At 39.0% G+C, this 55,302-nt stretch carries 66 protein-coding genes and 1 pseudogene (2 of these 67 cut by a window edge); 43 read left to right on the top strand and 24 right to left on the bottom strand.

Going from position 1 to position 55,302, the window contains the following annotated elements; all coding sequences use genetic code 11:
* On the top strand, positions 1 to 948 hold the 3' portion of the coding sequence (locus tag CVT18_RS08355) for a porin (RefSeq protein WP_103628724.1). 300 nt of this gene lie to the left of the window's left edge; only the last 948 of its 1,248 coding nucleotides appear in the window; its start codon lies off the left edge, out of view; the stop codon is at positions 946 to 948.
* 176 nt (positions 949 to 1,124) lie between these two features.
* On the opposite strand, the gene CVT18_RS08350 is transcribed toward CVT18_RS08355, so the two are convergent.
* Complete coding sequence (locus CVT18_RS08350) at positions 1,125 to 1,727, bottom strand: MBL fold metallo-hydrolase (RefSeq protein ID WP_103628723.1); 603 nt, start codon at positions 1,725 to 1,727, stop codon at positions 1,125 to 1,127.
* Between the two features lie 120 nt (positions 1,728 to 1,847).
* On the opposite strand from CVT18_RS08350, the gene CVT18_RS08345 reads away from it, so the two are divergent.
* From CVT18_RS08345 to kdsB, 6 genes are read left to right on the top strand one after another with little or no spacing between them, the layout of a single operon-like run.
* Positions 1,848 to 2,585 (top strand): NAD+ synthase, encoded by a 738-nt coding sequence (locus CVT18_RS08345; protein ID WP_103628722.1) that lies wholly within the window; start codon positions 1,848 to 1,850, stop codon positions 2,583 to 2,585.
* Between the two features lie 10 nt (positions 2,586 to 2,595).
* Entirely contained in the window at positions 2,596 to 3,726 is a 1,131-nt protein-coding gene (locus CVT18_RS08340) for a DegT/DnrJ/EryC1/StrS family aminotransferase (protein ID WP_103628721.1), read from the top strand.
* Positions 3,719 to 4,639 carry a tetraacyldisaccharide 4'-kinase gene (locus CVT18_RS08335; protein WP_103628720.1) on the top strand — a complete coding sequence of 307 codons (921 nt, stop codon included), beginning with the start codon at positions 3,719 to 3,721 and terminating at the stop codon, positions 4,637 to 4,639. Before CVT18_RS08340 ends, CVT18_RS08335 begins: the two co-directional genes overlap by 8 nt.
* 50 nt (positions 4,640 to 4,689) lie before the next feature.
* A complete protein-coding gene (gene cutA, locus CVT18_RS10830; RefSeq protein ID WP_103628719.1) occupies positions 4,690 to 5,004 on the top strand; it encodes a divalent cation tolerance protein CutA in 315 nt (104 codons plus the stop codon).
* Positions 5,001 to 6,464 (top strand): threonine synthase, encoded by a 1,464-nt coding sequence (gene thrC / locus CVT18_RS08325; RefSeq protein ID WP_103628718.1) that lies wholly within the window; start codon positions 5,001 to 5,003, stop codon positions 6,462 to 6,464. Before cutA ends, thrC begins: the two co-directional genes overlap by 4 nt.
* Complete coding sequence (gene kdsB, locus CVT18_RS08320) at positions 6,461 to 7,174, top strand: 3-deoxy-manno-octulosonate cytidylyltransferase (protein WP_107824440.1); 714 nt, start codon at positions 6,461 to 6,463, stop codon at positions 7,172 to 7,174. The genes thrC and kdsB overlap by 4 nt, the downstream gene beginning before the upstream one ends.
* Before the next feature lie 105 nt (positions 7,175 to 7,279).
* Here kdsB and CVT18_RS10320 read toward each other — a convergent pair whose 3' ends face one another.
* Complete coding sequence (locus tag CVT18_RS10320; protein ID WP_180999679.1) at positions 7,280 to 7,453, bottom strand: hypothetical protein; 174 nt, start codon at positions 7,451 to 7,453, stop codon at positions 7,280 to 7,282.
* Entirely contained in the window at positions 7,454 to 7,699 is a 246-nt protein-coding gene (locus CVT18_RS08315; RefSeq protein ID WP_072594609.1) for a DNA-binding protein, read from the bottom strand.
* Between the two features lie 347 nt (positions 7,700 to 8,046).
* Between CVT18_RS08315 and CVT18_RS08310 the strand changes: the two genes are divergently transcribed.
* From CVT18_RS08310 to CVT18_RS08295, 4 genes are all read left to right on the top strand, one after another.
* Positions 8,047 to 8,841 (top strand): HrcA family transcriptional regulator, encoded by a 795-nt coding sequence (locus tag CVT18_RS08310; protein WP_103628737.1) that lies wholly within the window; start codon positions 8,047 to 8,049, stop codon positions 8,839 to 8,841.
* Between the two features lie 41 nt (positions 8,842 to 8,882).
* Positions 8,883 to 9,380: a nucleotide exchange factor GrpE gene (gene grpE / locus CVT18_RS08305; protein WP_413784335.1), complete on the top strand. Its 498-nt coding sequence runs from the start codon at positions 8,883 to 8,885 to the stop codon at positions 9,378 to 9,380.
* A 35-nt stretch (positions 9,381 to 9,415) separates the two neighbouring features.
* Positions 9,416 to 11,290, top strand: a complete 1,875-nt coding sequence (gene dnaK / locus CVT18_RS08300; RefSeq protein WP_087578979.1) for a molecular chaperone DnaK — start codon at positions 9,416 to 9,418, stop codon at positions 11,288 to 11,290.
* Positions 11,291 to 11,416: 126 nt separating this feature from the next.
* Positions 11,417 to 11,848, top strand: coding sequence for a trehalose-6-phosphate synthase (locus tag CVT18_RS08295; protein WP_103600624.1), 432 nt, complete (start codon positions 11,417 to 11,419; stop codon positions 11,846 to 11,848).
* Positions 11,849 to 11,899: 51 nt separating this feature from the next.
* On the opposite strand, the gene ppk2 is transcribed toward CVT18_RS08295, so the two are convergent.
* Positions 11,900 to 12,709 (bottom strand): polyphosphate kinase 2, encoded by an 810-nt coding sequence (ppk2, locus tag CVT18_RS08290; RefSeq protein ID WP_021091543.1) that lies wholly within the window; start codon positions 12,707 to 12,709, stop codon positions 11,900 to 11,902.
* Positions 12,710 to 12,814: 105 nt separating this feature from the next.
* Here ppk2 and dsbD point away from each other — a divergent pair, with 105 nt between their 5' ends.
* Positions 12,815 to 14,545 carry a protein-disulfide reductase DsbD gene (dsbD, locus tag CVT18_RS08285; RefSeq protein ID WP_103628714.1) on the top strand — a complete coding sequence of 577 codons (1,731 nt, stop codon included), beginning with the start codon at positions 12,815 to 12,817 and terminating at the stop codon, positions 14,543 to 14,545.
* On the opposite strand, the gene nth is transcribed toward dsbD, so the two are convergent.
* Complete coding sequence (nth, locus tag CVT18_RS08280; RefSeq protein WP_103628713.1) at positions 14,538 to 15,170, bottom strand: endonuclease III; 633 nt, start codon at positions 15,168 to 15,170, stop codon at positions 14,538 to 14,540. The two genes, dsbD and nth, sit on opposite strands and share 8 nt — an antisense overlap.
* A gap of 95 nt (positions 15,171 to 15,265) precedes the next feature.
* On the opposite strand from nth, the gene CVT18_RS08275 reads away from it, so the two are divergent.
* From CVT18_RS08275 to CVT18_RS08245, 7 genes are all read left to right on the top strand, one after another.
* On the top strand, positions 15,266 to 16,084 hold the full coding sequence (locus CVT18_RS08275) for a peptidylprolyl isomerase (protein WP_103628712.1): 819 nt from the start codon (positions 15,266 to 15,268) through the stop codon (positions 16,082 to 16,084).
* Positions 16,085 to 16,099: 15 nt separating this feature from the next.
* Positions 16,100 to 17,164: a class II fructose-bisphosphate aldolase gene (gene fbaA, locus CVT18_RS08270; RefSeq protein WP_107824439.1), complete on the top strand. Its 1,065-nt coding sequence runs from the start codon at positions 16,100 to 16,102 to the stop codon at positions 17,162 to 17,164.
* A gap of 4 nt (positions 17,165 to 17,168) precedes the next feature.
* On the top strand, positions 17,169 to 18,482 hold the full coding sequence (locus tag CVT18_RS08265; protein WP_103628710.1) for a MotA/TolQ/ExbB proton channel family protein: 1,314 nt from the start codon (positions 17,169 to 17,171) through the stop codon (positions 18,480 to 18,482).
* Positions 18,479 to 19,570, top strand: a complete 1,092-nt coding sequence (locus CVT18_RS08260) for an OmpA family protein (protein WP_103628709.1) — start codon at positions 18,479 to 18,481, stop codon at positions 19,568 to 19,570. Before CVT18_RS08265 ends, CVT18_RS08260 begins: the two co-directional genes overlap by 4 nt.
* Positions 19,563 to 20,414, top strand: a complete 852-nt coding sequence (locus CVT18_RS08255) for a pyridoxal-phosphate dependent enzyme (protein ID WP_103628708.1) — start codon at positions 19,563 to 19,565, stop codon at positions 20,412 to 20,414. The genes CVT18_RS08260 and CVT18_RS08255 overlap by 8 nt, the downstream gene beginning before the upstream one ends.
* On the top strand, positions 20,411 to 21,703 hold the full coding sequence (gene hisD / locus CVT18_RS08250; protein ID WP_103628707.1) for a histidinol dehydrogenase: 1,293 nt from the start codon (positions 20,411 to 20,413) through the stop codon (positions 21,701 to 21,703). Before CVT18_RS08255 ends, hisD begins: the two co-directional genes overlap by 4 nt.
* A gap of 84 nt (positions 21,704 to 21,787) precedes the next feature.
* Positions 21,788 to 22,543 carry a flagellin gene (locus CVT18_RS08245; protein ID WP_180999678.1) on the top strand — a complete coding sequence of 252 codons (756 nt, stop codon included), beginning with the start codon at positions 21,788 to 21,790 and terminating at the stop codon, positions 22,541 to 22,543.
* A gap of 229 nt (positions 22,544 to 22,772) precedes the next feature.
* Here the strand turns inward: CVT18_RS08245 and rpoD are convergent, their stop codons facing one another.
* Positions 22,773 to 24,629, bottom strand: a complete 1,857-nt coding sequence (rpoD, locus tag CVT18_RS08240) for an RNA polymerase sigma factor RpoD (RefSeq protein ID WP_087583872.1) — start codon at positions 24,627 to 24,629, stop codon at positions 22,773 to 22,775.
* A gap of 151 nt (positions 24,630 to 24,780) precedes the next feature.
* Between rpoD and CVT18_RS08235 the strand changes: the two genes are divergently transcribed.
* Entirely contained in the window at positions 24,781 to 25,590 is an 810-nt protein-coding gene (locus CVT18_RS08235) for a flagellar hook-basal body protein (protein ID WP_103628706.1), read from the top strand.
* A 15-nt stretch (positions 25,591 to 25,605) separates the two neighbouring features.
* Positions 25,606 to 26,394 (top strand): flagellar basal-body rod protein FlgG, encoded by a 789-nt coding sequence (gene flgG / locus CVT18_RS08230; protein ID WP_021091447.1) that lies wholly within the window; start codon positions 25,606 to 25,608, stop codon positions 26,392 to 26,394.
* A 195-nt stretch (positions 26,395 to 26,589) separates the two neighbouring features.
* Here flgG and CVT18_RS08220 read toward each other — a convergent pair whose 3' ends face one another.
* A complete protein-coding gene (locus tag CVT18_RS08220; protein WP_159071497.1) occupies positions 26,590 to 26,886 on the bottom strand; it encodes a tetratricopeptide repeat protein in 297 nt (98 codons plus the stop codon).
* A gap of 238 nt (positions 26,887 to 27,124) precedes the next feature.
* Here CVT18_RS08220 and CVT18_RS08210 point away from each other — a divergent pair, with 238 nt between their 5' ends.
* The 8 genes from CVT18_RS08210 to CVT18_RS08175 all read left to right on the top strand — a co-directional run bounded on the left by CVT18_RS08210 (position 27,125) and on the right by CVT18_RS08175 (position 33,277).
* Positions 27,125 to 27,976, top strand: a complete 852-nt coding sequence (locus CVT18_RS08210) for an MBL fold metallo-hydrolase (protein WP_103628703.1) — start codon at positions 27,125 to 27,127, stop codon at positions 27,974 to 27,976.
* A gap of 93 nt (positions 27,977 to 28,069) precedes the next feature.
* Positions 28,070 to 28,732, top strand: coding sequence for an AzlC family ABC transporter permease (locus tag CVT18_RS08205; protein WP_103628702.1), 663 nt, complete (start codon positions 28,070 to 28,072; stop codon positions 28,730 to 28,732).
* Positions 28,729 to 29,064: a branched-chain amino acid transporter permease gene (locus CVT18_RS08200; protein ID WP_103628701.1), complete on the top strand. Its 336-nt coding sequence runs from the start codon at positions 28,729 to 28,731 to the stop codon at positions 29,062 to 29,064. The genes CVT18_RS08205 and CVT18_RS08200 overlap by 4 nt, the downstream gene beginning before the upstream one ends.
* A gap of 85 nt (positions 29,065 to 29,149) precedes the next feature.
* Positions 29,150 to 30,196 (top strand): type II asparaginase, encoded by a 1,047-nt coding sequence (locus CVT18_RS08195; protein ID WP_103628700.1) that lies wholly within the window; start codon positions 29,150 to 29,152, stop codon positions 30,194 to 30,196.
* Positions 30,197 to 30,304: 108 nt separating this feature from the next.
* Complete coding sequence (locus tag CVT18_RS08190; protein ID WP_107824436.1) at positions 30,305 to 30,904, top strand: LysE family translocator; 600 nt, start codon at positions 30,305 to 30,307, stop codon at positions 30,902 to 30,904.
* Positions 30,905 to 30,978: 74 nt separating this feature from the next.
* Positions 30,979 to 31,338, top strand: coding sequence for a DsrE/DsrF/TusD sulfur relay family protein (locus CVT18_RS08185; protein WP_085658300.1), 360 nt, complete (start codon positions 30,979 to 30,981; stop codon positions 31,336 to 31,338).
* A 19-nt stretch (positions 31,339 to 31,357) separates the two neighbouring features.
* Complete coding sequence (locus tag CVT18_RS08180; protein WP_103628698.1) at positions 31,358 to 32,254, top strand: DUF4299 family protein; 897 nt, start codon at positions 31,358 to 31,360, stop codon at positions 32,252 to 32,254.
* A gap of 171 nt (positions 32,255 to 32,425) precedes the next feature.
* Entirely contained in the window at positions 32,426 to 33,277 is an 852-nt protein-coding gene (locus CVT18_RS08175) for a hypothetical protein (protein WP_103628697.1), read from the top strand.
* A 20-nt stretch (positions 33,278 to 33,297) separates the two neighbouring features.
* Here the strand turns inward: CVT18_RS08175 and CVT18_RS08170 are convergent, their stop codons facing one another.
* Positions 33,298 to 34,257, bottom strand: a complete 960-nt coding sequence (locus CVT18_RS08170) for an SLAC1 anion channel family protein (protein WP_103628696.1) — start codon at positions 34,255 to 34,257, stop codon at positions 33,298 to 33,300.
* Between the two features lie 83 nt (positions 34,258 to 34,340).
* On the opposite strand from CVT18_RS08170, the gene CVT18_RS08165 reads away from it, so the two are divergent.
* From CVT18_RS08165 to glyS, 12 genes are all read left to right on the top strand, one after another.
* Positions 34,341 to 34,985 (top strand): Crp/Fnr family transcriptional regulator, encoded by a 645-nt coding sequence (locus CVT18_RS08165; RefSeq protein ID WP_103628695.1) that lies wholly within the window; start codon positions 34,341 to 34,343, stop codon positions 34,983 to 34,985.
* A gap of 84 nt (positions 34,986 to 35,069) precedes the next feature.
* Entirely contained in the window at positions 35,070 to 36,407 is a 1,338-nt protein-coding gene (locus tag CVT18_RS08160) for an NAD(P)/FAD-dependent oxidoreductase (protein WP_103628694.1), read from the top strand.
* Positions 36,408 to 36,417: 10 nt separating this feature from the next.
* Positions 36,418 to 36,579: a DUF2892 domain-containing protein gene (locus CVT18_RS08155; protein WP_021091464.1), complete on the top strand. Its 162-nt coding sequence runs from the start codon at positions 36,418 to 36,420 to the stop codon at positions 36,577 to 36,579.
* 4 nt (positions 36,580 to 36,583) lie between these two features.
* Positions 36,584 to 36,766 carry a DUF2892 domain-containing protein gene (locus tag CVT18_RS08150; protein ID WP_103628693.1) on the top strand — a complete coding sequence of 61 codons (183 nt, stop codon included), beginning with the start codon at positions 36,584 to 36,586 and terminating at the stop codon, positions 36,764 to 36,766.
* Positions 36,767 to 36,890: 124 nt separating this feature from the next.
* Positions 36,891 to 37,376 (top strand): 3-isopropylmalate dehydratase small subunit, encoded by a 486-nt coding sequence (locus tag CVT18_RS08145; protein WP_103628692.1) that lies wholly within the window; start codon positions 36,891 to 36,893, stop codon positions 37,374 to 37,376.
* Positions 37,373 to 38,440, top strand: a complete 1,068-nt coding sequence (gene leuB / locus CVT18_RS08140; RefSeq protein WP_103628691.1) for a 3-isopropylmalate dehydrogenase — start codon at positions 37,373 to 37,375, stop codon at positions 38,438 to 38,440. The genes CVT18_RS08145 and leuB overlap by 4 nt, the downstream gene beginning before the upstream one ends.
* A complete protein-coding gene (locus CVT18_RS08135) occupies positions 38,437 to 38,682 on the top strand; it encodes a hypothetical protein (protein ID WP_021089560.1) in 246 nt (81 codons plus the stop codon). The genes leuB and CVT18_RS08135 overlap by 4 nt, the downstream gene beginning before the upstream one ends.
* Positions 38,679 to 39,095, top strand: a complete 417-nt coding sequence (locus CVT18_RS08130; protein ID WP_107824435.1) for a CiaD-like domain-containing protein — start codon at positions 38,679 to 38,681, stop codon at positions 39,093 to 39,095. The genes CVT18_RS08135 and CVT18_RS08130 overlap by 4 nt, the downstream gene beginning before the upstream one ends.
* Positions 39,055 to 40,242, top strand: a complete 1,188-nt coding sequence (locus CVT18_RS08125) for a CCA tRNA nucleotidyltransferase (protein ID WP_107824434.1) — start codon at positions 39,055 to 39,057, stop codon at positions 40,240 to 40,242. Before CVT18_RS08130 ends, CVT18_RS08125 begins: the two co-directional genes overlap by 41 nt.
* Positions 40,243 to 40,316: 74 nt before the next feature.
* A complete protein-coding gene (locus tag CVT18_RS08120) occupies positions 40,317 to 40,796 on the top strand; it encodes a tRNA (cytidine(34)-2'-O)-methyltransferase (RefSeq protein ID WP_103628688.1) in 480 nt (159 codons plus the stop codon).
* The gene (locus tag CVT18_RS08115) at positions 40,793 to 42,196 is read left to right on the top strand and encodes an endonuclease/exonuclease/phosphatase family protein (RefSeq protein ID WP_103628687.1); all 1,404 of its coding nucleotides are present in this window, start codon (positions 40,793 to 40,795) and stop codon (positions 42,194 to 42,196) included. The genes CVT18_RS08120 and CVT18_RS08115 overlap by 4 nt, the downstream gene beginning before the upstream one ends.
* A 152-nt stretch (positions 42,197 to 42,348) precedes the next feature.
* The gene (glyS, locus tag CVT18_RS08110; RefSeq protein ID WP_103628686.1) at positions 42,349 to 44,367 is read left to right on the top strand and encodes a glycine--tRNA ligase subunit beta; all 2,019 of its coding nucleotides are present in this window, start codon (positions 42,349 to 42,351) and stop codon (positions 44,365 to 44,367) included.
* Between the two features lie 46 nt (positions 44,368 to 44,413).
* On the opposite strand, the gene CVT18_RS10555 is transcribed toward glyS, so the two are convergent.
* The 3 genes from CVT18_RS10555 to CVT18_RS10545 form a co-directional block, all read right to left on the bottom strand.
* Positions 44,414 to 44,914 (bottom strand): sulfatase-like hydrolase/transferase, encoded by a 501-nt coding sequence (locus tag CVT18_RS10555; protein ID WP_265094537.1) that lies wholly within the window; start codon positions 44,912 to 44,914, stop codon positions 44,414 to 44,416.
* Between the two features lie 69 nt (positions 44,915 to 44,983).
* The gene (locus CVT18_RS10550) at positions 44,984 to 45,205 is read right to left on the bottom strand and encodes a sulfatase-like hydrolase/transferase (protein ID WP_234410317.1); all 222 of its coding nucleotides are present in this window, start codon (positions 45,203 to 45,205) and stop codon (positions 44,984 to 44,986) included.
* On the bottom strand, positions 45,199 to 45,420 hold the full coding sequence (locus tag CVT18_RS10545) for a hypothetical protein (protein WP_234410316.1): 222 nt from the start codon (positions 45,418 to 45,420) through the stop codon (positions 45,199 to 45,201). The genes CVT18_RS10550 and CVT18_RS10545 overlap by 7 nt, the downstream gene beginning before the upstream one ends.
* A gap of 262 nt (positions 45,421 to 45,682) precedes the next feature.
* Here CVT18_RS10545 and CVT18_RS08100 point away from each other — a divergent pair, with 262 nt between their 5' ends.
* Positions 45,683 to 46,666 (top strand): hypothetical protein, encoded by a 984-nt coding sequence (locus CVT18_RS08100; protein WP_103559441.1) that lies wholly within the window; start codon positions 45,683 to 45,685, stop codon positions 46,664 to 46,666.
* 60 nt (positions 46,667 to 46,726) lie between these two features.
* Here the strand turns inward: CVT18_RS08100 and CVT18_RS08095 are convergent.
* The 5 genes and pseudogenes from CVT18_RS08095 to CVT18_RS08075 form a co-directional block, all read right to left on the bottom strand.
* Positions 46,727 to 47,131, bottom strand: a pseudogene (locus tag CVT18_RS08095) (phage tail protein); the annotation flags it as partial.
* A 65-nt stretch (positions 47,132 to 47,196) separates the two neighbouring features.
* On the bottom strand, positions 47,197 to 48,168 hold the full coding sequence (locus CVT18_RS08090; protein WP_107824433.1) for a phage late control D family protein: 972 nt from the start codon (positions 48,166 to 48,168) through the stop codon (positions 47,197 to 47,199).
* Complete coding sequence (locus tag CVT18_RS08085; RefSeq protein WP_107824432.1) at positions 48,162 to 48,353, bottom strand: tail protein X; 192 nt, start codon at positions 48,351 to 48,353, stop codon at positions 48,162 to 48,164. Before CVT18_RS08085 ends, CVT18_RS08090 begins: the two co-directional genes overlap by 7 nt.
* Complete coding sequence (locus tag CVT18_RS08080; protein WP_107824431.1) at positions 48,346 to 48,717, bottom strand: phage tail protein; 372 nt, start codon at positions 48,715 to 48,717, stop codon at positions 48,346 to 48,348. Before CVT18_RS08080 ends, CVT18_RS08085 begins: the two co-directional genes overlap by 8 nt.
* Before the next feature lie 4 nt (positions 48,718 to 48,721).
* Positions 48,722 to 50,962, bottom strand: a complete 2,241-nt coding sequence (locus tag CVT18_RS08075; RefSeq protein WP_107824430.1) for a phage tail tape measure protein — start codon at positions 50,960 to 50,962, stop codon at positions 48,722 to 48,724.
* A gap of 44 nt (positions 50,963 to 51,006) precedes the next feature.
* Between CVT18_RS08075 and CVT18_RS10205 the strand changes: the two genes are divergently transcribed.
* Positions 51,007 to 51,174 (top strand): hypothetical protein, encoded by a 168-nt coding sequence (locus CVT18_RS10205; RefSeq protein ID WP_159071496.1) that lies wholly within the window; start codon positions 51,007 to 51,009, stop codon positions 51,172 to 51,174.
* Between the two features lie 135 nt (positions 51,175 to 51,309).
* On the opposite strand, the gene CVT18_RS08070 is transcribed toward CVT18_RS10205, so the two are convergent.
* The 8 genes in view from CVT18_RS08070 to CVT18_RS08040 are tightly spaced (at most 28 nt apart) and all read right to left on the bottom strand, a layout consistent with a single transcriptional unit that may run on beyond the window.
* On the bottom strand, positions 51,310 to 51,543 hold the full coding sequence (locus tag CVT18_RS08070) for a phage tail assembly protein (protein ID WP_107824429.1): 234 nt from the start codon (positions 51,541 to 51,543) through the stop codon (positions 51,310 to 51,312).
* 28 nt (positions 51,544 to 51,571) lie between these two features.
* Complete coding sequence (locus tag CVT18_RS08065; RefSeq protein WP_035144811.1) at positions 51,572 to 52,087, bottom strand: phage major tail tube protein; 516 nt, start codon at positions 52,085 to 52,087, stop codon at positions 51,572 to 51,574.
* Positions 52,088 to 52,097: 10 nt separating this feature from the next.
* Entirely contained in the window at positions 52,098 to 53,261 is a 1,164-nt protein-coding gene (locus tag CVT18_RS08060; protein WP_107824428.1) for a phage tail sheath family protein, read from the bottom strand.
* A 2-nt stretch (positions 53,262 to 53,263) separates the two neighbouring features.
* Entirely contained in the window at positions 53,264 to 53,878 is a 615-nt protein-coding gene (locus CVT18_RS08055; RefSeq protein ID WP_107824427.1) for a hypothetical protein, read from the bottom strand.
* Positions 53,875 to 54,021, bottom strand: a complete 147-nt coding sequence (locus tag CVT18_RS10315; protein WP_199907367.1) for a hypothetical protein — start codon at positions 54,019 to 54,021, stop codon at positions 53,875 to 53,877. The genes CVT18_RS08055 and CVT18_RS10315 overlap by 4 nt, the downstream gene beginning before the upstream one ends.
* On the bottom strand, positions 54,005 to 54,370 hold the full coding sequence (locus tag CVT18_RS08050) for a hypothetical protein (protein ID WP_107824426.1): 366 nt from the start codon (positions 54,368 to 54,370) through the stop codon (positions 54,005 to 54,007). The genes CVT18_RS10315 and CVT18_RS08050 overlap by 17 nt, the downstream gene beginning before the upstream one ends.
* A 10-nt stretch (positions 54,371 to 54,380) precedes the next feature.
* Positions 54,381 to 55,166, bottom strand: coding sequence for a gp53-like domain-containing protein (locus CVT18_RS08045; protein WP_107824425.1), 786 nt, complete (start codon positions 55,164 to 55,166; stop codon positions 54,381 to 54,383).
* Positions 55,159 to 55,302, bottom strand: partial view of a phage tail protein gene (locus CVT18_RS08040; RefSeq protein WP_107824424.1) — the 3' end only. 411 nt of this gene lie beyond the right edge of the window; the window shows 144 of its 555 coding nt (coding positions 412–555); its start codon lies beyond the right edge, outside the window — the gene reads right to left on this strand; its stop codon occupies positions 55,159 to 55,161. Before CVT18_RS08040 ends, CVT18_RS08045 begins: the two co-directional genes overlap by 8 nt.

Below are 55,302 nucleotides of genomic sequence, written 5' to 3'. Positions count from 1 at the left end.
ACAGATAAAACAAATACAACAAATTCTTTTGGTGTATATGAGATGTATCTAGGATACAAAGTATCTAACACTACTATTACAGCAGGTAAACAACTTATCAAAACTTTCTATGATGATGGTGATATAGCAGCTACTGGTCTAAAAGCTGTAAGTACAGATGTGTCTGGCCTTACTTTAACAGCTGCTGCTTATGATGCCATAGAAAACAATAGTGATGAAGTAGATGGACCTTTCCTAAAAGAAGTAACGAATGGTACAAAATTCCATGACGCTCCTGCTAACCTCTATTATTTAGGTGCAGTTGGTAGCTATGACCCAGTATCGTTTAAGGTAGCTATTGCAAATCTACAAGAAATAGCAACACTTTATGGTGCTGAAGCAGCATTTAGCTTTAATGTAACTGACGATATAAACCTAAACCTAAAAGGTCAATATGTTTATAGTGATTCAGATCACAAAAAAGTAACTGATGCTGACTTTTGGGCTGTTCAAGCTGGAACAAAACTATTTGGTGCTAAATTTAATGCTGGTTATTTAGAATTTGACGCTAAAAATAAAGATAATGATGCTAGAAATAGCGGTAAAATCGCATTTACATCAATCGATGCAAATGGTCAGCTAATCAACCCAGCTAAAATATTAAATGGTGTAATGAGTGGTAGCAAACAATACTACAATAATATCAAAGGTGACAACGATTACTGGTTTGTTAATGCTGGATATGATATAGATAAATTTGGTCTTGGTGCTGGCTATACTCAAGGTAAAGGAACAAGTTATGCTCTTGATAAAGAGAGAGCAAAAAGAAATGAGTGGTATGCACAAGCTAGCTACAAATATAGCAAAAAACTTAATTTCCTAACTTGGTATGCAGCTGCTAAAGATAAAAAAGATAGCGAAAGCTTTAAACAAAATCGTATAAGATTTGAAGCAAAATATAGCTTCTAAAACCTTTGTCCGAGCGAGCTTTCGCTCGGACCTTTTCAAAATTTAAAATAGACCCCCATACAAAATTTCTCTATCTTTTTTGATTGACTTTTAGTTTTATAAAAAATATAAATTTTTAATAGTGATTAAGTGCACTTTAGAAGCTTGAAACTTGAAATTAATATCACCAAAAATTTTTAGCTATTTTTTACTATATCTATCCAATAACCAATATTGTTTTGCTCAGCCTCTAGTGTACTGCCTTCTCCGTGTCCTGGATAAAGCGTGAAGTTACCTTTTAAATTTTTACATTTTCCTAGACTTTTTAACATTTCATTTTTATCTGAAAAAGGAAAATCCCAGCGTCCTATACTTCCTTTAAATAAAAAATCTCCACTAAACATCATGTCATCTATCTCTATCATCGAGCAACCTGGCGTATGTCCTGGGAAATGATGAAATTTGATGCAAAAATCATCAATGTTAAAATTTTCATCATTATCAACTAAAACATCCGGAGTAAAAGTACTTTTCATATAACCAAAAATATCACTCTCGCACATGAAAGCATCAAATTTATTAATATAAACTGGAATTTCTAGCTCATTTTTTAGCTCGCTCACGTCGTAAATATGATCAAAATGCCCGTGAGTGCAAAGGATGACTTTTAAATTTTTAGCATTTTGCAAAACCCATTCTTTTGCCCCATCTCCCGGATCTATCACTATAGATGAGCTATTTTTTGTAACGATGTAACAATTAGTGTCAAAATCTCCAAAACTTTTGTGTATTACTCTCATTTTTTACCTTAAATTTATTATTTCTTAAAATTTTACATCTTTTTACTTAAACTTAAAGAAAAATTTTAAATTTACTTAGTATAATTTTTGCAAAAGGAAGCAAATCTAGGCAAAGGAAGAATGAAGGAGTATCAAAGGATCGAAGAATCTTTAGTTTTTAGCTTAAAAGATAAAACTAAAGATAAAAATTTGTTGTTGGGTGTTAGTGGAGGTATTGATTCTGCTGTAGTAGCGACTTTGTGTGCAAGAGCAAAACCAAATGAAACTCATGCACTCATCATGCCAACAGCATCATCAAACAGACAAAATATGGACGATGCCTTAAATTTATGCGAAAAATTAAACATAAAATATAAGGTTTTATCCATAGAGGGTATTTTAAATGCCTTTTACGAAACGATAGATATAAATTTAAGCAATTTAAGAAAAGGGAATTTAGCAGCTAGAGTTAGAATGAGCTTGCTTTATGATTATTCATCTAGTATAAACGCTCTAGTTATCGGAACAAGCAACAAAAGTGAGCTTATGCTTGGATACGGTACGATATTTGGGGATTTAGCATGTGCAATAAATCCTATCGGAGAGCTTTACAAAAGTGAAATTTTTGAATTTGCAAAACATCTTGGGGTTGATAAAAATTTTATTGACAAAGCACCTTCGGCTGATTTGTGGGATGGACAAAGTGACGAAGGCGACATAGGTTACAGTTATGCTGTTATTGATGAGATTTTAGAAAATTTAGAAAATAACAAGGAGCAAGTCATCAAAAAGTTCGGATTAAAAGCAGTATCGGATATAGAAAATAGAGTTGTTTCAAACAGGTTTAAACGACAAATGCCGTTGATAGTGAAAATTTAAAGGATTAAAGATGAGAGAGATTCCGTTTTATAGACCAACTATCACTGAGCGTGAAAGTGAGCTTATTGAGGAGGCTTTGCACTCTGAAAATACTACTAATATCGTTGCTAGATTTGAAGAGAAGTTAAAAGAGTATTTTGGTGCAAAATTTGTAGTTACCACAAATAATATCGCAGCTGCACACCACTTGGCACTAAGCGCGCTTGACACTAAACGCGGAGATAAGGTCATTTGCTCCATAAATGCCTTTCCTAGCATTGCACAAGCTGTTAGACATTTTGATGCTGAGCCTATTTTTGTGGATGTTGATGAAGAAGATTTTAACATCTGCCCAGATGCCCTTGAGAAAGTGCTAAAAGAGCAAAATCACAAAAAATTAAAATGTGCTTTTATCTCTCATATCGCAGGTCAAAGTGCTAGGATGGACGAAATAACGGCGGTTTGTGAGAAATACGGTGTAAAAATTTTAGATGATGCAAATCGTGGTATGGGACTAACATACAATGGCAAAAAAGTTGGTTCAGACTCTTTTTTATCGTGCTTTCAAACACATTCGCGTGTGCAAAATCCTATATCAACGGTTGGATTTTTTACGACAAATGATGAGGAAATTTATAAAAGAGCAAAACTGCTTAGCAACTATGCTCTTGTAAATGGCATTGATAAATTCGGTAGCTTGAGTTATATTTATGATGTCGTAGATATTGGCTTAAAGTATGATATAAACTCGATAAATGCAGCATTTTCTATTGCGCAGCTAGAAAGAACAGATAAGCTCATACAAAGAAGACAAGAGATCGCAAGAATTTATGATAAAGAGCTTGGCGAGTGCCACAATATAACAATCCCTGTCAAAAAACGCGAGCACATTTATACTCAGTATATTATTAAGATAAACAAAAATCGTGATGGCTTTGCTAGAGAGCTTTTGGAGCATGGCATTCACACATCATTGCACTACATACCGATACATTTACTAAGCTATTACAAAAACAAATACTCACTTAAAGTAAATGATTTTCCAAATGCTTTAAAAAATTATCAGCAAGTGTTGTCACTGCCTATTTATCATAGTTTGAGTGACGAAGAGGTGCAATACATCTGCAGCAAAGTAAAAGAAATTTCTAAAACTCGTGTTTAAGAAATTAAATATTTTCTTGCATTCTTGGGCGAATGACTACTTTTTTCGCCCAAATTTCTTTCAAATTTTACTAGCATTTTTACTTTTGCCATTAAGTTTTATCTATTTTCTTATTGTTGTGCTTAAGAAATTTACTGCTAGAAAAATAGACTTTGGCATAAAGGTAATAAGCGTTGGAAATTTGACCCTTGGAGGAAGCGGGAAGACTCCGCTTTGCGTGGCAATTGCTAAAAATTTCGAAGGTGCTTTTATCATTCTTAGAGGCTATAAAAGAAAAAGCAAAGGCATGCAAGTTGTTGCTCGAAATGGCGAAATTTTACTTGACGTAGCAGCAAGTGGCGATGAAGCGATGATATATGCCACAAGTCTTAAAAACGCAAATGTGATAGTAAGCGAAGATAGGAAATTAGCTATAAAATATGCCAAAGAGCATGGCGCAAAGTATATTTTGCTGGATGACGGATTTTCTAAATTCGATATAGCCAAATTTGACATATTAGTGCGTCCAAATCCTGAGCCAAGGCTAAAATTTTGCCTACCAAGTGGGGTTTATAGATATCCATTTAGCTTTTATAAATTTGCTGATTTTGTGGCGATTGAAGGGCAAACTCACTTTAGAAAGAGTGAAATTTTAAATAAAAGCGAAAAAATGGTTCTAGTTACTGCCATAGCAAACCCAGAGCGTCTTAAGCCATTTTTTGATGAGTGCGTGGGGCAGGTTTTTTTTCCTGATCACTACGACTTTTCAAAAGAAGAGCTAAGTGAAATTTTGCAAAGCTACGGCGCGACCTCGCTTTTGATGACGCAAAAGGACTATGTAAAGGTAAAGGATTTTGGGTTGAGAGTATCGCTTATCACGCTTGAAGTTACGCTAAGTGACGAGTTTAAAAAGGTTTTGGCGCAGCAAATTTAAGCCCATTTTGTTATAATGAGCCACTTTTTAAAAGGAAAAATTAGATCAAAATGAGAATTTTAATCACCTCAGTCGCAAAGAAAAAAGAGGCAAAAAAACTAAGTAAAAAGCTCGTAAAAAAAGGACTTGCAGCTTGTGTGAGTAGCTTTAGCGCAAAAAGCATTTATCTTTGGCAAGAGAAGCTTTTTGGTGAAAAAGAGCAAATTTTACTCATAAAAACGGACGTGAAATTTAAAAAGGTAGCTAATTTTATAAGAAAGCACCACAGCTACGAAACCCCAGAAATTTTGGCACTTAAGCCAAAAGAGGTCTTTAAAAAATACGAAAATTGGATAAAAAAATCAACCAAAAAAGGCAAAAAATGAGACTAATACCGACTAGAAGCGTAAAAGATGAAAAGGTAAAAAATGTAAATTTAAGCACAGCCATGCTTAGCCCAAGCTCCGCTCACGGCGGACTTTACGCACCAAAGAAGCTTCCAAAAATAACAAAATCAAAGTGGCAAGAGCTCTCACAATTAAGCTACGAGAAACTCGCACTTTATATCATATCGTTATTTAAATTTGACGTGCCAGAGGCGTTTTTCAAAAAGGCGGTTAAGAGATACGCGAGTTTTGATGATCCAAAGCACCCAGTCATTTTTAAAAAAATAGATAAAAATTTATACGTAAATGAGCTATATCACGGTCCAACGAGGGCATTTAAGGATATGGCGCTTCAGCCTTTTGGCTCACTTCTTAGCCAGCTAGCAAAGGAAAGAGGCGAAAAATACCTTATCATGTGCGCAACGAGCGGTGATACGGGTCCTGCGACACTTCAAACCTTTGCAAATGACGAAAATATCAAAGTTGTTTGTCTCTATCCAGATGGTGGCACGAGCGAGGTGCAAAAGCTTCAGATGCAGACCATACAAGGTGAAAATTTAAAGGTTTTTGGCATAAAAGGCGACTTTGACGACGCTCAAAGGGTGCTAAAAACGCTACTTGCAAATGATAAATTTAAGGCTGAGCTGAAGAAAAAGCGCCTTAAACTAAGCGCAGCAAACTCGGTAAATTTTGGCAGGATCCTTTTTCAAATCATCTACCATGCCTATGCCTACGCAAATTTACTAAAGCAAAAGGCGCTTAAGGCAAACGAGAGCTTTGACATCATCGTGCCAAGTGGAAATTTTGGCAACGCACTTGGGGCATATTACGCTAAAAAAATGGGCGCAAAGATCGGTAAGATCAAGATCGCCTCAAACGCAAACAATATCTTAACGCAGTTTTTTACCACCGGCATTTACGACCTCAGGGACAAAAAACTAGTTAAGACGATAAGCCCAGCCATGGATATATTGATCAGCTCAAATGTCGAGCGCTTGCTGTTTGATAAATTTGGCAGCGTTAGAACAAATGAGCTCATGCAAAGCCTAGCAAAAAATAAATTTTATAAGCTTAGCAAGCAAGAGCTTGAAGCGCTAAAAGAGGACTTTGAGGCTAGCTGGTGCGACGATAAAGAGTGCGAGACATACATCGCAAAGCTCGCAAGGGGCGGCTACGCGATCGATCCGCATACAGCTACTTGCTTTAAGATGGTGGATGCTAGCCGTATAAACGTCATCACATCGACCGCGCACTGGGTGAAATTTACGCCAAGCATGATCAAAGCGTGCCAGATCAAAGATACAAAAGATGAAAAAGATGCGCTCGCAAAGACCGCTAAAATCTTAAACGATAGCGTGCCAAGCTCGATAAACTCGCTATTTAGCGCGAAAATTTTACACAAAAATATCATAAAAGAGGACGAGATAGAAAAGTGCGTCCTAGAATGGATCGAGCGATGATAATCATCCCAGCTCGCCTTGCCTCAACAAGGTTTAGTGATAAAATTTTAAAAGAGATAAACGGCGTGCCAATGTTTGTGGCGACAGCTCTTAGAGTAAGCGGCGTGGACGATGTAGCGGTTGCTGTGGACGAGCCAAGCGTGCTAGAGATCGCCAAGGCTCACGGCATAAAAGCGGTGCTAACTAGCAAAGATCATCAAAGTGGCACTGACAGGATAAACGAAGCAACACAAATTTTGGGGCTAAGCGAGAGTGAGATCATCATAAATGTTCAGGCTGATGAGCCATTTATTGAACCTGAAAATATCGCTAAATTTAGGGCGTTTTGCGAGCAAAACAAAGGGAAAGCCTTTATGTTTTCTTGCTATAAAAAGATAGACGATGAGTTTGCGGATGATAAAAATTTAGTTAAAGTGGTGACTGATTTTGAGGGCTACGCGCTTTATTTTTCAAGATCAAGGATACCATTTAATAGAAGCGAGTGCAAAAGCTACAAGGCGCACCTTGGTATCTACGGATACAGCGTAAAAAGCCTAAAAGAGTTTTGTGCTCTCTTGCCATCAAGCCTTGAAAACACCGAAAAGCTCGAGCAGCTACGTGCCCTAGAAAATGGTAAAAAGATAGCAATGCTAGAGGTTGAGAGCCAAAGTATCGGCATCGATAGTGAAGAGGACTACCAAAGAGCGCTAGCTAAATTTGGCAAGAAATAAGTCGGCAAATTCTTCTTAAATAAAGTCAATATTTAAGGAGAATTTATCTAAATTATTAATCTTTAAATGCAGCAAAAAATATTTTTCTACTCAAATAATATAAAACTAATTTTTCTTGATTTTTGTTTTTTTAATTCTGTCCTTAACTACGTAAAATTTTAAAATCGTACTCGAGTAAAAGTCTTTATAGAAACCTAAAAATTTAGGCTCTTTCTTAGTGCAGATAGCTGCAAACACGCTCTCAAGATCGATTCTCTCTTTTTGTGTCAAATTTTTCATCTATTTTCCTAATAACTTTCTCATCTTATTGATAACAAATAATATTTCATCGTCGTCAAGCTCACAAAGTAGTTTACAAACTGCAGCAGCAGCTTGCGGCTTTGAGTTGCCAAGCCTCCAATCTTGATATGTTCTCATTGGTACACCAAGCTCTTCTGCCATTTTTGCTTGTGAAATTTTCTTACCGATATTTTTTGCCTCAACTGCATTGTGAAGCAAATTAAATATATCACTTGTTTCAATCATTAAAGTATTATACGGATTATTTTATTAAATATACATAAAATAATATATAAATAATAGAAATACGTATAAATAAATTAAAATATATTATATATTATACTATAAAGCATTATATTAGTACGTAAAAACGTATAAAAATATTAGAACGTAGAGGTAATATAAAAGACTTTTAAGTTTGTTTAATTATTTTTTGTAATTTTATTTTCAAAAAGGCTTATACAATTAATATTAAATAAGCTTAGTTATACAGACTAAAGATACATAAATAAATTATTTTAACTTAAATACTTGACATTGATAAACTAAAGTTGTATAATCCGCTTAGCAATTAAAAAGAAAGAGTGCTAAAAGTGAGTAAAACAAATAAACGTGATTTGATACTAAATTCTATCATTGAGGCTTATTTGCAGGATAATATGCCTATTGGTTCAAATGAGCTTGGCTCTCGTATGAGCGCGGCTATTCCGGCTTCTACGATACGCGTTTATTTCAAAAAGCTTTCAGATGAGGGCGAGATCACAAAGCTTCACATTAGTGGCGGTCGTATACCAACAATCGCTGCGATGAGAAGATATTGGAGTGAAATTTTTGCTATAAGTGATATAAATTTAGAGATAAATGATGCCGAAGGATTGAAAAAGTTATGTGATGAATTTGAGCTCTATTGTATGATTTTTGGCACAATCGATAATGAATTGCTAGAAATTTTAAATTTAAATAATAGATATATGATCTTAAATTTTGGTGAAGATGAGATCGTTATCAAATTTGATGCTAGGATGTATAAATTTTTAAGTAATCTTGCTGGAGTTAGTTTAAACAAACTTGAGCTTATCTGCTCTCAAGTTGGTTTAAGCGAACTAAAAAATAAGATAAGAGAGCTTAAAAGGACTAAAATTTACTTCCAAGAAAATGAAATTTTAGCCTTTGATATGTTTAAAGATAGACGTTTTAAGATGGTTTTTGACCCAAGTTTTAGCTTGCAAATGGATGAGAAACTTACATTTTCTCCTATGTTTGATGAAAATTTTATGGGACTTAAATTTAGTACAAACTATCTTGGCAACGAAGCACAGATGATCTGTGCTGGCAGTATTTATACTGACTATGTAAAATTTATAAATCTAATAAAGGAGGCTGCGTGAGCGAAGAGGTAAAAGAGCAAAACCTACCTGAGGTTGAGCCTATGCAAGAACTAGCTAATGATAGCGTAAATTTGGACGCACTTGGTGATATTTCAAAGGTTGAAAAACTTGAAAAAGAGCTCGGAGAAATAACTGATAAATATTACAGAGCAAATGCTGAGTTTGAAAATATCAAAAAGCGATATGAAAAAGAGAAGACGGATGTTGCAAACTATGCAAATGAGAAATTTGCTAGGGACTTGCTACCAGTCATAGATGCTCTTGAGATCGCTGCGAATTTTGATCCAGAGGATGATGAATTTGCTAAAAAGATCAAAGAGGGTATTTTGATAACTATAAATCAGTTTAAAAAATGTTTTGAAAAGCATGGCGTAAGCGAGATACCAACTGATACTGAGTTTGATCCAAGCGTGCACAATGCCGTTTTAAGGGTCGATAGCGAAGAGAAGCAGAGTGGTCAAATCGTACAAGCTTTGCAAAAAGGCTATATGATAAATGGTAGGGTTTTGCGCCCAGCTATGGTCAGCGTGGCAAACTAAATTTATAAAAATAAAATCTAATAAAAAGGAAAAATATGTCAAAAGTTATAGGTATAGACTTAGGTACAACAAACTCTTGTGTGAGCGTTTTTGAGCGTGGCGAGAGCAAAGTTATCCCAAACAAAGAGGGTAAAAACACAACTCCATCAGTTGTTGCTTTCACAGACAAGGGTGAAATTCTAGTAGGTGACGTTGCAAAACGTCAAGCAGTTACAAACCCTGAAAAAACGATATATTCTATCAAACGTATCATGGGTTTGATGAGCAATGAAAAAAATGCTGAAGAGGCAAAAAGCCGCTTGCCATATCACGTTGTAGATAGAAATGGCGCTTGCGCAGTTGAGATCGCTGGCAAGGTTTACACTCCACAAGAAATTTCAGCAAAAATTCTTATCAAACTAAAAGAAGACGCTGAAGCATACCTTGGTGAAAAGGTAACAGATGCGGTTATTACTGTGCCAGCTTACTTTAATGATAGCCAAAGAAAAGCTACAAAAGAGGCTGGAACGATCGCAGGGCTAAACGTACTTCGTATCATCAACGAGCCAACAGCTGCAGCACTTGCTTATGGTCTTGATAAAAAAGAGGCTGAGAAAATTTTAGTTTACGACCTAGGTGGTGGTACATTTGACGTTACAGTGCTAGAGACTGGTGATAATATCGTTGAAGTTTTGGCAACTGGCGGTAACGCATTCTTGGGCGGCGATGACTTTGATAACAAGATAATTGACTGGCTAGTAAGCGAGTTTAAAAATGAAAATGGCATCGATCTAAAAGGCGATATCATGGCACTTCAACGCTTAAAAGAAGCTGCTGAAAATGCTAAAAAAGAGCTAAGCTCAGCTCAAGAGACTGAGATAAATTTACCATTTATCACAGCTGATGCGACTGGTCCAAAACACCTTGTCAAAAAGCTAACTCGTGCTAAATTTGAGGGTATGATCGACTCACTTGTGGGCGAGACTATCACTAAGATAAATGAGGTAACAAAAGACGCTGGTTTAAATAAAAGCGACATTAAAGAGGTCGTAATGGTCGGTGGTTCAACTCGTGTGCCACTAGTTCAAGAAGAGGTCAAAAAAGCATTTGGTAAAGAGCTAAATAAGAGTGTTAATCCAGATGAGGTCGTAGCTATCGGTGCTGCTATCCAAGGTGCGGTTATAAAAGGTGACGTAAAAGATGTGCTACTTCTTGACGTAACTCCGCTTAGCCTTGGTATCGAGACACTTGGCGGCGTGATGACTAAGATTATCGAAAAAGGTACAACCATACCAACTAAGAAAAGCCAAGTCTTCTCAACTGCTGAAGATAACCAAAGTGCCGTTACTATCATGGTTTTACAAGGCGAGCGTGAGTTTGCAAGGGATAATAAATCACTTGGTAACTTCAACCTCGAAGGCATCCCAGCAGCTCCAAGAGGCGTGCCTCAAATAGAAGTTGAATTTGACATCGACGCAAACGGAATTTTAACTGTTTCAGCAAAAGATAAAGCAACTGGCAAAGCCCAAAATATCACCATTTCTGGATCAAGCGGCTTAAGCGAAGAAGAGATAAACAACATGGTAAAAGATGCTGAGCTTCATAAAGAAGAAGACAAAAAGCGCAAAGACGCAGTTGAGGCTAGAAACCAAGCTGACGCACTAGTTCATCAAACTGAAAAGAGCATGAGCGAGCTTGGCGAGAAAGTCCCAGCTGAGGATAGAAGCAACATCGAAGCTGCGTTAAACGACCTAAAAGAGGTCTTAAAAGATGAAAATTCTTCAAAAGAACAGATCGATGCAAAAGTAGAAGCTCTAAGCAAGGCCAGCCACAAACTAGCAGAAGCTATGTATAAAAAAGATGAAAACGCTGGAGCAAACGGTGGAAACAACAAAAAAGACGACGACGTTATAGACGCTGAAGTCGAGTAAAACTCCTAGAGCAGGGCGCTTGCCTTGCTCTTTTATAAATTTATCTTCATAAATTCTTAAAATTGATTCAAAATAAGCAGTTTAAATAGTTAAAATTTATATAATGCCAAACAAAAAAGGCAAAAAATGTATTTATTTTTTTTGATTACTCATTTAATTTGTGCCATTGTATTTATAGGATACGTATTTTTCGATGTTTGCATATATCCGTTTGCTAAAAAAACGGTTGATACTAAAACCCTTGAAATAGTTAAAAAAGCCTACACAAAAGGCAGCGCAAAGGTATTTGGCACGGCATTTTTATTGCTTTTAATAAGTGGTGCTTATATGGCAAAAGACTATTTTGGAGGCGAGCTTGGCTGGTGGCAAAGCAACTTTCAAAAGCTGCTACTTGTAAAAATTTTTGTTTTACTTATAATGTGCCTTGTAACTTTTATCTCTGTTTTTAATGTCGTTATTTTAAAAAAGCCTGATCCATTTGGTAAATTTTCACATTTAATAGCTCTAGTGCTTTGCCTAATAATGGTCATTTTAGCAAAAGTAATGTGGTGGGCTTAAAAATTTAGCTAGCAAATCTAAGCAAATCGCCAGCTAGAAGTTAAAAATTCTTTAATCAATACTCTTTAACTTATCTTTATTTAGCCCTTCTTCTATGCGTTTTATCTCTTCACTTCCGTCTCTTACGACGTTTTTGTCAAATTCCAAGTAGTCATTTATCTTTTTTGGATATTCAACGTGACTTAGGATAAATTTAAAGACATTTAGCCTAGCTTCTTTTTTGTTATCGCTTGAGACGATGACCCATGGTGAAATGCTATTGTGAGAGGCAAGAAGCATAGAATATTTAGCGATAGAGTACTGATCCCAAAGCTCTTGTGCTTTTTGATCAACGGGTGAAATTTTAAACTGCTTTAATGGATCATTTTGCCTCTCTTTGAAGCGTTTTTTCTGCTCATCTTTTGTGATTGATAGATAAATTTTAAAGAAAATTATGCCGGAGTTTATGATCATCTCTTCAAATTTTGGCACTTCACGTAAAAATTCTTTATGCTCTTCTTGCGTGCAAAAGCCCATCACTGGCTCAACGCCAGCTCTATTGTACCAACTTCTATCAAAGATCACGATCTCTCCAGCACTTGGTAGATGAGTCACATATCTTTGAAAATACCACTGCGTTTTTTCGACATCACTTGGCTTAGCAAGCGCTACTATACGGCAACCTCTTGGATTTAGATGCTCGGTTAAGCGTTTTATCGTTCCGCCTTTACCGGCTGCGTCGCGCCCTTCCATTAGCATAAGTACTCTAAGGCCTTTTTCTTTTACGTAATTTTGAAATTTTAAAAGTTCAATTTGAAGCAGTCTAAGCTCTTCCTCGTAGCCAAGTTTCTCGCTTTTTTGGTGTTTTTTGTCTTTTGACATCTTTGCTCCTTTAAAATTTCACATATTTTCACGATTTTACAATAAAATAGAATAAATTTAAGAATTTAGACTAAAATCATCTTTTTTAATTTAGCAAGGATTAGTATGTTTTTAAAATTTCTTTTTTCGATTATTTTATTTGCAGGCTCGCTTTTTGCCGAGGTTTTAGATGTTAGCAAAGCCTTTGTTTTAACTCCAAGCGTTGATAGTCAAAATGTTGAAGTGAAGTTTAACTTTGGTGAAAATATCTATCTTTATAAAGAGAGTTTTGAGATTAAGCTAGCTGGCAAAAAGATAAATGAGCTATTAAATTTGCCAAGTAGTGAAAATACGGGAGAATATGAAATTTATCCAAAAGATTTTTCGATTTTTATTCCATTAAATTTAGTAAAAGAAAATCTTTCACATGGCAAAGCAATACTTGACATTAACTATCAAGGCTGTGCTAAAAACGGCATTTGCTACCGCCCGCAAAGCAGAATTTATGAGATAACTGACCAAGCTGGAAAATTTAGCATCGCCACTTTTAAAAAAGAGCAAAAAAACGATACCGACATTCTTGCTGAAGAATTTTCTAGCGAGCAAGATATCGCAAATAGGCTTGGAGATAAAAATTTCTTTATCTCGCTTCTTACTTTTTTTGGTTATGGTCTCTTGCTTTCACTAACACCTTGCGTCTTTCCGATGATACCGATACTTTCAAGCATAATCGTCTCAAAAGGTGCTAATTTAAATGCAAAAAAAGGCTTCTTATTATCATTCATTTATGTTGTCGCGATGAGCCTAGCTTACGCACTAGCTGGAGTGGCAGCTAGTCTACTTGGCTTTGGTATCGCAGGAGCTTTGCAAAATATCTATGTACTTGGCACTTTTGCGGTCATTTTTGTCATTCTAAGCTTTAGCATGTTTGGATTTTATGATATAAAATTGCCAGCAAAATTTGAAAATTTGATAAGTAAAAAATCGCAAAATAGTTCAGGCTATGTTGGAATTTTTATTATGGGCTTTGCCTCAGCTCTCATCGTATCACCTTGCGTAGCAGCACCATTAGCTGGTGCGCTTCTTTATATTGCCCAAAGTGGAAATGTCTTTTATGGTGGCATTATGCTTTTTGTCATGGGGCTTGGCATGGGCGTGCCACTACTTATTATCGGGCTAAGCTCTGGAAAGCTTTTGCCAAAACCTGGTAGTTGGATGGATGAAGTGAAAAAATTCTTTGGTTTTTTGATGCTCATCATGGCAGTTTGGATCCTTGCACGTGTGCTTGGAGAATTTTTTGAGCTATTAGGATATGGCATTATAGGCGTTTTTATGGCAGTTTATTTTGGGGCATTTGAAGTAGCAGAGCAAAGCTGGGCTAAGTTTAAAAAAGCGTTTTTTATCCTAGTTTTTATATATTCAGTTATGCTAATAGTTGGTTCATTCTTGGGCTCAAAGGAGGCTTTTTCTCCACTTTCTGGACTAAATTTGGCAAAAAGTGATAGTGTGTTAAAATTTAATTCCGTTAAAAATTTAGATGAACTAAATGAGATAATAAAAAACTCAAACAAGCCCGTTCTAGTAGATTTTTATGCTGATTGGTGTGTAAGCTGCAAAGAGATAGAAAAGAACACTTTTAAAGATAGTGATGTTATGGATGCTTTGGCAAATTTTGCACTTATTCGTATCGATGTAACAAATGGTGGATCACAAAATGATGAGATGCTAAGAAATTTTGGGCTTATTGATCCACCTGCGCTCTTACTATTTAATGGTGGCGATGAGCTAAAATTTCTTAGAACTATCGGCTTTATAGATGCTAAAAATTTTCTAGCAAAGCTTGAGAAAATTAAATAATCTTGTCCTTGCTGTTACAAAGATCATTTAAGATACACTCATGGCAAAGTGGCTTTTTGGCTTTACAGGTATAACGTCCAAAGAGCACCATGGCTTGATGAAGCTTACCAAGATCTGTTTTAAAGGCATGGCTAAGATCAGCTTCAGTGGCTTCTGGCGTTTTTGCATGGCTAAGATCAAGTCTGTGCGCCACTCTAAAAACGTGCGTATCAACAGCCATAACATTTGCATTTGTAGCCTCTAAAAGCACGACGTGAGCGGTCTTTTGCCCAACTCCAGCAAGCGCTTTTAGCTTCTCTTCATCAAGCGGGATTTCTCCATTATAAAGCTCAACCACGCTGTTTGCCATTTTGATTAAATTTACCGCCTTGTTATTAAAAAAGCTGCACGAGTTTATCATTAGTTTTAGACTTGCTAAATTTGCGCTAGCTAGCTCATAGACATCTTTATACGCTTCAAATAAAGCTGGAGTTATTAAATTTACTCTTTTATCAGTGCACTGGGCTGAGAGCATGACACAGACAAGTAGCTCATATAAATTCCTAAATTTAAGCTCACTTTTGGCGTCTTTAAACTCTTCTAGAAGTCTTATTTTTATCTCTAAAATATCTTTTTTTGTTCTCATTTTCGTATTTTACCTTATTTTCTTAAGTTAAATGAAAAGTTATCGCTTTATTTGATATAATCTTGCCCATAAAATCAATTTTTTAAAGGATTTATATGAAAAAATTTTTGTTTCCAGCAGTTTTAAGTTTAGCGGCAGCTGTTACTCTAAATGCAGCAGTAGTTGCAACAGTCGATGGTGACGCTATAAACGATAGCGATATTTCAGGACTTTTGTCAGCAGCTATGCCGGGTTTTGACGCTAGCAAGCTTCAGCCAAATGAGAAAAAACGCATTATCGACGATCTAATAAATAGAAAACTTCTTTTAAAAGATGCTAAATCAAGCGGTATCGAAAAAGATGTTGAGTATATCAAAGCTGTTAAGGCTGCACAAGAAGGCATCGCAGTTGAGCTTTATATGAGAAAACTATTTGATAGCTTAAAAGTAAGTGAAAATGAACTAAAAGACTTTTATAATAAAAACAAATCTAGCATGAATGAGCCAGCTCAAGCAAAAGCTAAACATATTTTAGTTGAAGATGAAAAAACAGCAAACGATATCATTGCTCAGCTTAAAAATTTAAAAGGCGAGGCTCTAACTAAGAAATTTGCAGAGCTAGCAAGCCAAAAATCAATCGATAAAGGTTCAGCAGCACATGGTGGCGAGCTTGGTTGGTTTGGTCAAAGCCAAATGGTAAAACCTTTTGCAGATGCTGCATTTTCAATGGCTAATGGCGCAGTTTCAACTAAACCAGTTAAAACTCAGTTTGGTTATCATGTAATCTTAAAAGAAGATGGCAAAGCTGCTGGTACTGTAAGCTTTGAGCAAGCAAAACCAGAGATCGAGCAAGCTGTAAAAATGGAGAAATTCCAAGCTGCTGTTAGACAAAAAAGTGAAGCTCTACGCCAAAAAGCAAAGATAGAATACAAATAAAATTTGGAGGATAAAATGGGCGTTTTAGATATCGTAAAACTTGGTGTTTTAAGCGGAGATGATGTAACAAAACTTTATGCTTATGCCAAAGAGCAAGGTTTTGCAATACCTGCTGTAAATGTCGTAGGCAGCGACTCGGTAAATGCTGTTTTAGAAGCGGCAAAGGTTGCTAACTCGCCTGTTATCGTTCAGTTTAGTAATGGCGGTGCAGGTTTTTACGCTGGTAAAGCCTGCGACAACGCAGCCGTTCTTGGCGCGATCGCTGGAGCAAAGCATGTTCATTTGCTTGCCCAGGCTTATGGCGTGCCAGTCATTTTGCACACAGACCACGCTGCTAGAAAGCTCTTACCTTGGATAGATGAGCTAGTAAAAGCAAGTCATGAGTATAAAAAAACTCACGGCGTGCCACTTTTTAGCTCTCACATGCTTGATCTTAGCGAAGAGAATATCAATGAAAATTTAAGCACATGCGAGAAATATCTAAAAGAGCTTAGCGAGCTTGGCATCAGCCTAGAAATCGAGCTAGGCGTCACTGGTGGCGAAGAAGACGGCGTGGATAACACAAGCGTTGATAATGCGCTTCTTTACACTCAGCCAGAAGACGTCGCACTTGCTTATGAAAGACTAAGCAAGATAAGTGATAAATTCAGCATCGCAGCTAGTTTTGGTAACGTCCACGGCGTTTATAAACCGGGTAATGTCGTGCTAAGACCAGAAATTCTTAAAAACTCACAAGCCTATGTCGCTAAAAAATTTAATACAAAAGATAGCAAACCTGTAAATTTTGTATTTCATGGCGGTAGCGGCAGTGAGCTAAAGGATATCAAAGATGCTGTAAGTTACGGTGTTATCAAGATGAATATCGACACTGATACGCAGTGGGCGTTTTGGGACGGAGTACGCGAGTATGAGGCCAAAAATAGAGCATACTTGCAAGGCCAGATCGGCAACCCAGAGGGTGAGGATAAGCCAAATAAAAAATACTACGACCCAAGGAAATGGCTAAGAAGCGGCGAGGAGAGCATGGTTAAGCGTCTTCAGACTGCTTTTAGCGACTTAAACTGCATAAATAGGAACTAATCCTATGCAAAATCAAAATGATTTTAGTGAGCTAAGTGTGCCAAAGGAGCACCAAGCTCACTCTTTCTTTGTCTTTTTTAAAGTTATCTTTATCCCTTTAGCTATCTACATCTTGGCGATACTAGCCTATCTTGGTGTTATAAATTTTCAGATGAAGCTTCACACCATCGTGATGATGGGCGTTATACTCTTTGTTGCCTTTATTTTTTCTCGTCATAGCGCTTTGGTAGCTTACTCAAATTTCTTAGCAAATGCCAAAGACTACAAGATAAGGCTAAAAGAATTTATCATCTCGCATCTCTTTGAAATTTCAAGCGTCAAAAAGGCAAACGCTAAATTTGAAGATTTTTTCGAGAACTACACAAGAAATTTTAGAAATGACAACCTAGCAAATATTGGCCAAGCAGTCTTTCCTATGCTTGGAATTTTGGGTACATTTATCAGTATCGCCATCTCTATGCCAGAGTTTAGCTCAAATACCACAGATGGTCTTGAAAAAGAGATCGCTATATTACTAAATGGTGTCGCTACGGCGTTTTATGTATCGATCTATGGTATTTTTTTAGCGCTTTGGTGGATGTTTTTTGAAAAGATAGGCGTTAGTAAATTTGAGAAATTTTACAGCGAGCAAAAAGAGCTTAGCCGTGAGTTTTTCTGGCAGGAAAATGAGCTAAATGCAAATTTTATGAAAGCCTCTGTTGGCTACTTCAAAGATGGTCATGACGCTTTTAAAATGGTGCTTGATGATAAATTTGTAAAAGAGCTAAGCGAACTGACAAATGAGAAATTTAACAGTCTAAAAGAGCTTTGCGAGGTTGAAAAAAATATCATCAATCAAAGCAAAGCTGAGCTTAGCACAAACCTTAAAATGCTAAATGAAGCTAGCCTAAAACAAGATGAATTTGTAAAAATCCACTCTGATATGCTAAAGGCAGTAAGCGCGTTTTCTAATGCCTTTAAAGATATGGAGGTTAAAATTTTAACCGAGCATGCAAAGCTTGGCGAAATTTTTAGTAGAAATTTAAACGCTACAAAAGAGAGCCAGATAAAATTTGAGCAGACTATAAAGAGTTTTGACAAGGTTTTAAGAGAATTTTCTCTCTCTTTGATGAAAGAGCAAAATGAAGCGCTAAAGGAATTTAGAGCCTCGCTCGTGGAGAGTGCTACGATATTTAAGGCGGCGTATGAGCAAGAGGGCAGGAGCTTGGAGCGCGAAAAAGAGCGTGAGAGCTTGATTGCTGAGCTTAAGAAGAATATAGATGAGATCGATAAAGAAGCAAATTCTGTAATAGAAAAAATCGAAAATCTAGTGCAATGAAAATAAACAAAAATAACGAAGATCAATCAAGCTTTTGGGTTTCGTACGCGGACTTGATGGCAGGTCTGCTCTTCGTTTTTATGCTACTTATCGGTGCTGTCGTCGTAAAATACGTCCTAACCCAAAACACCCTTGAAAATAAAGAGCAAGCTATCATCGCAGCTTTAGCAAATTTAAAAGACGCCCAGGGTAGAAATTTCACCCTTGAAGAGCTAAATGACGCACTAAAAAGTGAGCTTTCAAAGATAAGCGACGAAAACATAAATTTAAAAAAATTAAATGAAATTTTCGTCATCCAAATAGACGCCCTAAAAGAAAAGCTAGCCCAGCTCATAGAGGAAAATAAAGACGCAAATGCGAGCATAAAAGAGCTAAATGCTAGCATTTTTGATCTAAATCAAAAGATGATCGTGCTAAATGATGAAATTTCATCAAAAGATAGAGCGCTTAGCGACGCAAATGAAAGTAGCGAGAAAAATTTAGCCAAGATCGCCTTTTTGCTCGAGCAAGTGAGCAAAAAAGAGGCTAGATATGACGAGCTTTTAAGGGATCTAAATGTCACTCGTGACAGGGTCAAAAACCTAACTGGCATAAGGGTAAAAGTGATCTCAGCCTTAAAAGATAGGCTTGGAAATAGCATCGAGATCGACCCAAACTCAGGCGCACTAAAGCTTAGCTCCTCAGTGCTTTTTGATAAAGCAAGTGCGGTCTTAAAAGAAGAGGTCAAAGAGGAGCTAAAAGCCACGCTTAGTAAGTATTTTGACGTGCTTTTAAATGATAAAGAGATCGCCTCAAACATTGATCAGATAATAATTGAAGGTTTTACAGATAGTGATGGAAGCTACATTTATAACTTAGAGCTTTCACAAAAAAGAGCTTACGCGGTGATGGAGTTTATAAGCTCATTTAGTGATGACGCGCGCCTGAGAAAGTTACTCGTGGCAAGCGGACGAAGCTACAATGAGTTAGTTTTTAAGGACGGAGCCGAAGATAAAGACGCTTCAAGGCGCATCGAGATCAAATTTTCACTCTCAAATAAAGAGGCTATCAACGAGATAGAGAAATTTTTGGAGTTTAAGGGTGATTGAGCAGGTTGTTCTTAAGGGGCGAGAGTTTTGGCTTTTGAGAGATGATCTGCTAGGCGAGTTTAACGGCAATAAAGCAAGAAAGCTAGAGTATTTTTTAAAGGCTGATCTTGGTGGCACTCAGGCCATCGTATCTCACGGCTCAAGCCAGTCAAATGCTATGTATAGCCTAAGCCTTTTTGCTAGGCTAAAGGGGCTTAAATTTTACTATGTCGTCTCTCATCTTAGTTCAAATTTAGAGCAAAATCCAGTTGGAAATTTCAAATTTGCACTTGAAAATGGCATGGAAATTTTCGTAAAAGAAGAGCGTGAGAAATTTGCTAAAGAGCTTGCAAATAGTAAAAATGCACTCTTTATAAATGAAGGCGTGGCGCAGAATGAGGCTGAGCTTGGCTTTATCACGCAGGCGCGTGAGATAGATGAGTGGAGCAAAAAAAGTGGTATAAGGCCCGATATTTTCTTGCCCTCAGGCACAGGTACTAGCGCATGCTACCTAGCAAAGCATACCGATCTTAGGGTCTTTACAGCGCCATGCGTAGGGGATGGTGACTATCTAAAAAAGCAAATTTATGAGCTAGATAAAAATAGCAAGGTGCAAATTTTAAATCCGCCAAAGAAGTATCATTTTGGGAATTTATACCCAGAGCTTTATGAGATTTGGCTAGAGGTTTGCAAAAGTGGCGTGGAATTTGACCTAGTATACGACCCTGTTGGCTTTATCACGCTTTTTGCAAATTTAGATAAGCTTGGGGATCAAATTTTATACATTCACCAGGGTGGAATTTTAGGTAACATTACACAAAAGCAAAGATATGAGAGAAAATTAAAATTAAAGGAGCATGGATGAAATTTTTTCATAGCAGCGACGCTGATTTTGAGAGTAAATTTTTACAGCTTGTTAAACGAAGTGATAATGATATGAGCGCTGTAATGCCAGTGGTTGCTAGCATAATAGACGAGATAAGAAAAGATGGCGATAGTGCACTTTTTGCCCAGATAACAAAATTTGATAAATTTAGCGTCACAGGCAAAAACGACATAATAATCGACGTAAGAGAGATGGAAGCGGCCTACAACTCTCTAGATAACGCCCTAAGAGTGGCTTTAAATTTAGCTCACGATAGGATAAAAAGCTATCACGAGCGCACAAAGCCAAGCGACTGGACATATAAAGATGAACATGACATCTTGCTTGGCGCAAAATACACAGCGGTTGACCGCGCAGGCCTTTATATCCCAGGTGGCAAAGCGGCTTATCCTAGCTCGCTTCTTATGAATGCGATCCCAGCGATCGTAGCCGGTGTAAAAGAGATCGTTGTCTGCACCCCAGCACCAAATGGCAAGGTAAATACCTTGCTTCTTGCGGCAATGCACCTTTGTGGCATAAAGACAGCCTTTAAAGTAGGCGGCGCAAGTGCTATTGCGGCAATGGCCTATGGAACTGCAACAGTGCCAAAAGTTGATGTCATCACAGGACCTGGCAATATCTACGTAGCAACTGCCAAAAAGCTAGTTTATGGCGACGTAAATATTGATATGATCGCTGGTCCAAGCGAGATAGGCGTCATCGCTGATGATAGTGCCAATCCTCGCCACATAGCTATCGATATGCTCTCACAAGCCGAGCACGACGAGATCGCAAGTGCCTTTTTGATAACGCCAGTAGAAGCTTTCGCAAGGGCAGTACAAAGACACATCGAAGATGAGCTAAAGACACTAAAACGTGAGCCAATCGCAAGTGCAAGCATAAGAAATAAAGCTGCAATAATAGTGGCAAAAGATTTAAAAGAGTGTTTTGCTCTCATGAATGAGCTTGCTGTTGAGCACCTAGAGATCGCTACAAACGATGCTTTAAGTTATATCGATGATGTGACTCATGCGGGCGCTATATTTTTTGGACACTTTACGCCTGAAGCGATGGGAGATTATATCGCTGGACCAAATCACACATTGCCAACTGGTGGAAGTGCGAGATTTTACTCGCCGCTTGGAGTTGAAAATTTCATGAAGCGAAGTTCGATCATCTCAGTGAGTAGAAAAGGTATCATGCATCTTGGCAAATCATGCATGCAGCTAGCTGAAGCTGAGGGGCTAACCGCTCATAAAAAATCAGTCGCAGTGAGGCTAGAAGAGTAAAGAAAAATGGATTTTATAAAGATTTTGCAACTTTTTATAGAATTTATAGTAGAATCGATGGCGAATTATTAAAAAGGAGTTGTTATGAAGTTAGGAACTTATACTGCAAACCAGGCTTCAGGAAACTATTATTTAGATCAAGCAAAAAATAGCGAGAAGAAAGCGCTAAATGCTATCTCTGCAAACAGCGAGATCAAAGCTTCAGGTGCAAATTTACAAATCGCAGAGAGTTTGCTTTCACAAACAAATGTCTTGAACGAAGGTTTGGCAAATGCAAACGACATGATCGGTATGCTTCAAATCGCTGATTCAACGCTTTTAAATTTAAGTAAAAATACGGATAGAATAGGCGAGCTTTCAAGTAAGCTTACAAATCCTACTCTCTCAGCAAATGAACAAAAAGGCATAAAGGGCGAAATCAACGCACTAAGAAATGCTATGAATGATAGCGTAAAAGAGGCTAAATTTAACGGCAAAAACATATTTGATGCTGAGCTTGGATTTTTTACAGGCGAGAGTACAAAAAATATAAATTTGGGCACAAATGCTCTTTTAAATGTCAAAGATGACGGCTCAAATACAGGTGAAATTTTAAAAAATATAAATTCACTTCGCTCAGAGATCGGATCAACACAAAATGCTGTATTTAGAGGTATAAATGCTCTAGCTGCAAGAAGTGTGGCGAATGCTAATAGTTTAGAAAATCTTGATAGTAGCGACATCGCAAAGAGTTTGGAAGAAAATTTACAAGCAAATTTAAAACTTCATGCTGCGAGCTTAGCTAAAGCTCATGATACTACGAGCTTGGCTGCAAAACTAGATAAACTTCTAGGCGAATAAATTTTTACCGGTCTTGTGTCGGTAAATTCTTTTTATCTAACTTTATTCTTTAAGAAATACTAAGTTCTTTGTATTTTTATTTTGGTCTAATGGCTAAATGAGGGCTGAATCCAGCCTTTCAATAATAAAATCAATGTAGATTGTTAGTGAATTTGTTACTAAAAAATTTTTAAATTTTATAAAGCTAAAGAGAAAGTCTTAAGGAAAATATCCAAAAGAAAAGGGCTTTTTAGCCCTCAATGTAGTTTTTAAGTTTTCTACCAACTTTTGGGTGTTTTAGTTTTTTGATAGCTGAGCTTTCTATCTGGCGGACGCGCTCACGAGTGACATTTAGGGCCTTGCCGATCTCTTCAAGTGTGCGGTCACTCTCATCCTCAAGCAAGCCAAATCTCATTGAAATTACAGCCTTTTCACGCTCATTTAGCTGCGAAAGCACATCATCTATCTGCTCTCTAAGGTCGCTTTTTAAAATTTGCTCTATCGGTGAAAGTGAGCTTTTATCCTCAACAAAATCTCCAAATTTACCGTCTTCTTCGTTTGCGATCGGAGCTTCAAGACTGATAGGCTCTTTTGTTATTTTGATAACTTGTTTTACCTTATCAACGCTTAGCCCAACTTCTTTTGCGATAACGCTTACATCAGGCTCTTTTCCCTCTTCTTGGAGGTATTTGCGGTTGATTTTGTTGATACGATTGATCGTTTCTATCATGTGGATAGGTATCCTAATCGTCCTTGCCTGATCGGCGATCGCACGCGAAATAGCTTGGCGGATCCACCATGTGGCGTAGGTTGAAAATTTATAACCTTTTCTATATTCAAATTTATCAACCGCTTTCATAAGGCCGATGTTGCCCTCTTGGATGAGATCCAAAAATGGCAAGCCCCTATTTGTATAGCGTTTTGCGATACTTACAACTAGACGGAGGTTCGATTTAGCCATTCTGGCTTTTGCCTCGTCAGAAATTTTCTTTCCACGTTTGATCTGCTCTAAAATTTCTTTTAGCCTTGTTGGCTCAAGATCAAAGCCTTGCTTACTCGCCTCTTTTGTAGTAAATAGCTTTTTGATCTCGACATAAGTTGAGACCATTGTAGCTTCTGGCACGCGAGCCGAGATTTCTTCCTTACTAAGCTTGATGATATCTTTTAGTATGCTTTTGTGATTTTTCTTAAGCTCGTCACTAAACATTGGTAAGCGATACTCTAAGCGTTTTAGCTCTCTGTCAAATTCGTCGTCGCTTTTTAATGCTGTTTCCATTGATTTTACGATCTCGCTAATTAACTTGCTTGTTGGGCCAAGATCCATTAGCTTCTCTTTTAAAATTTTCTTTTTAAATGCAAGAGTCATCTTTGAAGCCGTGTCATCGCTTTCTACTTTATCTTGTTTATTTGCAGTCTTTAGCCACTCTTTTTTTGCCTTTTCGAGGGCCTTGAAACTCTCTATAACTTTTTCAGCACGTTTATCATTTTTGGCTGATTTTTTAGGAGCTTCGTTCTCTTCATTCTCTTCATCTTCCTCGTCTATATCGTCTTCACTATCTTCATTTTCTTCGTTTTCACTCTCGTCTTCAAAGCTCTTAAAAAGCTCTTTTACACGGCGTTCTCTGTTGATAAGCGGCTCTTTATAATCAAGTATGAAGTCAATCAAAAATGGCACCGAACAAAATGCGTCGATAATTATATCTTCGCCAAGCTCGATCCTTTTGCTAATCTCTACCTCTTCATCTTTTGTAAGAAGCGCGATCTGCCCCATTTCTCTTAGATACATCCTGACAGGACTATCTGACCTTGACCACTCTAAAAGGTCACTTTCACCTGAAAGATCGAGATCCTCGTCGATATCTTGATCACTTTTTTGAGCATTTTCTTGGCGTTTTTTAGCATCGGCTAAATTTCTAAGCTTTGCGGCCTCAGCAGATGTGATGAGCTGGACTTTATTCGTTTTTGCTAGTTGTTCTATCTTTTTTACTATCGTAGCAGTCGGAGCTTTGTCTAATAATTTTACTAATTTTTCGTATGTCAAAAAGCCTTTTGCATTTTCAGCGAAAAGCTCTTCTATCTGAGAAAAAGAGTCTTTTGCGGCGCTCATAAATTTCCTTTCGAATCGTCTAATTGTGATTTAAGTGTTGGTTAAAAGAAAATGGATTATACCCAAAATTTTTTAAATATGTATAAAAAACAAAGTTGGAACGATGATTGCTTAGTAATTCTAAACAATCAAATTTTGACTAGGAAATTGTATGCAAAATGGTTATTATCAAGCCACTGCTGGCATGGTAACGCAGTTTAACAGACTAAATGTGATCTCAAATAACCTTGCAAATGTAAATACGATCGGCTACAAGCGAAACGATGTGGTCATCGGTGACTTTGCAAGAATTTTTAAAGAGACGCAAGATGAGCTTCCGCTTAAAAATCATACAAAAGATGGGGCTAAATTTTTAAATAGAACTCTTAACCGTGTGCCACAAGTGAGCGAAGAATACACTGACTTTAGTGCTGGTGGTTTTAAATACAGCTCAAATACGCTTGATTTTGCGATAAAAAGAGACGACGCATTTTTCTTAGTTGATACCCCAAATGGTGTAAAACTTAGCAAAAACGGTTCTTTTAGCCTTGATGGTGATGGTTATATCGTCACAAAGGAGGGCTATAAGGTTTTACCAAGTGGCTATGAGGCACAAAATCCTGGACAAAGAGGCATTCAAGTACCACAAGGCGAGGTACTAACTGCTGATAAAAATGGAAATTTATACTCAAATAATAATCAATTTTCTAAATTTTACATCGCTCAGCCAAGAGAGATAAGAGATCTTAAAAAGGTCGGCGACAACCTCTTTGAAACTAGAAATTTTGACGACATAAATGAGCTTGATGAAGCTGATAGCGTGATGCAAGGATATGCTCAGATGTCAAACGTAAACCCAGTTTTAGAAATGGTGGGTCTAATAGAAACCCAGCGCTTGGTTGATATGTATCAAAAAGTTATGACAAGTCACATGAGTGATCTTAACCAGGATGCTGTTCAAAAACTAGCCCTAAAAGCTTAATAAAAGGATAAAACTATGATGAGATCACTTTACACTGCGGCCACTGGCATGATAGCCCAGCAGACGCAGATAGATGTAACCTCACACAACATTGCAAACGTAAATACTTATGGATACAAGAAAAATAGGGCTGAATTTGCTGATTTGATGTATCAAGTCATGGAGTACGCAGGTACGGCTACAAGCCAGACTACCACAAGCCCAACTGGTATCGAGGTGGGTCTTGGTGTGCGCCCAACGGCGATAAATAAAATTTTTTCTCAGGGCTATTTTAAAGAAACTAGCAATAACCTAGATATGGTAATAGCTGGCAACGGATTTTTTCAGATTCAGCTACCAGATGGTACCACTGCTTATACTAGAAATGGTGCTTTTAAGCTTGATGCAAACGGCACGATCGTAAATAGCGATGGCTATCAGCTGATCCCTCAGATCACAGTCCCTGCAAATGCGACGCAAATTTCTATCGGCACAGATGGCACCGTGTCAGTGCTCCAAGCAGGTGAGAGAGAGATGGCTCAGATAGGTCAGATCGAGTTAGCAAACTTTATAAACCCAGCTGGCCTTCACTCGATGGGCGACAACAACTATCTAGAAACAAGCGCTAGTGGTAACGTGGTGGTAGGTGTAGCAGGACTTGACGGACTTGGTACGATCAGACAAGGGTTTGTTGAGATGAGTAACGTTCAGCTAGTTGAAGAGATGACTGATCTTATCACTGGACAGCGTGCGTACGAGGCGAACTCAAAGGCGATAACCACGAGTGACTCGATGCTTGAAATAGTAAATGGGCTTAAAAGGTAGGTAGCATGGATGTGACTCTAACTATCGTTGGGCTGATATTGGTTGCTTTTACGCTTGAGGTATTTTATTTTTCAAATAATACTTCAAAAGAGAAGGACTCAATAAAGCAGACGCATTAATTTGGGCGAAATTAAAATTTGATACATCTCGCCTAAAATTTCTGCTCTTAAGAGCAAGAATAAAAGCATCTTTTGCTTAATTAAAAATTTTTAAGCATACTGCATGCTTCTTCCAAATCAAGCTCACAGGCTTTTTTGTAGTAAATTTTTGCTTTATTTTTTTATCTTGTGCCATGCCGGTATCCCCAGCTTCATAAATGAGAGCAAGAGTATAGCAAGCAAATGCATTTTTTAGTTCGCAAGCTTTATCGTAAAGCCTAAGCCCTTCTTCTTTCTCTTGTACTAGAGTGTCTTTTTGTAGATATATGTTTCCTAAAAAGAGACAACTATGTGGATTGCCTAGCTCACAGGCCTTGTTTGCCATAACTGCCATTTTATCGCGCTCATTTTTGTCAAGGTAGATATATATATATAAGATCGGTGCAGCTTTCTATTCTTTGCTTTTAAGCTAAATTTACCGCCGATTTGGATATTTTCATCCGCCTTTTTAAAAAATTTGCAAACCGTAAAATCAAAAGCGTAAAATCCCAAAGTGCCGAAATTTAACTCTTTTTAAATATATTTTTAGCTTTTTTGGTATTTTGAGTTAGTAAATTTTACAAGGAGAAATAATGAAAATAAATAAAATTTTATTTTTAATCGCCATATTTTTGGGCTTTGGCGCGGCAAACGCACAAGACAGCTTTCAGCATATCAGAAACGCTACCGCAAAGATAAACTACGCTGGAGTGAACTTTTTGCTTGACCCGTATCTTGCACCAAAGGGTAAATATCCTGGCTTTGAGGGGACGCTAAACTCACACCTTAGAAATCCTTTGATAGAACTTCCGATGGATGCAAAAGAGGTGTATAAGGGCGTCGATGCGATCATCGTTACGCATACGCATCCTGATCACTGGGATGAGGTCGCGGCTGAAATTTTACCTAAAGATATCGTTATCTTTGCTCAGCATAACGATGATGCGGCGCTAATCAAAAAGCAAGGCTTTAAAGACGTAAGAGTGCTAGACGAATCGGCTGAATTTAAAGGCGTGAAACTACATAAAGCAGGCGGCGCTCACGGCACAGCAGAGATGTATGAAAATAAACAGCTTGGTGCTATTTTGGGTGATGCGATGGGCGTAGTGTTTGAAGCAAAGGGGCACAAAACGCTTTACGTCATGGGCGATACGCTTTGGACTGCGGACGTAAATAAGGCTCTAAACAAATTTAATCCTAGCGTGGTCGTGATGAATACGGGCGACGCTCGCGTGCTAGCATTTCCTGACAACGGTATCATAATGGGCAAAGCCGACGTAGCTCACGCCGCAAAAGTGCTTAACGGTACGACTATCATCGCAGTGCATATGGATGCCGTAAATCACACGAGCGTAAGCCGTAAGGATCTTCATGAATTTGTTAAAAAAGAAGGCATAGAGAGCAAGATCACTATCCCAAATGATGGCGAAATCATCAAATTTTAATCTCAAATTTTACCTTACAAGGCTAGAATTTCTAGCCTTTATCCTAAAATTTTAAATTTTAGCTATTATTGCGCCTTTTATTAAGGAAAAAATTTGCATTTTAGTTATGTTTTTAAGCTTAGCGTTCCTATCTTTATGGGCTATTTTCCGCTTGGTGTCGCCTTTGGCATTTTGGCTAAAAGCATGGGCGTTAGCGCATTTATCGCTGTGGCACTTAGCACGCTAGCGTACGGCGGCGCGGCACAGTTTATGATGCTCTCGCTTTTTAGCGCTGGCACGAGCTATGTTGAGGTTTCTATCGTGAGCTATCTAGTAAATTTACGCCATACTTTTTATGGAATTTCACTTTTAAAAGAGTATAGCGGTATCAAATTTAAGCTCTTAAACATCGCTTTGCTAACCGATGAGACCTTTGCCATATTTAAAAATTTAAAGCTAAAAGAGGCGAGTGATCGAAGCTTTGTCTTTACATGGCTAAATCTACTTTCGTGGTCATACTGGGCGGCTGGGACGCTGCTCGGAGCACTTCTTGGAGATCTTATAAAGGCCGATACAAAAGGCCTTGAGTTTAGTTTGACCTCGCTTTTTATAGTAATCGTCATCGAGATGCTCAAAAATGACAAAAACTACCGCGTGCTCTTTGCAGCGGCCTTTTTTGGTGTGCTTGGAGTGAGCCTATTTCCAGCTAAATTTGTGCTTGTTGGCTCAATGGCGCTTTGTTTTGTATTTTTGCTTTTGTTTAAGGATAAAATTTGATAAGTGTAAACTCAAGCGAGATGGTACTTTTTGTGGCGGTGCTTTTAAGTGCTCTAGCTGCTTTTATAACGAGAGCGACGCCGTTTTATGCTCTTAAAAACCATAAGTCAAACCCTTATTTAGACTCCATTGAGAAGCACATGGGCATGATGATAATGGTCGTTTTGGTCTGTTACGGGCTAAAGGATACGAAATTTAGCGAGTTTCCATATGGCTTAAGCGAGATAGTAGCGGTTTTTACAGCTATTTTGATGCATTTAAAGTTTAAAAATACTCTTCTTAGCATAGTTATTTCAACCGGAATTTATATATTTTTGATAAGAATTTTTTAAATAGATATAAAATTTAGAAGTTAATAATTTTTTTAAATAAATGGCATTATAATGACTTTGTAAATTTTAATGCAAAGGAGCTAAAATGCGTTTAATCTTTAAGGCGGTGTTACTCATGATTTTAGGTGCTACTTTAGCGGTTGCAAAGCCAACCATTTACATCCTAGCTACTGGTGGAACGATAGCAGGAAGCGGCTCAGGTTCGCTTGATTCTAGCTATACTTCTGGAACTGTTACGGTCGATAAACTAATCGCAGCCGTGCCAGATATAAACAAGATCGCTACCATAAAAGGCGAGCAAATTTCAAATATCGGCTCACAAGATATGAACAACGAAGTTTGGCTAAAGCTTGCAAATAGAATCAACGAGCTTCTAAATAGCGGCAAAGCTGATGGTATCGTTGTTACTCACGGCACAGATACTATGGAAGAGACAGCTTACTTTCTAAATTTAGTTGTTAAAAGCGACAAGCCAGTTGTACTTGTAGGTGCGATGAGAAATAGTGGCTCACTAAGCGCAGACGGCCCACTAAATTTATTTAACGCTGTAAACGTAGCTATTAGCAAAGATAGCGTAGGTAAGGGCGTTATGGTTATTATGAATGATGAAATTCACGCTGCTAGAGAGGTAACCAAAACCAACACAACAGGCGTTGATACATTTAAATCACCAAACAGCGGTAAGATCGGCACAGTCTTTTATGGCAACGTAAAATACTATATGAATCCGATTAGAAAACACACAGCAAAATCAGCATTTGACCTAGAGGGCGTAAAAGAGCTTCCAAGAGTCGATATCATCTACTCTCACGCAAATGACAACCCTGACTTTGTAAATGTGGCTGTTAAAAACGGCGCAAAAGGCGTAATTAGCGCTGGTCTTGGCAACGGAAACCCTTACTTTAGCGTGCTAGAGGCACTTGGTGAAGCTTCAAAAGCTGGCGTAGTGGTAGTTCGTGACTCACGTGTGGGAAGCGGCGAAACGACTATGAACGGCGAAGTAGACGACGCAAAATACGGCTTTTTAACAAGCGATAATCTAAACGCGCAAAAAGCTAGAGTGCTTTTGATGCTTGCACTTACAAAAACAAGCGATAAAGCCAAAATTCAAGAGTATTTCTTAACTCACTAAAAAAGAGGCGGCTTAGTCCGCCTTTTAAATTTAAGCTATAAATTTGATCGCTGGATCTGATCTATAGCTTAAAATTTTATATTTGTTAGCTAAATTTCAAGGCTTTTTATGGACTTCTTGCTCTTTTTCGCCACGCTTGCTCCCATCTCGCTAATGCCAGGCATCAACATGACCTATGCGATGAGTATCGGTATGAGCTTTGGTTATAAGCACTCGCTTATTATGATGACCGGACAGCTTCTTTCGCTTGCTTTCGTGGCATTTTGCTGTATGCTTGGTGTGGGTGCGGTGCTTCATCATTTTGAGTACGCATTTAAGGCGCTAAACATCATCACAGGGCTTTATATGCTCTATCTTGGCGCGATGCTTCTTTTTGGCAAGGGCGAGCTTAGCGTAACAAACGTCTCAAATTTACCAAGCAAAAAGCAGATGTTTATAAACGGTCTCATCGTTTGCGTCACAAATCCAAAGGCATGGATATTTTTCTCGGCTTTACTGCCTACATTTTTGGACAAAGAAGATCCCTTTAGCCTTACTCGTATGTGCGTGATCGCGACAACGCTCGTTTTCATCGAGTTTTGTTCGCTAAATATCTACGCGCTTGGCGGAGCTATGCTAAAGAAATTTTTACAAACGCACCTAAGGCTACTTGAAATTTTCACCGCCCTCATCGTCTGCACGATCGGCGTACTTTTACTTTTTAGATAAATTTAGCCTCTTTTTATATAGCTTGGCTAAAATTTGCTCGGTTTGCGCTACATTTTTGGCAAAAGGAGAAAAAGATGAAAAAATTTCTATTTATACTTACAAATCAACCATACAACGGTACCGACAATGCTTACAACGCATTAAGGCTAGCTAAAACACTAAAAGAAAAAGGCGAAGAGGTTAGAATTTTTCTAATGAACGACGCGGTCGATCTTGCGCGAAATAGCACCAAAAAGCCGGAAAACTACGACGTAGATCTAGTAGCGATGTTGAAAGAGCTATACGCTAGCGGCGCTATGTTAAAGGTTTGCGGTAGCTGCCAAACGAGGTGCGGTTTGCATGCGGGAGAGCCTTATTTCGAGGCTGAGGTGAAAGGTAGCATGGATATCTTGTCCGAGTGGGTTAGGCAGTGCGATCAAGTGATGACGTTTTAGAGTAGGCGAAAGAGAATTTATGAGCGTAACATTTAAAGTAAAAAATAAAAAGAAACTTTTCGGCGGATATGAAAAGGCGCTAAGCGAGCGTGAAATTTCAGAGGTTATAGAGGGATTTTGCTTTTTTAATGCTCAAAACGACGAGCCGAGCGAGCTTTCGCTAAACGAAAACGTGATGATATCAGGCGTACGGCAAAAGAGCGCTCGCGGTTTTGAGCTAAACTATGAAGACGGCAAATATATCGTTCGAGTCTGCACTCCAAGCGGCGTTGGCGACTGGCAGACGGCACTTTTGTTTCTTTCTAAAATTTCAGCCAAAACCGGCTCGAAAATAGAGCGCGACAATGAAGAAATTTACGATAGCGAGCAAATTTTAAAATTTGATTATGAAGCCGACATAATGTGGGGACTTGAGGCTCTAAAGGACGCAAAAGAGAAAAATCAAACGCTTTATATCTATGGCCTAGAGCGCGACGTGGCGTTTGACGCGGTTATGACAGATGAAATTTTTGCAAGCGCTAGCCCTGCGGCTAAATTTGATGAGATGATGAGGCGGGTGCAGTATCTTGACGCTTATAGCGCAAGAGAGAATTTATACGAAGATAAAAACGGGAATGAAATTTTTGGCGCATATACGCTTAGCGAAAATTTACCGACTATCTTGCCTTACGCCCCTTCTCCGTCGTGGCAGGCGCAAGAAGTTCTAGGAGAGCGTAAGGTCTCGCGCTGGATACTTACGCTAGTAGTCGGCGTAGACGATAGGGACGCGCACGTGTTCGGCGAATGCGAATACAATGCCTTTATGGCAAATTTACCAAAAGAAAAATATCGCTTCATAGACGCCGCAAATATACTGGTTGAGCCGCTTAGCGAAGAAGAGATGAGAGAAATTTTAAAAAAGGCAAACGAAGCTTAAGTTAATAAACTGCCGAAATGAAAATTCGCCTCAGACTTGCTTAAAAATTTAAGTCAGTTTCAGGCGCGGATTTAAACTCGTAAAAGCTAGGATTTTACCGGTATTGCCGCCTTTTAGGCGAAATTTAGCCTAAACTAATCTAGGATTTGCGTGATTTGAAAAAGGATAAAAATGAAAATTTTAAAAGCTATTTTCGCGGCGGCATCGGCGGTTTGCTATCTAAACTCGGCCGTTTTACCAGAAAGCGACTGGAGTAAAAAGGATCTAAAAGGCGAGGTCAAAAGCATGACGGCTACGGAGTACGAATACTCTATAGACGGCTCGGGCGCGCTAGAAAATACGCGCGTGAAGCGGACGGAGTTTAACGAAAACGGCTATATACTGCAAGAAACCGAGCATATAAACGGTGTGCCAAACAGCTCGGTTTTGTTTGAGTACGACAAAGACGGGCTAATACGCAAAAAATATCAAGATAGCGCCGTTTATCTCTACGAATACGAATTTGACGGCGAAAATTTAGTCGCGACAGCCAAAGAAAAGTATGTCGAGGATAAATTTTACCCCCGTACGGAGAAAACTACCTACGGCAAGGACGGCAAAATGATCGCTAGGACGGTGTATTCCGGCGGGACGCTAGTGATGGACGATAGCTATGTCTACGATGAAAAGGGCGTTTTAACGCGGATAGAAAATAATATGGAGCCGCGGCACGGTATAGAGATAAATTACGAACGCAAGCCAAACGGCGAATATGAAAAAATCACGCAGGCCCCGAACTCAAAATGGGTTTATTACTACGCCGCAAACGGCGACGAGATGGAGTATACGTCGGTAAGTTACTTCGGCTCTGAGGCAAAAATCGGACAAATCTTGCAGTTTAAGGATATAAGTAGGGACGAGCGGGGAAATTTGACGCGTAAAACCTCGGTCAAATTTAAGCCCGCGGACAAATACTACGAAAACGGCGACATAACGGAAATCGGCCTATACAAAAAGCTGGAAATCAGCTACGAATACTACTAAAGTAAATTTTTGAGCTAAGATTATTTTTCTGAAAAAATTTCGCCGTTTATTATAGATTTAATCGTTAAAAATCCGACTATCAAAATCGAGGCGACTAGAACCGCAAAAGCGCCTACGCCTAAAACTAAATAAAAATCGCTTTGCGTAATTTCGTAAGCTTTTAAAAACGCTATGGAGCTAGCGGCCGTCGGGAAGGTAAAAGCCCACCACGATAGGGCGAATTTGAGTTTAATAAATCTTTTATACGAAAAAAGTATAAGCGCCGCGAAAAACACGTTTATATTAAGTAGTATCGCCGCAAAAGCGTCGAATCGCTCGGTTAGTTTTACGTATCCCAAAAACGCCATAGCCGGCGGCGCTAGCGTAATGACTAGCGTCGGGACGAATTTGTCGGCTAACTTATCGCAGAAGACTAGCCTATAAAATATAACGGCGAATAAAATAATCCAGAAAAATAGCCCCAAACTAAAATAATACCAGATCGCTTGAGATTTTTCGGCTATGATCGGGATTAACAAGTTGCCCACTACGGGGATAAACCATGCTGGATTTAGCGTCGCGATATCGAATTTTTCGTCTATCCAAAAAGAAATTACGTAAAGCGTAAAAATCGTTTGCAAGCCTAAAGCCGCGTAAAAAAGCGAGTAGTATAGTCGCGGCGCGTCTTTGTATGCTAGAGCTAAAAGAAAAAGCGAGATGATAAACCCGCCGAAAAAATTTATCTTTATGGGATGCGAAAATTCGGCCTTTACTTCTTCTTTAAATTTTAAAAGCTTAAAGAGGTAAAACGCCGAAAGCAGGCAAAATACCGTGCAGTCTAGCGCTCTAAGCACCGAGAATATCTCGCCCGGCAAATCAAATATCTCGCTTAGTTTCTTATAGGCTACGCAAAGTCCTCCAAGCCCCATAGTACCGGCAAAAAGCATAATCGGCAGCGATTTTATTTTGCTTTGCGGGTCGTTTTTCTTAACGTCGTGCATTGTTTTTCTTTTCGTATTAAATTTTTATGCAATATTACCTATAATAAGGTTAAATTTTTGTAACGAAGTCACGAAAGGACAAAATGCTAAGCGAAGAGTTAAAAGAAATTTTGCGCGAGAGATTTACGAATAATTTCGATCTAGCAAGCGAGGATCTAAATGCGATCTTTGATAACGCATATCTAAAAACCGTAAAAAAGGGCGATATATTTTACTCCGGAAACGATTGCTTCGGATTTATACTTATACTAAAAGGCGTTTTAAGGGCGTTTGTGTCGTCTAGCGCAAAGGAAATAACGATATTTAGGCTAACTAAAGACGAGAGCTGCGTGCTGTGCGATACGTGTTCTATAAATTCGCTAGAAAATAAAGTAAGCGTCGAAATCGAGCAAGATAGCGAGATCATCGTTATTCCGGCGCGAATTTACAAACCTCTTAAAGAAAAATATCCGAGCATTTTAAATTTTACTCTAAAAATCGTAGCCGATCGGTTTGCCAGAACCATAAACGTTATGGAGCAGGCTTTATTTTCGCCGCTTTCGGCGCGGATTATGAATTTTTTATCCCAAAGCATCGAAAATCTAAACGAAAATTTTATAAAAATAACTCACGAAGAGCTGGCGAATCATCTAGGAAGCGCTAGAGAAGCGGTATCTAGGGTGCTAAAAGAGCTTGAGAGAAGCGGGCAAATAACGCAAAGCCGCGGCGAAATAAGGCTGGTTTCTTAAAATTTTCGTTTTAAGGTAACTTTGTTACGGAGAGGACGGCTGTTTTTAGGTAGAATTTCATAAACTCGTTTAAAAGGAGAATTTATGAAAGGACTGCAAAGAAGAGACGCTTTAAAGCTAATGGGGGCCGCGGGACTAGCCGCGAGTATGAGCGGTTGCTCGGCAACGAGCGACGAAAACGACGATATAAATTCTAAAATCGTCATAATGGGCGCGGGACTTAGCGGTATCGCGTTGGCGGCTAAACTTAGAAGAGATATGCCTAACGCCAAGGTAATTCTCGTGGATAAAGACGAGAAATTTTACTACCAGCCGGGCTTTACGCTAATCGCCGTCGGAATTTACGAAGCTAGCGACGTCGTTTACGAAAAAGCGGATTATATCCCGCAAGGAACCGAGTGGATACGCAAAAACGTATCGGAGATAAAGCCCGAAGCCAATCTACTCGTCTTAGACGACGGGAGCGAGCTTGGGTATGATTATCTAATCGTAGCAAGCGGCGTGGAATACGACTTTGAAGCCGTTAAGGGGCTGAGCTTAGAGGATATTAACGATACGAGCGGCAATATATCCTCCGTCTACACTCTACAAGGCGCCGTAAAGAGCAACGAGCTGATGAAAAAATTTTCTCAAAACGGCGGCGCGGCGGTATTTTGCGATCAAAAAACCCCGATGAAATGTAGCGGCGCAAATAAAAAAGTAACATGCATGAGCGAAGATAGGCTGAGGTTGGCCGGCAACCGCGATAAAGGCAGCGTTAATCTTTACGTCGGCGGCGGCAAGCTTTTCGGCGATCCGACTTATGCCGCGGCGATGACTCAAATAATGATAAAAAGAAAGATAAAATTTAATCTTCGCCACCAAATCGTAGCCGTCGATAAAGGCTCAAATACCGCTACTTTCGAGTTTTGGACGGCATATAGACAAAACGGCGAAGATAAAATCGCGTCCGAGCTAATCGACGTAAAATACGACTGGCTTCACCTGCCGCCTAAGCAAAAAGGAAGCGAAATTTTAGCTCGCGCCGGCCTAACCAAAGAGGGCGACAAGCTAAATTTCCTAGCCGTCGATAAATACAGCCTGCAAAGTACAAAATTTAAAAATATATTCGGTATCGGCGATATTTGCGGATTTGCGTCCGGCAAAACGGGGGCTAGCGTTAGGAAAATGTATCCGATCTTAGCTAAAAATTTAGCCGATACAATAAAAGGACGAGAACCTAGCGAGAAATTTACCGGATATACGGCTTGCCCTTTTATCACCAAATACGGCAAGGCCATAATGGTAGAGTTCGACTGGGAGGGAACGGCTCCGACGTTAGAGTGCTTCGGCGCTACCAGAGAGAGCTATATGAGTTGGCTGGTTAAAATTTACGGATTTAAACCTATGGTTATGAACGGAATGCTAAAAGCTTTAGCTTAAAGGAGATAAAATGAGCGTTTTAGATAAAACTATACGTTTGATTATAGCGGCGATTTGGTTTTTTATTTTCGGATTTATTTGCGACTGCTGGTTGTGGACGGTCGGGCTAATTCCGCTTTTAACGGGATATTACGGCTACTGCCCGCTTTATAAAATTTTTAAGAAAAGGTAAAAAAATGGTAAGCGTGAAAAGTAGAATTATTAGGGTCGTTCTGGGGCTAGTTTTTATGGTGGCAGTTTGGTATTTTTACGAGAGCTACTGGGCGTTAATCGGCCTAATTCCAATCATTGTCGGCGTTACCGGATTTTGCCCAGCGTGTAAATTCTTGGGTAGATGTTCTTTAAATTTAAAAAGATAAAAAGGGGCATTAAACGCCCCTTGCCTTGCCCTTTAGCCGTTTAAATTGCAGACTTTATTCGCGATTTGATGAATTATTTAGTTACTTTTGGCTAAAATCTCGAAAATTTAAAAAAGGCAAAACGATGAATAAAGTTTGGAAATTCGGCGACAATATCGATACCGATATAATTATCGCCGCCAGATACTTAAATACTTCCGATGAAAATATCTTAGCAAAACATATAATGGAGGATGCCGATCCTAATTTTAGCTCCAAGATAGATAAGGGCGACATTATCGTAGCGGGAGAAAATTTCGGCTGCGGTAGCTCTCGCGAGCACGCTCCTATCGCGCTTAAAGCTGCTGGCATTGGCGCGGTGATAGCTAAAAGCTACGCGAGAATATTTTATAGAAATAGCTTTAATACGGGACTTTTGATACTGGAAATCAAAGAAACGGACGAGATAAACGAGGGCGACGAACTAAAAATAGACGTAGATAACGGCGTGATCGTAAATTTAACCAGTGGCAAAGAGTATAAATTTAGCCCTATACCGCCTTTTATGCAAGAGCTTTTAAATGCTGGCGGACTTATAGAATATGCAAAAGCAAAGATGGAACAAAAATGAAAAAGTATAAAATTTGTGTTATAAAGGGCGATGGTATCGGTCCTGAAATAATCAACGAAGCGATAAAAATTCTAGACGTCGTAAGTGCTGAGTTTGGTATGAAATTTGAGTACGACTATAAGCTTATGGGCGGTGCAGCTTATGATGTATTTGGCGTGCCTTTGCCAGATGAAACGCTTAGTTCTGCTCTAAGCTCTGATGCTGTGCTTTTTGGAGCGATCGGCGGCGAGAAATGGGACAGTCTGCCAAGACACCTAAGGCCAGAGAGTGGGCTTTTAAAGATTAGAAAAGAGCTTGAAGCTTATGCAAATTTACGTCCAGCCATTGTTTTTGATGAGCTAGTGGATGCTAGCGCGCTAAAGCCAGAGGTTTTAAGAGGCGTTGATTTTGTCGTGGTTCGTGAGCTAACAGGTGGACTTTATTTTGGACAGCCACGTGAAAAAGGCGAAGATAGAGCGTTTAATACGATGGTTTATTCTAAATTTGAGATTGAGCGTATCGCAAAGATCGCTTTTGAAACAGCAATGCTTCGCAAGAAAAAGGTCTGCATGGTCGATAAGGCAAATGTGCTTGAGACAAGTCAGCTTTGGCGTGAGGTGACTAGCGAAGTGGCTAAAAAATACCCTGAAGTAGAGCTTAGCTTTATGTATGTGGATAATGCGGCGATGCAGCTAGTAAGAGCGCCAGCAAATTTTGACGTCATACTTACTGAAAATTTATTCGGCGACATCTTAAGTGATGAGGCTAGCATGGTTTGTGGCTCGATAGGACTTTTGCCAAGCGCTAGTATGGGCGGTAAAGTGGGAATTTATGAGCCGATACACGGCTCAGCACCAGACATCGCAGGGCAGGGCATAGCAAATCCGATCGCGACCATTTTAAGTGCAGCAATGATGCTAAGATACGCATTTAGCGAAAATGATGCCGCAGATGCGATAGAAAATGCTGTTAAAGAGGCGCTTGCAAAAGGTTACAGAACAAAAGATATCGCTGCTTTTAACGCAGTTGAAATTTGCTCAACTAGCGAGATAGGCGATGTTATCGCAGGATTTATCAAAAAATGAAAAACACAATCACTGAAGCACTGATCTACGAAGCTCAGGGGCTAAAAGATGATGCACTTGAAATTTATAAAAATATTTTAAAACAAGATCCATCAAACAAAGATGCCCTTAGTGCGATAAACCGCCTGAGCGGACTTCGCAAAGAGCGAGCGATAAAAAACGAGCAGATGAAAGAGTTTTTTATCAGAATGAAAAGTGATGAAGAGATAAATGAATTTAAAAGGTGGTTGATAAGATTATGAAGCTTGATGATATCGCTAGAATGGCAATTAGTGAGGTTAGTGCCGAGCTTGAGAAAATAGAAGCGTTGCAAAGTAAAAAGCAAGAAGAGCTTGAGCGAGAGAATTTAAAAAAAGAGCTTTTGGCTATAGAGTCTAATGAAAATGCACTAAATAACGAGCTAAAAGTTGAGGCAAATTTACAAAATGAGCAAGCATTTGAGGTAAAAGAGGAACCAGTAAGTTTAATAAAAAGTAGAGAGGTGAGCGAAGAGAAAATTTTCTTAGCAAACCTTGCTGAGCGCATAGAAGTGCTTTTTGAAGGGCTTAAACAAACTCCTGAGCAAAATCTTGCTTCAAGGCTTGATCTAACGACAAAATTTTTAGAATTTACCCTTGCAAATATCGAAAATAGACTCCAAAATCTCTCAAAATAAGCCATTAGACGGCTCAAAAAATGAGATAAAAATCAAAAATGAAATTTATAAAAATAGCGAGCTAGACTTTTTTAGGTCGCTATTTGCTCCATTTACTTCACGTGTCTATCTAGTTGGTGGCTGCGTGAGAGATGCATTCTTGGGGCGAGAAATTTATGATTATGACATCGAAGTTTATGACATTGAGCCTACTAAATTTAATGAGCTAATGGCTAGCATAGGCGCTAGCGGAGTTGGCAAAAGCTACTTTATCTACAAATACAAAAACTACGACATTGGGCTTCCAAGAAGCGAGAGCAAAACTGGAAATTCACACAAAGACTTTGCAGTAAGCTATATTAACGATCCAAAAATGGCGAGCCTTAGGCGAGATTTCACGATAAATGCCATGATGATGAATATCTTTAACGGAGAAATTTTAGACTTTTACGGCGGGAAGCAAGATTTAGCAAACAAGATATTAAGGCACATTGATAGTGAAAAATTTAAAGAAGATCCACTAAGGGTGCTTAGAGGAGTGCAGTTTAGCTCAAGGCTTGATTTTAGCATAGCTGATGAGACGCTAGCTCTTATGAAAAGCCTTAGTTTGGAGCATCTAAGCAGAGATAGGATAAATACTGAGCTTATTAAATTTTTTCGTGCAAAGCATCTAGAAAAAGGAGCTTATTATCTTTTTGAGCTTGGGCTTTTTAAAGAAATTTTTGGTATGCAAATTTCTATGGATGATGGGTTTTTAAGCGATCTTAAGAGTGCTAGAGAATTTGTGGATGATGAGAGGCTATTTTTGTATCTTTTGTTTGGCAAATTTGAGCTTGACGCAAAGGAAATTTTAGAGAAAATGCGTCTACCAAAGAGCTATTTTTCTATCTTAAAGCAGCCTTATTTTAAGGACATGCCAAGCGATAAAGAGCTAATGCAAATAGCTCTAAATATGCCCATAAAATCGTGGCTTGGAGCTTATAATAAAGAGCGGATAGAGCGTGCCAAGAAGCTTGGAATTTATGAGGCAAAATTTGATGCGAAAGTTGATGTGGCAGAAATTTTATCAGCTGGTTTTAAAAACGAAGATATCGCAAAAGAGATAAAACGTAGGCAAGAGCTTGAAATTTCAAAATATCTAAGCGAGCGTAAGCCTAGAAAAGATTAGTCTTTAAAACTCTTAAAAGCCCATTTTGGCTAAAATAGGCTAGTTTATAACACTTTTTAAGGCAAAGAAAGCTTATGTTTAACATAGTCCTGGTTCATCCTCAGATACCGCAAAATACTGGAGCTATCGGTAGAATGTGCGTTAATGCAAATTTAAAGCTACATATCGTTAAGCCCACTGTGTTTGATCTGAGTGAAAAGGCTGTTAGACGAGCAGGGCTTGACTACTGGAAAAATTTAAATCCAAAAATTTGGGATAGTTTGGAAGAATTTTTAGAAGCAAACTTAAGCCACAAGGATAGATTTTTCTTCGCTACTACAAAGACAAATAGGCTTTACTGCGAGGCCGAGTTTAAACCGGGAGATTTTATATTTTTTGGTGGAGAGAGTACTGGGCTGCCAAGAGAATTTATGGATATAAATTTTAAAAACGCCATAACCATACCAATGGGAAAAGAGGGCAGAAGCTTAAATTTAGCTATGAGTGCTGGTATTATCGCTTATGAGGCGATCAGGCAAAATATCGCTGAATTTGACTTTAGGAGTGAGATTTGAGAGTAGTTTTTGCTTTGGTTTTTACCATTTTAGTGGCATTTGCGAGTGAAATTAGCATCGCAACTTATAATGTGCAAAATTTATTTGATTGCAAAGATGATGGTAGCGAGTATCTTGATTTTAAAGTAGGTGTATCTAAATGGGACTGCGAGGCGGCTGATTCAAAACTACAAAGAACAAGACAAGTCATAAATGCACTAAATACAGACATTATCGCACTTCAGGAGATCGAAAATGAGCAGGTTTTAAAAGCTCTGGTAAGTGATAGCGAGTATAAATTTATAAGCTTTACAAAGGAGAAAAACTCGCCTGTTGGGCTTGGGCTTATTTCAAAGTTACAGCCAAGTGGCAGTGAAATTTTTAAAGTTCCAAATGTAAAGACGAGAAATATTTTAAAGGTTATTTTTGAGACAGAAGGTAAGAAATTTAGCATATTTGTAAATCACTTTCCAACTTATAAAAATGGCATAAATATGCAAAAAAAGGCTGAAAAAACGTTAAGAACGGCTCTAGGTAAAGAGAAAAACGCAATTATTTTGGGTGATTTTAACTCGCCCTTTGGACAAAAATCCATCCTAAATGACATCATTGCAACGAGAAATTTTTATGATCTCTATAAAGAGCTTGAGCCAAAGGATAGATATTCTCATGCAGTACATGGCAAAAAAAGAGCGATCGATCATGTTTTACTTTCACCTAGTTTTATGGAAAATGGCGATCTAAGCTATGTTAGTGGTAGTTTTGAAGTCTTTAAACCAAGCTTTGCAGTCGATGAAAAAGGCTTTGCAAAGAGCGACCTTTACTCAGATCATTTTGCGTTAAAATTTAAAATTTCAACTGATCCAAGCCCAGTAAAAAAAGGCTTTGTAAGTAAAATTTTTAAAAAAGATGAAAATAAAGCCAATAAAAAAACAAGCGAACAAGACTATAAGACGGCTGATGTAGATACGCTTTTTGATCATCCAGAGGCAGTGCCAGCAGTGATTGAAAAAGCGGTTATTATCCTAAAAGATAAGCATGGCTTTATTATCTCGAAAAATCACCGCGGAATTTATGTTTATGATCCTAAAAATAGCGTTATTGTAGGCGAAGAGCTAGATATTTTAGTAAGGCGAATGAAAATTTATAAAGATGCGCTTGAAGTCAGCTCTTATGAGATCATAAATGAGCACGGCACAAAAGATATTAGCGAAAATTTACTAGATGCATCGCAATTAAGCGAAGCTAGAAGTGGAGATGTCTTTGCTAAAATTTCTGGCAGACTAGAGAGAGGTTACCTGCATACACCATACGGTAAGATCAGAGTTTATAGTAAGAAAAAGCTAAAAGATGGCGAGTATAGTTTTGAAAATGTGAGAGTTAAAATTTATAAGAGAGAAAACCAAATCGTTGTGGAGTAGAGAGTGCAAATTTTAGATATTTTTATGATTACGGCGTTTGTTTTATTTCTTATTTTTATGATAAGAGGCGTCATTTTACAGTCGCAGGAAAAGGAGAGAGTAAGAAAAATGGTAAGAGAAAAAAGAGAAAATTTTAATAAAAAGAGTGAAATATGAAAGAGTTATTATTAGAGATCGGAGTTGAAGAGCTTCCAGCGATACCGTTTTTAAGGGAGCTGCCAAATATCAATGCTAAATGGCAGGCTGTTCTTGAAAAATATAATCTTGTAAGTCCTTTTAAATTTTATTATACGCCGCGTCGTTTAGTCTTTTTCCATGAGAAATTCCCACTAGCTCAGCCAGATAGTGTGGCTAGCTTTATCGGTGCACCAAAGCAAGTGGCACTAAAAGACGGAGCTTTCACAAAGGCTGCGCTTAGCTTTGCAAATAAATGCGGCATAGATGAAAGTGAGCTTAAATTTAAAGAGATAGACGGGAAAGAGGTGCTTTACTACGAAAAAGAGGTAAAAGGCGAGCTGGTTGCCAAGATAATGGGTGACATGGTTGAGGAGTTTTTAAAGAGCCTAAATTTTGGCAAGTCTATGCGCTGGGGCAACGGCGAGTTCGAGTTTATCCGCCCGATAAGATCGTTTTTGTGTTTACTTGGCGATGAGGTCATAAAATTTAATAAATTTGGCATAGAGAGCGGTGATTCAACCTATCCGCATAGAAGCATTAGCTATGACAAGATAAAAATTTTAAATATAAAAGAGTATTTTGAAGGCTCAAAGAGCCGTGGTGTCGTGCTTGAAGCGGATGAGAGAGAGAAAATAATCCTTGTTGAGTTTGAAAAAATTAGCCAAAAAAGCGGGCTAAAGATCGAAATCGATAAAGACTTGTTAGCTGAAGTCGTGGCGATCACTGAGTATCCGACAGCACTTCTTGGCTCGTTTGAAGAGGAATTTTTGGAGGTGCCAAGCGAGGTCATCATCACTTCCATGAAAGAAAATCAGCGCTACTTCCCAGTCTTTAAAGATAATAAGCTCGCAAATGGCTTTGTAGTCGTTAGTAACGCCATAACGCAGGACTATTCGCTCATCATTAAGGGCAACGAAAAGGTGCTAAGAGCAAGGCTGAGTGATGCGATGTTCTTTTGGCAAAGCGACCTAGCACACGAATTTGGTCCAGAAAAACTAAAAAATATAACTTATCTAAAAGAGCTTGGAAGCATCTACGAAAAAGAGCTTAGAGAGCTAAAAGTAGCTAAAAAGCTTGCTAGCAACTATGATGAGCTACTCAAAAAAGAAGCTGGCGAGTACGCGGCTAAGCTTGAGCGAGCTGTGATGCTAAGCAAGGCTGATCTTACAACTCAGATGGTTTATGAGTTTACCGAGCTTCAAGGCATCATGGGCGCTTACTACGCAAAGGCAAAAAACGAGGATAAAGATGTCGTTTTAGCCATAAAAGAGCAGTATTTGCCAGACGGCGAGGAGGCGGAGTGCCCAAGCAAGGTCTTTAGCTCGGTTGTGGCGCTTTCAAATAAGCTTGATACGTTAATGGGGCTCTTTAGTATCGGTAAAATCCCAAGCGGCACCAAAGATCCATACGCTCTAAGACGTGCGGCAAATGGCGTGATAAAGATCGTTTTGGCACATAATTTGAAATTTAACGTAAAAGAAATTTTAGAAGATATCGCAAAAGAGTATAAGAAATTTGACGTTGAAGTGCTTATAAATTTCATCCTTGATAGGCTCTACACCTTCTTTGACGCAAACGCTTCTATCGTAAAAGCGTGCATAAAAAGCGGCGAAAAGGATATCTTGGAGCTAACAAAGATGATAGAAGCACTTGCTAAAATTTCTAGCGAGCCAAGCTTTAGAGAGAATTTCTCTACATTTAAGCGCCTTGCAAATATCATCAAAGACGATAAATTTAGCAAGGTCAATGAGAGCCTCTTTGAGATAGATGCTGAAAAAGCCCTAAATAATGCGTTTAAGGCGGTTGATAAGAGCCTAGCATACGAGCCAAGGCTAAAAGCGCTATTTGCTCTAAAACCGCAGATCGATGAGTTTTTTGACAAAGTTATGATAAATGTTGAAAATGAGAAAGTGCGAAACAATCGCGTCGCGATCATCGGTCAAATTTATAGTGAGATACTAAAAGTAGCTGACATAAAAGAGATCAGCTTTTAAATTTTACGCCAGCTTCAGGCTCTTGCCTAGGCTGGCTTTAAATTTACTACCTAAAAATATCAAATTCTGGCTCATAAGCCTTAGTTTTTACCCCAAAATATCCAAGAACTGAGCTAAATATAAAATCATGTGAAAGGCTCTCATCTCTCCTAGTTTTTAGCCTTTTTAAAAGCTCACTATCGCTTGAAAAGATGATGGCTGGGATGTGTTTTTGCTCATCTGGAGCGATAGAATATGGCAGACCATGTAAATATATGCCATTTTCGCCTAGGCTCTCCCCGTGATCTGAGAAAAAGAACATAGTGACTTCAAATTTATCTTTTCTTGCTTCAAGGGCATTTATCGGCTCGCTTTGTAGATAGTCCTCGTATAAAATGGTGCTGTCGTAGGTGTTTGCTATCTCTTCTGGTGTACATTTGTTTAGCTCGGCAGTATCGCAAGTTGGGGTAAATTCTTTAAATTTGCTTGGGTAGCCTTTGTAGTAGATAGGGCCGTGCGAGCCTTGCAGATGTAGCACGATAAAGGTGGTGGAATTTGCATCTTCGATGACCTTTTTGCCTCATCAAATATCACTTCGTCAAAACCTTCTGCTCTGTGATCTGAAGTATGGTTTTGATCAAGATTGTCGCAAACCACTACTCCTATTTTTTTCGCAGCTGCCACTATTGTTGCCAAAAAAGTATGTTTTTATGCCAAGTTTATTGATGATATCAACTAAATTTTCTCGAGCTTTTGCTTCACGGTTACTAAAATTTTCTCGCTTTAAGTCTGAAGATAGGCAAGGTACACTAGTCTCTGTGGCTGTTCCACATGAGTAGAAATTTGTAAAACTTACCACACCTTTTTGTTTAGTAAATTTATTCGTATCATTTTGGTGTAGCCATTTAGTGAGTAGTTTCTGCTTCTTTGCGTCTCGCCAGCTATCAAAACTAAAATTTTCTTTTTATCATCAGCTAGTACCGCATCATCTGCTACATAAGTAAAAGGTAGTGGTTTTTGTGTGATCGATTTTACTAGCTTTGCAGCCGAGTAGGCGGGATAGTATGGTAGCAATGCCGGTTCTTAAATTCGAGTGTTCTCTAAAAAATGGTATAAAAATTTTAGGCGTTAATGAAAATATGTATCGGCGTGCATTTAAAATGAGAGTATCTTGCATTTAAAATGAGAGCGAGAGTTCAATCAACTTATCTTTCTACTATCATTTTAAATACAAGATGACTCTAAAGCCGTCTACATTTGTTAAAGGACATTTAAACACTCTTTAAATATAGATATAATAGCATAAACCAAACATACATATAAGAAAAGATGACTTATGGAAAATATTGAAAAATATAGACAAATAGAATCAACCTTAAAATTGTTGTTGGGCAATAAACATGAAGTCTCTCTAAAGCAAATTTTAGATGAAATAGACATCTACTTACAATGGCTATCTAGTATAAAGTCAAAATATAGAATTACAAAAGAATATCCATTAGAACATATATCAGAACAAATTTTCTCAGACATTACAAGAGATAATTACAAAATGCATGTTTTAGCTATGAGTATCACTATAGAAGAAGTAAAGTCTGACCTAAAAAGAATATGCCAGGAGGATAAAGACGGTAGCAACATAAAAGCAAATAGTAATAATTACGTTAAGGGTTTATTGGCGTTACTTAACGACATAATACTGGATATTAATGAAGTGATGTGGCAAATAGAAGAAATAATATTTCAAAATCCACAAACAACAAAGAGCGGAAGAAGAAGACTTTTTTGCGGAAGAGAGATTTTTAGTACGTCAAAGAATATTGTAAGGAGACTAGTTGACTATAGTGGTATATCTTATTCGTCAGCATCTGTATTTCTGATAAGACAAGCAATAGAGGTCGCTATTTTAAGAGCATTAGGAATAATCGCTTTTGTAGATAAAGATGGCAAAGAGCAAAAATTTAAAATGGATGAAATTTTTAATTTTATAAAAAATAATAGAAAAAATATAAAATTTCCAATAGAATTTTCTATTCTTAATAAAATTATAAAATGGTCCGACGTATATGTACATAAGGGGATAATGTATTATCACTGGCAAATAATAGTAGCTCAGAAAGTTTTGTTACCACTATTTCGTACCGGTACTGATGGAAAAAATTATAGTTTATCTGGTGCCATTCAAATTAATAGACAATTTTACGAAAAAGAACTGGATAAAGAACTTATTAAATTTTTGGAATTAAGAGATGACGTTACAGCACGTAGGCTAAAAAATCCTGATTCTTTGCTTACTGATAAAGTTTTTGAATATAACTAACCTTGTTTTTCTTTTTCTTATTTTAGCTATACTTTAAAAAGCAAGAAGTGGTTACAGGCCTCACCCCTCAAACTCCACATCACATGTATAGTCTTTGCTTGTCAGCCTATGCTCCACGCTTTTAATGCTAAATTCATTGTTTTGTAGTCCTGGAATACCTTTAAATTTTAGCTTTCCGCCTGCTACTATGTTTGCACCAGGTACCAAGCATCTACCATTTATACCGCCGCGTTGCAATTCATTTAGCTTGCTTTCACCTTGTTTGAAGGCTTCATTATCGCTCTTTGGCTGTGGGATCTGCATTTTATAGACCTGCTCGCCACTTCCTACCTTGATACTCTTTGTCTTTCCCTCGCTCACATCTTGTCATTCAAGCACGACAGCTGTATAACTATTTCTATTTGCCTCGGTGATTTCAAGAGAGAAAAGCTCGTTGAGACTGAGTTCAAATTTAGGCAGGTTTTTAACCCGTCTCACTTTTTTTGTAAAAAATTTCTCATTTTTAACCTTAATGTAAAAAATGAGATTTTTCACCCCTCAAACTCAATCTCTATTTCGTAATTATCCGTACTTAATCTATGACCTGCGCTCTTTATACTAAATTCGTTTGCTTCTAGCCCCGCTATACCGCTAAATTTCAGCTTTCCGCCTGCTACTATATTTGCGCCGGGTAAACTACACCTGCCGTTTATGCCGCCCTTTTGTAGCTCGTTTAGCTTTGCTTCGCCTTGCCTAAAAGCCTCGTTGTCGCTCTTTGGTTGGGCTATTTGCATCTTGTAGATTTGATCTCCTGCACCCACCTTAATACTCTTTGTTTTACCCGCTTCTATGTCTTGCCACTCTACTATGACCGCTCCGTAAGAGTTTCTGTTTGCCTCCGTAATCTCTAACGAGTAAAGCTCGGCTAAATTTAGGGTAAATTTAGGCAAACTCTCGTTTTTAGGGGTATTTGACGTTTGCGTTTCGTCTCCCTTTGCATCTTTTGCGGCTATGACGATGGTGTTATTTTTGACAGCCATGATAAAGCCGTAATCAAAGCACAGCCCATACAAGAAATCTAGATCTCCCGCGTCGTTTTGCAAGACGGAGGCGATGTTTTGATCTTGTCCGGACGTTTTTACGGCAAGTTTATTTTCGTCGGCTATTTTTCTTGCTATTTCAAATACGGTGGTGTTCTCCCAGCTTCTGCGCTTTTTGATTTTTTGAGGGCTTGCGAAGTTTACGGCAGTGGCTCTTACTTCCGTAGCGTAGTTTTTGTAGTCTCTGCTTGCGGTCTGGACGCTAAACGAGCCGCAAAGATAAAGATCCTCCCCATATCCTAGCCAAAGTTTAAGACTATCTCCGAATACGGGCTTGGCGTATATACCGCTAACGCTAAAGCTTATCTCGTCGCTTTTGCTGCCTTCCTTGTCGTCGAAATTTAGACTGATGAGATTTGCTTTGATAATCTCCGTAATATCTTTGCCGTTTGCTTCGAGCTTGAAATTCGGGTGTTTTACCATAATTTGGCCTGTTCTTTGGCTTTCTCTTTTATCTCGGGCAAAAATACCCTATCGCCCGCTTTAAGCGTAGCGGCTAGTTTTGGATTTAGGGCTAAAACCTGCTCAAAAAATCTTAAATACCCATAATGCGCGTAAACGATAGTATCGAGCCTATCGTTATCCTTAGCTATGTAAATTTTAGTCATAATCTCTCCTGAGCTCCAAACTAAAGCTCTGCGTAAAAAACGCTCCGTTTGGGGTAAATACAGCTTGTTTTTCGCTGATTTTAACAACCGCGAACCTGCCAAAATATTTGCCGTTTCCGTTGGTTAGCGCATAGCTTTGCCTACTGTGCGCTAGCTCGTAAAGCCTTTTTAATGCCGTTTGTTTGTCGCCGTTATAGGGCATGGTCTGGCCCTCTATGTTCACGATTTGGTTTCCTAAATTTGCCGCAAATAAAGCCGGATGATTTTGGATACGGTCCTGCGAGCTTATGCCAAACTCGGTCTCCAAAGATATACCGCCTACTTGTTTCCAGTTAAATTTAAAGCCTCCTAAATTTAAGACCATATCTCTACCTTTGCTCTCTTATTTCTGTATTGACGCTATTAAATTCATCTCTTTTAAGCGCCTCTTTGACGCTTCTTGTGATTTGAGCTTTAAAGCTTTCCAGATCGAATTTGCCGTTATTTGAATTAAGTAAAAAATCGCCGTTAAAGCTTATATTGATATTTGCCCCGCTTGCGGTAGCCGCTACTGCGGTGGCTTGCGGGGAGGCGGGGTTAGACGCCGCGAATAAGGTCTCTTTGGCCTTTATCGGCGCGTTTTGAGGTTCTTCGTCGTTAAACCAAGAAAAGGGGTTATACCAGTTACTCTCTTTGCCGTCTCCTATACCAAGAGCGTCTTTCGTCCAATCAGTAGCCGCCCCGAGCACGTTGCCGATAGAGCTAACGGTATCTACGACCCACTTAAATTTCTCGGATACCCAATCAAAAAAGCCTCCGAATATAGATCTCCACCACTCTACGACCCCGTCAAATATTGAACTAAAGAAATTTGAAGTAGCCTCCCAATAAGGCTTTACGTTCTCCCAAATGTTTTCAAAAAAGGTTTTCACCTTATCCCAATTTTCTATAATCCATGCCGCGCCCGCCCCGAGAGCTACTACCAAAGCCCCGATTCCGGTAGAGATGAGGGCTAGGCGCATTATCTTCATGCCGGCCGCGGAGGCTATAAAGCCGGCACGTAAAAAAGCTAGCCCTCTACCTAGTATCAAAGAAGCACCCGCGGCGATTTTCGTAGCTCCGCTCCAAGCCGCGGTTAGTATTAACGCAGATCTTAGCCTAGCGCCTACTAATAGCATACTAAACGCATGGGCTTTCGCCGCGAGCGTCGCGCCCGCTAAACTAAACGCGTGAGCGCTCCACCTAGCCGCCGCTACCAAATTTAAAGGATTTAAAAATTTAAGCATTTTAACGACGCCCAAAAAGCCGTCCGCAACGCTTAAAAGCGCGATTTTACCGATAAGTAAAAGCGGCTTAAACATCATAAAACCCGCAACCGCGCTTACTATTACGGTGCTCGTCGTAGGAAACTTAGAGTTTAGCTCGCCAAGCGTACCGGCTATCCCGCCCAGCGCCGAAGCAAGGAGGTTCGCAAGCGGTAAAAACGTCTCTCCAAGATTTGAGCCTAAATTTCTCCACGCCTGCGTCAATCTTTCTATGCCTGATTTCGTAGTATCTAGCTTGGTTTGAAGCTCTTTTTGCATAGATCCTATCGCTTCGTTTGAGCGGGCTAATCTCATGTTTTCTTTAAGGGCGTCTATGTTGGTGACGAGCCCCGCGATTTCGTCGTTAAAATTTCCGCCCACTAGATCGTATAAAAGCCCCGCTTGCTTATCCTTATCGGCTTTTGAAATCGCTTCTAAAAACGTAGTTATCGCGCCCGCGGCGTCTTTAGCCAGAGCCGCTTTTAGATACCCGGCGTCCATACCGATACTAGCTAACGCTTCTTGAAACGCTTTGCCTTTTTTATCCGCCATCGATAGGGTCGAATAAAGCGCATTTAAGCTAGTGCCCACGACCGACGTAGCTTTACCGGTGCTTAGCATGGTAGAGCTAATGGCGGCCGCATCAGTAGCGCTTAATCCGATTAGACTCGCATTTGCGGCCGTTAGCGCCGTAGCTTCGAATATCTCGTCCGCATTTGCGTTGGTTACTTTGTTATCGAGCAAATTTACTCGGTCGAAAAAGTCGTTTAAAAGCTCTAAATTATCCATTTTAAAGCCGACTTTCATATTATTGGCCGCGCGAGACAAGGCGTCCGCGCTCATTTCAAACGCGACCGAGCCGGTAGCTAGCATCTTCGTATAGACTACTAGTTCGTCCCCTTTTAAATTTATTTTACCGCCACCTACGGCTATTTGAGCGATATCGCCGAAGCTTTTTCCTAGCGAGGTGCTTAGTCCTCTCATGCTATTTTTTAACGTAGTTAAATTTTCATCGGTGTCGTCTACGTATTTTTTAACGTTGGCAAACGCCGCTTCGTCGTCGATGGCTAGCTTAATAGGCAAACCGATAGCCGCAGAGTTGGCGATAGCGCCTAGATTTAAGGTAAGTTCGCTAAAAAGCTCTTTTCTTGCCGATTTTATTTGCGCCGATAGGCTGGAAAGCTTGGCGCTATCTAGGCTCGTAACGGCGTTTTTGGCCTGCGAAATTTTACTTTTTAAACCGTCGAATCCCTTTTTTAACTCCGAAATTTGACTTAACCCTTTAACGGCTAGGCCTATACTAATACCGATTTGCGAGTTGTCCATAATTTTCCTTTAATATATGCTATAATCCGTGAAAAGGATTTAAAATGGCTTTTCTTGTTCCGATTTTTATATTTTTATTTTTCTATGCCTCGCCGGTAGGGTTTTGGCAGACATTAATCGCTTTGTTTTTCGGACTAGGTTTGTTAGGCGGCTTAATAGGCGGAGTTGGCGCCGTTTTAAACGCTACTAGAATATTAAAAAAATCTAACTAACTCCGCTTTTGGCCTTTAAAATTCGCTCTGAAATTTTAACGAACTCGCTAAAATCTATTATGTCTAAATCTAAAATTTCGTTATAGCCGAACCCCAAAACGTAAGCTACCGACGCTACGGCCTCGTTATTTATGCCTATTTTTTCGCAGGTTGCAAAAAATCCTTAATCACCTCCTCGATCGCTTTAAAATCAAGCATATCAAGGCTTTCTACTTCGTCGCTTGACATATTAGCGCAGCTAACTACTAGCTTGATCGCTCTCTCGTCGTCGCTTTTTTCAAGCCCGGCTAGCTTCATAACTCTAACCGTAGGCGCGAAAATTTCTACTTCTTTGCCGTTAATAGGCAACTTAATCGTCATTTTTCTCATCATATATCCTTTTAAATTTTAGTTTTATTTATTCGCCCAAATTTGAGCGCACTTGCGCCAAATAATCCACACCGCCTATAAGGCATATCATGTTTTCGACGTCTAGTAGCGCTACTGGGACTTTGCCTATATTTATATCTAAAAAATGAACGGCTAGCTTGACGCTCACCTCCATCTCTTTACCGCTTTCAAAGCTTCCCGGATCTATCTCGGTAATATCCCCGGTAACCGCCATAGAAAAAGGTTCGGGAGAGCCTTTGCCGGATTGAAAGATGCTAGCCTTGAATAAAAAAGGAATTCTGTTATTCCAAGTGTTGAGTCCATAACCCAAGTATGTGTTCCTATCGAGCACGCTTAGCTTAAACTCCATTTCCACCGGCTTTATCGTTCCGCTTGCGAAATTGCCTCCAAGAGCCCCTTTGGCTTCGATCGTCTCTTGTTCTATCTTTGGTATAGTGAGCGATTTAACTACGCCCAAATATCCTTGACCGTTTATGAATACGTTTGCTTCCTGGATAACCTGAGGAATTTGTCTTTTTACCATTTTTTACTCCTTATTTATTTAAATCGTTCATAAGCGTTTCGCCGTATTTATCCACGTAGATAAAATCAAGTGTAAGCTGCTTAACGATCGGATTGTTTTGCATTCTGACGTCTAGATAAAATTTACCGTCCGTGATATTGGCCAGCGTATTTTTCTCGCTCCAAGATAGCTCGTATCCGAGCAATACTTTTGCCCCAACTAGACCGCGCAGCAGCTCACTAACACTTCTTTTGGCGTGATATAGCTGGTCTGCTTTTTTGTCTATCGCAAATAGCACCCCTTTTTGGCAAGCTTGCGAAATACGGTCAAACACTCTAACTCGCGCTAAATCCTTCCATATAGTATCTTGATCGCTAGTCTCTCCGCCCCACGCTCTAAAGCCGCTTTCTCTAATGACGGTCGAAATTTTTGCCGCCCTTAGCTCGTCCGCGGTGCAGGTTTCGCCTAGCTCGAAATCTACGTCTATTTCCGTGCCCGAAACTCCTATCATAACCCTATTTGAGTAGCTGTCACTATATCCAAACTCGCTCTGGCCGTCCGTATGAGCTATCATGCCGGCTATTCTCGCGCTTTGCCCCTCATAGACGTAAGCGTTGGTTTCATCATCCCAAACCTTGACGTTAGGATACGCCGCAACGAGCCTTCTAGTGCCGAAGTCTCCCATCTTTACTATCGCTGCGGCCGCGTCCTGGGCTTTTAGATCTACGATGCCGGTCGCTTTTAGCCTGGTAGCTACTTTTTCTATCTCGCCTTTTACGGCGTCTTCTTGGCTAAATCCAGGCGCTATGATTAGATTAGGGTTATATCCAAAGCGAGATTTTGCTTTGGTTAGCTCCGCTACGGCCTTTTTGCACTCGGTGATCTCGTCGTTTGTATCGCTATCGTCGTCTTTGGTGAATACGCTTAAAATTATTTGCGTATTTACAGCCTGATCTTCAATACCTTTTAAAGCCCTATAAATAGAGCCTTTTTTAAAAGCTTGGCTTGCATCCTTTTTTGCTTTGTATTTTGCTTCAAGAGCTTCAAGTGCCTTTGCTGTTGTCATATAAAAATGTAGACCATTTTCTAACACCTCTTCATACCCTGCTATACCAATAGGCGTAGTACTTTCTACCGCTATAGGTCTTGCCGCCTCAGCTGATACGGTTACGTTTACACCAAATTTTGCTGCCATTTTTATTCTCCTTTTTGATTTACTCTCTTAAATGGGTTGATTGCCCACACTGATTTTAAGATAGGCTTGTCGTCCGCCTCAAGATACTTTTCTGCGTTTATCTCATTCATACCTGCCACATCGAGCAATTTCCAACCTACATAGATACGACAATAAAAGCCACTTAAAATTCCTTTGTATCTGATAGTTTGGTAATATCCGAAACGCTCTTTGCCGTTTTTCATTTTGCAGATCACTAGACACCAGTCAGAGACTATGCCGCCGTTTGATGTGACTTTCGGATTGCCTTGCGTGATCACACTTGATGGCACGATGTCTTTTACTTTCACACCTAGAAATTTGACCGAAAAGACCCCAATACGATTTCTAAGCAACCAGCGCAAACGAGCGTAGTATGTCCTTTCTTTTCCTGGAAAGTGCTTGTTTCCCCAGCCATCATCTCCGTTGATGCCATAGTCTGGATCATCAAACCACGCCGCCCACTTTGGCAGGCGTTCATCCTCTTTTTTGCAAAAAGCCACTGCGATCGGCACTATGAAAAATGCCAAAATTTCAAACGGCAGTTCGATGATTATATTTTTTATGACTTGGCAAATTTGTTTTTTAGATATTCTCATTTTTTACCTTTCTCTTTTGGCTGCTCTAACTCTTTTGCATCTGTTTCATACTTTGGGCATTTTGGGCAGCCGTTCCACGGACAATCACCATTTTTATCAAGCTTGCTACTGCAAATATTGCAACGTTTAATTTTCTTTCTCATTGTCTTCACCTTTTAAAATTTCTTTTTGATTTAAAAGCTCTTTGTATTCAGCCCTTAACTCCTCTAAAACTGCGTTATTACCGATAAGCAAAGCATTACGGATAAGCTCTTCTGTCTCTTTTATTTGCGTTTCAAGCTCATTTAGCTCATTTTGCTTTTTATCCTCCGCGCTTAGCTCTTTTTGTTTGTATATGAGTTTGTTGTTTCCTACGTAGTTTGCGTTTGTGTTGATAGCCTCTTGCCACTGTTCATATGTGATTTTGATATTTGGCTCTGGAATCTCGTGAATGTCATCATCGTAAAAGCCTAAGATTTCATTTGTTTCTTTGTTGTAGTGTGCGTATTTCATTTTTACTCCTTTAATATCCGATTGCTAGATAGCTTATGTGCGTTGCAGTGTGCTCCCAATTATGTCTAAATGCAACGCCCGCTGCTGTCATCGTTCCACCTACTATTATCGCGCTTACGTTTCTATCAAGCCCTAGATGTGTTGCCACAACATTTAGGCACTTATTTGGGAATGCGATAGGAAAAAGCGTTGGCACTGTATTGTCTCCTTTTTCCACTAGAGCTAGTCCCCATTGTATTATCAGTCCGTTCGGTAACCTTGTATAGCCATTTTCGCTTTTTGAGCTAGAGAAAGCATCATCATCTTTTTTTAGGTAGATTTCATCCGTATTCACGCCTTTTATTTTTAGGATGCCGGCATTGACGCCAGCGTCTGTCTTAAAACCCTCATGCGTGAAATAGTGCCATACTGGTGAGCCGTCAGGTTTTGGGGTGCCAAGACCTATAGCTTGACCTTTGTTTTTAGCTGCTATCAAAAAGTGGCTATCGTTGTTGTTTGCGTAAAATATACCTTCGCTACCGATAGTTATATTTTTAGTAAAGGTATTTTCTTCATTAAGCTTTGCAAAGGCATCAGAGGTCAGTCCGCCTAGCTTTGCACTATCTACGGCTTGCGCTAATTTGTCAAGCTTTGTGTCAGCAAATGTGTCTATGCTCTCTTTTAAGAATTTCGTCCTATTTGCCAGTTGTTTTGCTTGTTTGTTACTGATGCCATCTATCCCACCTACTACCGGATCGGTTACTTCAAGCTGATAGATGCCTTCTTCCCACTTGTTTTCTTCTTTTAGATTAGCCATTGTATGCTCCATAGTTGAATTGATCGTTATATTTTATTTGCCCGTCATAGACCACACTGCTTGCTCTATGATCTATGCTTACGAGCACGCACCTTGCAGGAGCTGCACTCTTTGCAGCTTCGCTTATTTGTTTTGC

It is taken from the genome of Campylobacter concisus (genome assembly GCF_003048405.1).
GTDB classification, from domain to species: Bacteria; Campylobacterota; Campylobacteria; order Campylobacterales; family Campylobacteraceae; genus Campylobacter_A; species Campylobacter_A concisus_Q.
The sequence above is the reverse complement of the archived record's forward strand: the minus strand, read 5'-3'. Positions and strand labels throughout refer to the sequence as shown.

Coding starts and splice junctions, on each gene's coding strand:
- CVT18_RS08265 (WP_103628710.1), top strand. CDS start 17,169: ATGCAAAATCAAAATGATTTTAGTGAGCTAAGTGTGCCAAAGGAGCAC.
- CVT18_RS08345 (WP_103628722.1), top strand. CDS start 1,848: ATGAAGGAGTATCAAAGGATCGAAGAATCTTTAGTTTTTAGCTTAAAA.
- CVT18_RS08165 (WP_103628695.1), top strand. CDS start 34,341: ATGCTAAGCGAAGAGTTAAAAGAAATTTTGCGCGAGAGATTTACGAAT.
- CVT18_RS10320 (WP_180999679.1), bottom strand. CDS start 7,453: ATGAAAAATTTGACACAAAAAGAGAGAATCGATCTTGAGAGCGTGTTT.
- CVT18_RS08120 (WP_103628688.1), top strand. CDS start 40,317: ATGTTTAACATAGTCCTGGTTCATCCTCAGATACCGCAAAATACTGGA.
- thrC (WP_103628718.1), top strand. CDS start 5,001: ATGAGACTAATACCGACTAGAAGCGTAAAAGATGAAAAGGTAAAAAAT.
- nth (WP_103628713.1), bottom strand. CDS start 15,170: ATGAGAACAAAAAAAGATATTTTAGAGATAAAAATAAGACTTCTAGAA.
- CVT18_RS08065 (WP_035144811.1), bottom strand. CDS start 52,087: ATGGTAAAAAGACAAATTCCTCAGGTTATCCAGGAAGCAAACGTATTC.
- CVT18_RS08315 (WP_072594609.1), bottom strand. CDS start 7,699: ATGATTGAAACAAGTGATATATTTAATTTGCTTCACAATGCAGTTGAG.
- fbaA (WP_107824439.1), top strand. CDS start 16,100: ATGGGCGTTTTAGATATCGTAAAACTTGGTGTTTTAAGCGGAGATGAT.
- flgG (WP_021091447.1), top strand. CDS start 25,606: ATGATGAGATCACTTTACACTGCGGCCACTGGCATGATAGCCCAGCAG.
- CVT18_RS10205 (WP_159071496.1), top strand. CDS start 51,007: ATGGCTTTTCTTGTTCCGATTTTTATATTTTTATTTTTCTATGCCTCG.
- CVT18_RS08145 (WP_103628692.1), top strand. CDS start 36,891: ATGAATAAAGTTTGGAAATTCGGCGACAATATCGATACCGATATAATT.
- CVT18_RS08060 (WP_107824428.1), bottom strand. CDS start 53,261: ATGGCAGCAAAATTTGGTGTAAACGTAACCGTATCAGCTGAGGCGGCA.
- CVT18_RS08170 (WP_103628696.1), bottom strand. CDS start 34,257: ATGCACGACGTTAAGAAAAACGACCCGCAAAGCAAAATAAAATCGCTG.
- CVT18_RS08070 (WP_107824429.1), bottom strand. CDS start 51,543: ATGAGAAAAATGACGATTAAGTTGCCTATTAACGGCAAAGAAGTAGAA.
- CVT18_RS08185 (WP_085658300.1), top strand. CDS start 30,979: ATGAAAAAATTTCTATTTATACTTACAAATCAACCATACAACGGTACC.
- CVT18_RS08295 (WP_103600624.1), top strand. CDS start 11,417: ATGTATTTATTTTTTTTGATTACTCATTTAATTTGTGCCATTGTATTT.
- leuB (WP_103628691.1), top strand. CDS start 37,373: ATGAAAAAGTATAAAATTTGTGTTATAAAGGGCGATGGTATCGGTCCT.
- CVT18_RS08195 (WP_103628700.1), top strand. CDS start 29,150: ATGCGTTTAATCTTTAAGGCGGTGTTACTCATGATTTTAGGTGCTACT.
- CVT18_RS08150 (WP_103628693.1), top strand. CDS start 36,584: ATGGTAAGCGTGAAAAGTAGAATTATTAGGGTCGTTCTGGGGCTAGTT.
- glyS (WP_103628686.1), top strand. CDS start 42,349: ATGAAAGAGTTATTATTAGAGATCGGAGTTGAAGAGCTTCCAGCGATA.
- grpE (WP_413784335.1), top strand. CDS start 8,883: ATGCAAGAACTAGCTAATGATAGCGTAAATTTGGACGCACTTGGTGAT.
- CVT18_RS08245 (WP_180999678.1), top strand. CDS start 21,788: ATGAAGTTAGGAACTTATACTGCAAACCAGGCTTCAGGAAACTATTAT.
- CVT18_RS08220 (WP_159071497.1), bottom strand. CDS start 26,886: ATGGCAGTTATGGCAAACAAGGCCTGTGAGCTAGGCAATCCACATAGT.
- dsbD (WP_103628714.1), top strand. CDS start 12,815: ATGTTTTTAAAATTTCTTTTTTCGATTATTTTATTTGCAGGCTCGCTT.
- CVT18_RS08055 (WP_107824427.1), bottom strand. CDS start 53,878: ATGAGAATATCTAAAAAACAAATTTGCCAAGTCATAAAAAATATAATC.
- CVT18_RS08045 (WP_107824425.1), bottom strand. CDS start 55,166: ATGGCTAATCTAAAAGAAGAAAACAAGTGGGAAGAAGGCATCTATCAG.
- CVT18_RS08235 (WP_103628706.1), top strand. CDS start 24,781: ATGCAAAATGGTTATTATCAAGCCACTGCTGGCATGGTAACGCAGTTT.
- hisD (WP_103628707.1), top strand. CDS start 20,411: ATGAAATTTTTTCATAGCAGCGACGCTGATTTTGAGAGTAAATTTTTA.
- CVT18_RS08260 (WP_103628709.1), top strand. CDS start 18,479: ATGAAAATAAACAAAAATAACGAAGATCAATCAAGCTTTTGGGTTTCG.
- kdsB (WP_107824440.1), top strand. CDS start 6,461: ATGATAATCATCCCAGCTCGCCTTGCCTCAACAAGGTTTAGTGATAAA.
- CVT18_RS08085 (WP_107824432.1), bottom strand. CDS start 48,353: ATGACTAAAATTTACATAGCTAAGGATAACGATAGGCTCGATACTATC.
- CVT18_RS08050 (WP_107824426.1), bottom strand. CDS start 54,370: ATGAAATACGCACACTACAACAAAGAAACAAATGAAATCTTAGGCTTT.
- CVT18_RS08275 (WP_103628712.1), top strand. CDS start 15,266: ATGAAAAAATTTTTGTTTCCAGCAGTTTTAAGTTTAGCGGCAGCTGTT.
- CVT18_RS08350 (WP_103628723.1), bottom strand. CDS start 1,727: ATGAGAGTAATACACAAAAGTTTTGGAGATTTTGACACTAATTGTTAC.
- CVT18_RS08090 (WP_107824433.1), bottom strand. CDS start 48,168: ATGGTAAAACACCCGAATTTCAAGCTCGAAGCAAACGGCAAAGATATT.
- CVT18_RS08080 (WP_107824431.1), bottom strand. CDS start 48,717: ATGGTCTTAAATTTAGGAGGCTTTAAATTTAACTGGAAACAAGTAGGC.
- rpoD (WP_087583872.1), bottom strand. CDS start 24,629: ATGAGCGCCGCAAAAGACTCTTTTTCTCAGATAGAAGAGCTTTTCGCT.
- CVT18_RS08180 (WP_103628698.1), top strand. CDS start 31,358: ATGAGCGTAACATTTAAAGTAAAAAATAAAAAGAAACTTTTCGGCGGA.
- ppk2 (WP_021091543.1), bottom strand. CDS start 12,709: ATGTCAAAAGACAAAAAACACCAAAAAAGCGAGAAACTTGGCTACGAG.
- CVT18_RS08075 (WP_107824430.1), bottom strand. CDS start 50,962: ATGGACAACTCGCAAATCGGTATTAGTATAGGCCTAGCCGTTAAAGGG.
- CVT18_RS08160 (WP_103628694.1), top strand. CDS start 35,070: ATGAAAGGACTGCAAAGAAGAGACGCTTTAAAGCTAATGGGGGCCGCG.
- CVT18_RS08155 (WP_021091464.1), top strand. CDS start 36,418: ATGAGCGTTTTAGATAAAACTATACGTTTGATTATAGCGGCGATTTGG.
- CVT18_RS08175 (WP_103628697.1), top strand. CDS start 32,426: ATGAAAATTTTAAAAGCTATTTTCGCGGCGGCATCGGCGGTTTGCTAT.
- CVT18_RS08190 (WP_107824436.1), top strand. CDS start 30,305: ATGGACTTCTTGCTCTTTTTCGCCACGCTTGCTCCCATCTCGCTAATG.
- CVT18_RS10315 (WP_199907367.1), bottom strand. CDS start 54,021: ATGAGAAAGAAAATTAAACGTTGCAATATTTGCAGTAGCAAGCTTGAT.
- dnaK (WP_087578979.1), top strand. CDS start 9,416: ATGTCAAAAGTTATAGGTATAGACTTAGGTACAACAAACTCTTGTGTG.
- CVT18_RS08130 (WP_107824435.1), top strand. CDS start 38,679: ATGAAGCTTGATGATATCGCTAGAATGGCAATTAGTGAGGTTAGTGCC.
- CVT18_RS08340 (WP_103628721.1), top strand. CDS start 2,596: ATGAGAGAGATTCCGTTTTATAGACCAACTATCACTGAGCGTGAAAGT.
- CVT18_RS08100 (WP_103559441.1), top strand. CDS start 45,683: ATGGAAAATATTGAAAAATATAGACAAATAGAATCAACCTTAAAATTG.
- CVT18_RS08210 (WP_103628703.1), top strand. CDS start 27,125: ATGAAAATAAATAAAATTTTATTTTTAATCGCCATATTTTTGGGCTTT.
- CVT18_RS08135 (WP_021089560.1), top strand. CDS start 38,437: ATGAAAAACACAATCACTGAAGCACTGATCTACGAAGCTCAGGGGCTA.
- cutA (WP_103628719.1), top strand. CDS start 4,690: ATGAGAATTTTAATCACCTCAGTCGCAAAGAAAAAAGAGGCAAAAAAA.